The following is a 44,044-nucleotide window of genomic DNA, read 5'->3' as shown; positions in this document are numbered from 1 at the left end:
GATGTGAGGCACTGCATATCCAGCACGGCCAGCGAGGCCAGCACACTCAGCCGGCGCGGGCGGCCAGGGAGGCGCCCGCACCGGCTTTGGCTGCGGCCTGGCGGCTCAGCCGAACTGCTTGAGGGTCACTGCCGTGGCCAGGGCAGCGGTAACGGCCTCGTGACCCTTGTCCTCGGTGGATCCCGGCAAGCCTGCCCGGTCGATCCCCTGCTGCTCGGTATCGCACGTCAGCACGCCGAAGCCCACGGGAACCCCGGTGCGGACGCTGACCTCGGTCAGGCCCAAGGTGGCCGCCTCGCAGACATATTCGAAGTGGGGAGTGCCGCCCCTGATGACGACGCCGAGCGCCACGACGGCGTCGAAGTGCGGTGCCAGCCGGGCGGCCGCGACCGGGAGCTCAAACGTGCCCGGCACGCGCAGGACGGTCGGCTCATTGATGCCGGCGTCCTTCGCGGCGCGCAGGGCGCCGTCGAGCAGTCCGTCCATGATCTGGGTATGCCAGCTCGCGGCCACAATGGCCAGCCTGAGCCGTGAGGTTTCTTCAGGCTTGAAGGTGCTGAGGTCGATCTGGGGGGCGCCGTGGCCGCTCATAGGGTATTCCTTGCTGTTGAGTCTGGTGGTCGTGTTGCTGCCCGGTCAGTCCTGGTCGTGCTCGAATCCGGACAGGCCGGCGGCTGGAGCCGGTTCAACGTCCAGGACCAGGCGGTGGTCCATCCGGTCCTTCTTCGTCTGCAGGTAGCGGATGTTCTGCTCCCGGGAGGGGACCTCCGTGGGGACCATCTCCACCACCTTGACGCCTGCCTGCGCGAGCCGGTCCTGCTTGTCCGGGTTGTTGCTCAGCAGCCGGATCTCGTGGAGACCCATCTCCGCGAGGATCTGGGCCGCGGCCTTGTAGCAGCGTGCGTCGACCGGCAGCCCGAGCTGTTCGTTGGCCTCCACGGTGYCAAAACCGGCCTCCTGCAGGGCGTAGGCCTTCATCTTGTTCGCCAGGCCGATCCCGCGGCCCTCCTGGCCGCGCAGGTACAGCAGGGTGCCGCCGAGTTCGTTGATCAGCTCGAGCGCATAGGCCAGCTGCTCGCCGCAGTCGCAGCGGTAGGAGCCAAACACATCGCCGGTGAGGCACTCCGAATGGAGGCGGACCAGCGGTGGCTGGCCGTCAACCGGCGCCATCGGTGAACTGACGGCCAGGTGCTCCGCGCCGGTGTCGAGGTCGGTCCAGGCCTGTGCCACGAAGTCGCCGAAGGCGGTGGGCAGCTGGACGATGGGTCCTGCGCTGACCGGATGCGGTTGACGGGCCATGGCCGTCTCTTCTCGGGTCTCCGAAGTCGTCACTATTTCTCCTCCATCAGACAGGGTCCGCTGCGTGGCTGCCGTGCTGTTCCGCTTCAAGATACGCCACCAGATCCGCAATCGAAATCAGGGGGCAGCCATGCTCGATGGCGAAGCCGCGCAATCCGTCCAGCCGCATCATTTCTCCGTTGTCGTACACCAGCTCTGCAATCACGCCCACGGGCTCCAGGCCCGCGAGCCGGCACAGGTCCACGGCCGCTTCGGTGTGGCCGGGACGTTCCCGCACTCCCCCCTTAACGGCGCGGAGGGGGAAAACATGCCCGGGGCGGGTCAAGGAATTTGGCCGGCTTTGCGGGTCGGCCAGGATCCGGGCCGTCAGGGCGCGGTCCGTGGCGGAAATTCCGGTGCTGACACCCACGGCGGCGTCGCAGGACACGGTGTAGGCGGTGCCCTTGGCGTCTTCGTTGATTGCCACCATTGGCGGCAGCGCGAGGGCGTCTGCCCGGTCGGCGTCGAGCGGTACGCAGATCACGCCGGAGCTGTAGCGGACTGTCCAGCCCATCAGCGCGGGGGTGGCGTGCTCGGCGGCGAAAATGATGTCGCCTTCGTTCTCGCGGTCCTCGTTGTCCACCACCAGGACGGGGCGCCCGGCTGACATGGCGCTGATGGCGTCCTCGATCGGATCGAGGCCTGCACGCCCGGTGCCGGCAGCGGCGGCGCGCAGCCCGGCCACATCATGGCCGGGCTGGTCCGTGACCCGGCTCATTTCGCGGCCCCGTCCGTGAGGGCGGCTTCTCCGGCGGAACCTTCGGCTGCCCTGTGCGCGGCGGGCGACGAACCGCCGGCAAAGGACAGCAGGCGTTCGGTGTACTTCGCCAGGACATCGACTTCGAGGTTTACATGGCCGCCGGGTGTCTTCTGGCCCAGGCCGGTCTCGGCCAGGGTGGTCGGGATGAGCCCTACTTCAAACCAGGGCGCCGGATCGTTGGCCGGGCTGACTGCCGTGACGGTGAGGGAGACGCCGTCGACGGCGATGGATCCCTTTTCGGCGATGTACCGGGCCAACCCGGCCGGCACCGCGAACCGCAGCCGGTCCCAGTTGCCAAGCCCCTCGCGCTCCACGAGCTGGCCGACGCCGTCGACGTGGCCCTGGACCACGTGGCCGTCCAACCGTCCCCCGGCGGGGACGCAGCGTTCCAGGTTGACGGGATCGCCCGCAGTGAGTTCTCCGATCGTGCTGCGGACCAAGGTCTCGCCCATAACGTCAACGCTGAAGTCTCTGCCGTCAATCTGCGTGGCGGTGAGGCAGACGCCGTTGACCGCTATGGAACCGCCCAGGGCGAGACCGTCCGTGGTGCCGGGTGCGTGGAGCCGTACGGTGGCGCTGCTGTCCCCGTTGCGCTCAATGGACAGCACCTTTCCCTGCTCGGCGATAATTCCGGTAAACATCAATTGCCTCCTGCGGCGGTGTCCGCGCCGGTGCGGTGCGGGGTGGTATCGGATGAAGTAGGGCTGGCGGCCGGGGCGGCCGGGGCGGCCGGGTCAGCCTCATCGGCCGGGGCGGCCGGGCGTAGATGGAGCCGGAGGTCGCGGCCGAGGACCTGGACTGCGCCGCCGGATGCCGGGTCCCATTCCCAGCGCTGGGCATCGGCCAGGGTCGTGATGCCGAGGTCGTCCAGGGCGGCGGTGCCGGAGCCAAGCAGTGTGGGCGCCAGGTAGACGATGAGTTCGTCGACCAGGCCGGCGGCCAGGAACGCGCTCAGTATCCGGGAGCCGCCCTCCACCATGAGGTGCCGGACGCCGTGTGCGAACAGCTGGTCCAGGGCCTCGCGCGGGTCGCGGGTGGCCAGGTGCAGGACGTTGCCGTCGGCTCCGTGGATGGCGGCGTCGTCGGGAATGCCCCGGTACCCCATCACGGCGCGGAGCGGCTGTTTGCCCTCTGCTTCGCCGTCGCCGTTCCGGGCGGTGAGCCGGGGGTTGTCGATCAGCACCGTCTGGGTGCCCACCAGGATGGCGTCTATCCGGCCGCGCAGGGCGTGGTTGTCGGCGAGCGATTCCGGGCTGGATATCCACTGGCTGGTGCCGTCGCTGGCGGCGATGCGGCTGTCGAGGGTCTGGGCGATATGCAGGGTGACGAACGGCCGTTTGGCGGCGACGGCGTCGAACCAGCGCCGGTTCAGGTCCAGCGCCGCCTCGGCGGCCAGCCCGGAGCGGACGCGGACGCCCGCGGCCCGGAGCGTCACGGCGCCGCCGGCGGCCGGGTCGTGGGGATCGTCGACGGCGTAGATGACGTCGGTGATGCCGGCGTCGATGATGGCCTGCGCGCACGGGCCGGTGCGCCCACAGTGGTTGCAGGGCTCCAGCGTCACCACGATCGCCGCGCCACGGAGGTCCCGGCCCGCCGCCTTCGCCTGGCCGATGGCGTCAGCCTCGGCGTGGGCAGTCCCGGCTCCGCGGTGGTAACCGGTGGCTAGGTGCGTTCCGTCGGCCCCGACGACGACGGCGCCGACGAGCGGGTTGGCGCCCCGCGGGCCCTGCGCCGCGGCGGCCAGGGCAGCCTGCATCGCAGCATTCTCGGCAGTGTTGAACGCGGCAGTGCCGGTCGGGGCAGTGCCGGACGGGGCAGTGCCGGACGGGGCAGCGCCGGACGGGGCAGCGCCGGACGGGGCAGCGCCGGACGGGGCGGCGCTGAATCCGGCGCTCACGCCGGCGGTGTTGAGGGCACTCACTTGGCCACCACAGGGTCGGGGAAGGCGGTTTCGACCGTGACAGGCCGGTTCGCCAGCCTGGAGGCACGCCACCAGACAAAGAACCCGGCCAGGGTGAAGAAGCCGTAGAAGAGGTACATGACGGCGCTGGCGTAGTAGCCGGCGCTGAAGAGCAGTGGCACACCGACGATGTCCACCGCCACCCAGATGAGCCAGAACTCCGTCCAGCCCCGCGCCATGCCGTAAGTCGCCAGCAGCGAGCCCATGAACGTCCACGCGTCGGCCCAGACCGGCGGGTAGGAGCCGAGGGAGTCGAAGACGGGGGTAAGCGCCATGGTGCCGGCCACGAGGCTGAGGGCCAGGATCACCCGGGTCTGGTTGCCGGCCCAGCGCGGCGCGACGGCGGTCCCGCCGCTGCCGGACTTCCTGCCCTGCTGCCAGCGGTACCAGCCGTAGAGGGCGACGCCGATGAACATGACCTGGCGTCCGGCCTGGCCCCACAGCGTGGCCGGCGTGGCAGAACCGAAGACGTTGCCCAGGAAGACCGTCAGGAGCAGCAAGTTGCCGGCGATGCCGACGGGCCAGGCCCAGACCCGGCGGCGCATGCCGCCGACGGCGCTGGCGAGGCCAAAGATGTTGCCTAGCACTTCACGAAGAATCAGGACAGATCCGCCTACGGGGATCTGCGCTTCGAAGAGCCATCGCAAGGGGTCCATGTGTGTGTCGTTCCTTCCCTCAAGAACCGCGATGGCTCCGGGGGTATACGACAGCGCAATTATGCGGCGCCGTTGGGGCGCCGCAGTAACAGCTGTACGTGCTTCTCTCATCCAGACTTTAACTGTCGGTACCGGAATTTCACCGGTTCAACCGTCTGCCGGCTTCCTCCCGGGGGAGGGCGCTGGCGCGCGGGTCGCGGACTGTCACCGCCGGTTCGGACTTACACCGACCCCGGAGCACGTATGTGTGTTGTTATTCTGACACAACTGCGGCCCTGCCCGGGCTATTCCCCGGATGCCGATGTTACGCCCGGCGTCATCTTCGCAGCAGTTCCCTGCCGGGACCGCGCGTCAGCGGGACCGCGCGTCAGCGGGACCCCGCCGCCCGGAGCCTTTCGACAGCCTCCGCCGGATCCGCGGCGCCGTAGACGGCTGACCCCGCAACAAAGACGTTCGCCCCCGCCTCTGCCGCGCGCACGATCGTCTCCTCGGTGATGCCGCCATCCACCTGCAGTGCCACCGCGACGCCGGAGCCGTCAATGGCAGCGCGGGCCCGCCGGATCTTGGGCAGCGTCAGGTCCAGGAAAGACTGCCCACCGAAGCCTGGCTCCACCGTCATGATCAACAGCAGGTCCAGTTCCGGGAGCATGTCCAGATAGGGCTCCACGGGAGTGCCCGGACGCAGCGCCATGCCGGCTTTGGACCCACGGGCGCGCAGTTCCCGCGCGAGTTTGATCGGCGCGATCGAGGCTTCGGCGTGGAACGTCACCGAGGCCACCCCGGCGTCGGCGAAGCCCGGCGCCCAGCGGTCCGCGTCGGCGATCATCAGGTGGGCGTCCAGCGGCACCGGGCTGACGGCCTGGATGCGCTGCACCACGGGCAGCCCAATGGTCAGGTTGGGCACGAAATGATTGTCCATGACGTCCACATGCACGGCATCGGCATTGCTGATACGGCGCAGTTCGGCCTCAAGGTTGACGAAGTCAGCCGAAAGGATGCTCGGGTTGATGCAGCACTGGGCCATGGATTTCCTTCTCGTTCGTACTTTGCTGGTTCGTTTTTGGTGGCAGTGCCCCAGTATCAGCGAAACTCAGGCCAACTTGCGAATCAGCGCCAGGAACATGGCGTCCGTCTGGTGCACGTGCGGCCAGAGCTGGGCGGTGAGCTCGTGCCCGGCCTCGAGGTGGCCCGTGAGGCTGACGCCGTCCAGCACGGCGCCTGCGTCGAGGAGCTCGAGGTCCTCGCGCTTGCGCAGGGCATCACTCACGACGGCGGTGGTCTCTGCCGGGTGCGGCGAACACGTCACGTACGCCACCACGCCGCCGGGCTTGACGGCGTCGATCGCGGAGTTGAGCAGCTGGCGCTGCAGCGGGCCAAGGTCCACGAGGTCCTTGGGCGTGCGCCGCCAGCGCGACTCCGGACGCCGGCGCAGGGCGCCCAGGCCGGTGCACGGGACATCCACCAGGACGCGGTCGAACGACTCCGGCTGCTCGGCGCCAATGTCGCGGCCGTCCCCGGTCCTGACCTCCCAAGCCTCCCGCGGGACCGCGGACAGGGCCTGCCGCACGAGTTTGGCACGGTGCGGGGCGGATTCGTTGGCCAGCAGGTGGGCGCCCCGCTGCCGGGCGAGGGCTCCGAGCAGGGCGGCTTTGCCGCCGGGACCGGCACAGAGATCCAGCCAGCGCTCCCCCGCGCCCCCGCCGTCCGTCCCCGCTTCGCCGCCAGAATTTGTGCCGGGGTCTGCGCTGTTGTTGCCGGGCCCGGCGCCGGGGGTTGTGCCGAGATCGACGGCGGCCATGGCGCGGGCCACGAGCTGCGAACCGACGTCCTGGACACGGGTGCTTCCGTCACGGACCGAGGCGAGGCGGCCGAGGTCCCCGCCACTGGAAAGCGCGGATCCCTCGACGAGCTCGCCCGGGGTGGCCCCGCCTTCCAGGGCCTCGTCGAGGCTGCCGACGCCGGGCAGCGCCACAAGGTTCACCACGGGCGCGGCATTGTCGGCTTCGAGGAGCGCGTCAATCTCAGAAACCGCCCGGCCGTGGGCCACGAGCGACTGGCGGAGCGCGCGGACGATCCACTCCGGGTGGGCGTAGCGGATGGACGCGATCTTGGTGGCATCCGTCTCGGTGCTCAGCAGCAGGTCGAGCCACTCGTCGAGGGTGCGGGCGGAGACTTTGCGCAGGACGGCGTTGATCAGTGCCGAGGGCCCGGCCCCGATCACGGCGCGAGCCAGCCCCACCGTCTGGTCCAGGGCGGCGTGAGCGGGCACGCGCATGGCGAGCAGCTGGTGCACCCCGATCCGCAGGGCATCCAGGATCGCGGGATCCAGCTCCTCCAGCGGACGGTCCACGCACCGGGCCAGGATGGCGTCGTACGTGCCCTGGCCGCGGAGGGCGCCATAGCTGAGCTCGGTGGCGAAACCGGCGTCGCGCTTGTCCAGCCCGTGGTGCCGGATCCGGGCCGGGAGCACCAGGTTCGCGTAGGCGTCCTCGGCGGCCACCGCGCGGAGCACCTCAAAGGCAACTAGCCGGGCCGGATCGGCGCGGCGGGTCCGCTGGGACGGGGCGCTCTCGGTGAAGCCGCGCTGCGGGCCGCGGTTGCGTTCCCGGCCCTGGGCGTTCCGCCTGCTGCCGCCCCCGGCGCCCTGGCCACTGCCTCGGCTGTTGCCGTTGGTCCCGGAACCGCTCATTCGAATACCACGCTTTCAAGTGTTGCCTGCCCACGCGCCCAATCAGCGGCGGCCATCATTTTCTTGCCCGCGGGTTGCACCCGCGTCAATTCCACCGGGTGCGATCCCGTACCGACGAGAACCCGTTTCCCGTCCAATGCCAGCTGTCCGGGCCGAAGCGCCGCCGAGTCCGCTGCCGGCAGCACTGGCTCCAGTTTGATCCGCTGGCCCTCCAGCAGGGTCCAGGCGCCCGGCTCCGGCGTGACGCCGCGGGCACGGCGGCCGATCGCCAGGGCGGGCTGCTGCCAGTCGAGCCGGCCGTCTTCGAGACTGAGTTTCGGTGCCAGGCTGACGTCGCCCTGCTGCGGGAGCGCGACGGCCTTGCCGGCGTCGATGGCGGACAGCGTTTGGGCCAGCAGAACCGCGCCGCTGTGGGAGAGGCGTTCGAGCAGGGCCCCGGCGGTATCGGCGGGGTGCACGGTCTCGGTGAGGGTCCCGAAGACCGGACCGGTGTCCAGCCCCTCCTCCAGGCGGAAGGTGACGGCACCCGTGACGTCGTCGCCGGCGATGACGGCGCGCTGCACGGGAGCTGCGCCGCGCCAGGCCGGCAGCAGGGAGAAGTGCAGGTTCACCCAGCCGTGGCGGGGGACAGCGAGAGCCGCAGGGGGAATCAGCCCGCCATAGGCCACGATCGCCGCGACGTCCGGTGCTGCGGCGGCAATGCGGGCGGTGACCCCGGCATCGACTTTGGCGGCGTGGATGATCTCAATGCCGAGCTCGGCGGCCCTGGCGGCCACGGGCGACGGCGTCAGGACGCGTTTGCGTCCCAGCGGTGCGTCCGGGCGGGTGAGGACAGCGACGACGTCGAACCCGGCGGCAACAAGGGCGTCGAGCGACGGCACGGCGACAGCGGGGGTCCCGGCGAAGAGAACCCTCACGGGGTGATTCCGAAGCTGGACCCGCCAAAGCTCGTCCCGACGCTCTTCGCGCGCTTGGTGGTTGTCTGTTCCGTGATGGCGTCGTAGTTGGCATTGCGGATGGCGCGCAGGGCGGCCTTTCGGTCTTCGCCCTCGAGCCGGTCGGTATAGAGAATGCCGTCCAGGTGGTCGGTCTCGTGCTGGAAGCAGCGCGCCAGCATGTCTTCGCCCTCCACGGTGACGGGGTTGCCGTGCAGGTCCACGCCGGTCACCCGGGTTTGGCGGTACCGGCGGACGGGGAAGCCCAGGCCCGGGATGGACAGGCATCCCTCGACCTGGTCCGGCTGGAAGTCCTCGCTGTTTTCCAGCACGGGGTTGACGATGTGACCCTCGACGCCGCCGATCCGGTAGGTGAAGACGCGCAGGCTCACACCGACCTGGGGCGCGGCCAGGCCGGCGCCCTCGACATCCTCCATGGTTTCGGTCATGTCGGCGACGAGCTTTGCCAGTTCAGGCCCGAATTCCGTAACGGGATCGGCGACTGTGCGCAGCACAGGATCTCCGATGATGCGGATATTCAAAATGGCCATGTGCAGTCTGTCCTCACGGTGGGCGGCTAGGGGTCCAGTCCAGTTTAGTTGCAGCTGCCCGGCTTCTGTTCGGCGCGTCTGGTCGGTGCTTCTTGTCGGTGCTTCCGGTCGGCGCTACTTGTCAGCGCTTCACGGGCGGCGCCAGCGGGAGCAGTGCTGCTCCGGCGGTTGCCGTGTCGGCGGACATCTCCCACACGCGGCGCAGCGCACAGAATTTCCACCAGTGATGCTTCAGGACCTCGGGGTTGGCCCGCTGCGGACGGACCTCGGTCTCGCCGACCGCCACGGCCAGGAGGATCGGGGACTCGCCGTGCTGCCAGGCCTCCCACTCCCCCGCGACGGGATCCACGAGGCTTTCCTCCGCCTTCATGCCCGCCACGAGCTGCATGACCACCTTGTCATCAAGCGGTTTGACGGTGCCGTCCCGGCTGGTGCCCTTGGTCTTGTAGTCGATAAGACAGGTCCGGCCGTTGATCCGTGCGACGAGGTCCAGGGTGCCGGCATAGCCGACCGTCTTGTTCCACACCGTAATTTCCGGGGCGATGGGCTCAACCTGGAAGAGCTCCCACCATTCGTCGAAGCGTGCCGCGAAGGCTTCCTCGCCGTTGGCGGCCAGCGCCTCCCGTGTTTCCTTCATCTGGTGCGGCCGGCCGAGCGCACGCAGCGCAACCTGCTCGCAATAGTTGTGGACCCGGTCGCCGCGTTTGGCGGCATCGTCCCGGTACGACTCCGCCGCCTTGGCGGCCCGGCTGACCGCCTGCCGCAGTTTGGCCGGGCTCCCCAGGATGCCGGGGAGCTCGGGATCCTGGGCCAGACTGTTGGCGCCCATGTACCCGAACCAGCCGTCCAGGCCGTGTGGCTGCTGGCCGATCACCGTGGTGATGGAAGGGACAGAGAACTGAGCCGACGTGGAGCGGGCGTACATGCGGCCATGGTCCGTGGCGTGGGCGAGGAGTGGAGCGGTCATATGAAGACTCTTTCACGGGGGTCAGACAACGATGAAAAGCAAAATGGCCCGCCCCGCTGAGTCAGCGGAACAGACCATTTCGTTAGTGGGCGATACTGGGTTCGAACCAGTGACCTCTTCGGTGTGAACGAAGCGCGCTACCACTGCGCCAATCGCCCTAACGACATTGAATGCTAGCCCACCCGGGCGGATTTTAGAAATCGGCCCGGGAGAACCTGGCCGCGGCGGGAATGCGGCCCAATACTCCCGCGCAACAGGCCCCGTGCACGGGCAGTTCCACCAGCCCTCCACCGGCCGTTCCAGTCGTCCCCCTCAGAAGGCCCGCTCAGTAGTCCCGGCGCCACTTAGGGCCACGGCTGAACAATGACGCTAATTACAGCGCTGTAATTAGCAAAATCCCCTAGAACTCGGGGAAGTAGGGCCATGGAACCCGGGCCAATGGGTCTCGATTTGTAGATTCCCAGAACCTCCTATAGAGTTCTTACTCGTTGGAACGCGAGGAAATGCCGAATGCGGCAAGGAAATGCACACCAACAATGCGGACGTAGCTCAGCTGGTAGAGCACCACCTTGCCAAGGTGGATGTCGCGAGTTCGAATCTCGTCGTCCGCTCGCAGGACACTGTCACGGCAAAGGTTCTTCGGAATCCTGTCTACACGGTGGGTTGGCCGAGAGGCGAGGCAGCGGCCTGCAAAGCCGTATACACGGGTTCGAATCCCGTACCCACCTCGGTGAAAACCCTGGTTTCCGGTTTCGATCGGATGCAAGGGGCGATTGGCGCAGCGGTAGCGCGCTTCCCTGACACGGAAGAGGTCACTGGTTCGATCCCAGTATCGCCCACCAGAGCAAGGCAACTTGCTTGATGCAGTACCACCGGCCCAGCCGGCATGGACTAAAATGCGGACGTAGCTCAGCTGGTAGAGCACCACCTTGCCAAGGTGGATGTCGCGAGTTCGAATCTCGTCGTCCGCTCTCTTCATTACAACTCCACTCCGGATCCTTCCGGTTGCGGGCGATTGGCGCAGCGGTAGCGCGCTTCCCTGACACGGAAGAGGTCACTGGTTCGATCCCAGTATCGCCCACCACAAGAGCAGCTCCCCCGGAGCTGCTCTTTTTTGTGCACTGCGGGTTTGTGCACTGCGGGTTTGTGCACTGAGGGTTTGTGCACTGCGGATTGGTGCAGTCCGGGCCCTTCTACCCTGTGCACCTGGCCTTCCATCTTTTATCCTCTGGGCGGACACCCTTGGCACCCCCGCCACCTCCCGCTAGGGTAGAAAACGCAAGGAGCGATCTGGCTCCGYGACYGAAGGGAGGTGCCCGTGGGTTTACTTGACGATCTAAAGGGCAAGGCTCAGCAAGTTATTGGTGGCAACGAAGAAGCCATCAAGGACGGCATCGAAAAGGCAGGCGACTTCGTCGACTCCAAGACCGGCGGAAAGCACGCCGGCACGATCGATGCCGTGCAGCGTGGCGCTTCCGACTTCGTGGACAAGGCGAACGACCGGCCGAATTCGGCCCCGGTCGCCGATCAGACTCCCGCAGCCGGTGAGCCCCCCGTAGCCGGGGAACCCCGCCAGCCAGGCCTCTGACCCAGATCCGTCAGCGAGGTGCCGGTCCCGCCGAGAGGCGGCGCCGGCACCTCCGGCATTTAAGGGCGACTCCAACCGGGCAACGCGGGGTCAGTTACGGCCCATCCGGTGCATCCGGATGGGCCGTAACTGACCCCGCGTTGGATTTGGCGTTGTAGTTGGAGGGGCTGGCGRCTAGGACGGTTCGTGGTTTTGGCCCTCGCGGGCCAGCGCGGTCAGCCTGGAGACGGCGCGGAAGTACTTCTTCATGTACCCGCCGGTCATCATTTCCTCGGTGAAGAGCTGGTCGAACGGCACACCGCTGGCAAGGATGGGCACGTCCTTGTCGTACAGCCGGTCAGCCAGCACCACGAAGCGCAGCGCAACGGCCTGCTCGGTAATCGTGTGCACGTTCTTCCAGACCACGCCCTCGATCCCCTCCAGCAGCTGGCGGTAACGGCTCGGGTGCACGCCGGCCAGGTGGTTGATCAAGGTGCTGAACTCATCGCGGGCCACGGTCTTGCCGTCGAACTCGGCATGCATGTGGTGGGTCAGGTCATCATTGCGCAGCGGCGACGGCGCGGCCGGCAGGCCACGGTGGCGGAAGTCCTCGCCGTCGATCCGCACGACGTCGAACTGGTCCGCCAGCACCTGGATTTCGCGGGCAAAGTCGACGGCGGCGAAGCGCCCGTCCCCGAGGGACCCCGGCAGCGTGTTCGATGTGGCGGCAAGCTTCACGCCGGCGTCGGCGAGTTCGCGCATGAGCCGGGACATGAGCACAGTGTCGCCCGGATCATCGAGCTCAAATTCATCGATGCAGACCAGCTTGTAGTGGCTCAGGGCCTCAACGGTCTTGCGGAAGGACAGCGCACCGACGAGGTTGGTGTATTCGACGAACGTGCCGAAGGCCTTGGGCCCGGGGGCGGCGTGCCACAGCGATGCCAGCAGGTGGGTCTTGCCCACACCGAATCCGCCGTCGAGGTAGATCCCGGCCCGGGAAGTGTCCTTCTTGCCGAAGAGCCGCTTGAACAGCCCGTCGCCGTCGCGTGCGCCCACGCCCGCCGCAAAATGCTGCAGGGCATGGACCGCCTGGGCCTGGCTGGGCTGGGCGGGATCGGGCCGGTAGCTGGAAAACGACACCTCACCGAACCGCGGCGACGGATAGAACCCATTGAGGAGTTCATCCACGGAAACTGCCGGTGTGCGGGCGGCGAGCTGTTCGATCTGTACCAAGGTGGTCCGTTCTGCTGGTCTCTTGTCCCCAGCAAGAATACCGGCAAAGCCTGGCCGGCCCGCGTGCGCGGCTGTGGACCCGCGGCCGGCGTGAGGAAGACCACATTTCCCCGTGTGAACCCGGTGGAGCATTCCCACCGGCCCGTGACTAGTGTTGTAACAGGCCCGGCGCGGCGCACGCTTTCGGCGCCCGGCCTCCTGACCGTTCAAGTGAAAGGCCATCGCAATGACCTACCCCGTTGAGCAGAACGAGAAATTCGCCGCTTACGCCCACCCTGACCGCCTGGTGTCCACGGAATGGCTGGCCACGGCGATCGAGGACGGCGCCCTCGACGGCGGCAATCTCGTGGTGGTCGAATCCGACGAAGACGTCCTGCTGTACGAGACCGGGCACATTCCGGGAGCCGTGAAAATCGACTGGCACACGGACCTGAACGACGAGGTGACCCGCGACTACGTCGACGGTGAAGCCTTCGCCGCGCTGGCCGCGTCCAAGGGCATCTCCCGGGACAGCACGGTGGTTATTTACGGCGACAAGTCGAACTGGTGGGCCGCGTACGCCCTGTGGGTGTTCACGCTCTTCGGCCACGAGGACGTCCGGCTCCTGGACGGCGGCCGGGACAAGTGGATCGCGGAAGGCCGGGCACTCTCCACCGTCACGACCGTCGCCACCCCCGCCGACTACCCCGTCGTGGAGCGGGACGACGCCCCGATCCGCGCCTTCAAGGATGACGTCCTGGGGCACTTCGGCAAGCCGCTGATCGACGTCCGCTCGACCGAGGAGTATACCGGCCAGCGCACCCACATGCCCGCCTACCCGGAAGAGGGCGCGCTGCGCGGCGGCCACATCCCCACGGCGGCCTCCATCCCCTGGGCCCGCGCGGCGGCCGGCGACGGCACATACCGGAACCGCGGCGAGCTCGAGGCCCTCTACCTCGGCGAGGCCGGATTGAACGAAGGCGACGACGTCGTGGCGTACTGCCGGATCGGCGAGCGGTCCAGCCACACCTGGTTTGCGCTGAAGTACCTGTTGGGCTTTGAGACCGTGCGGAACTACGACGGCTCCTGGACCGAATGGGGCAACGCCGTGCGCGTCCCGATCGTCAAGGGTGCCGAACGCGGCGCGGTTCCGGCCGGCCGTTAGCCGTGGTGACCGTGGAGCGGGACCGGTCCCGACAGGGACACAATCGGCGCGCCTGCGTAAGCTGGGAGTGATGAATACTTCAGCCCTCCCCGCCGCACTGGCGGAAATTGTCGACGATTTCCAGGCCCTGACCGAAGCAGAGCGGCTGCAGCTGCTCCTTGAGTTCTCACAGGGGCTTCCGGAACTTCCGGAGCGGMTCCGGGATCACCCGGAGCTGCTCGAGCAGGTAGTGGAGTGCCAGACGCCGCTGTTCCTCACCGTCGAGACGGAACAGGCCGATGGCGACGCGCCTGAGCGCGTCCGGCTCTACTTCAAGGCACCCAAGGAGGCCCCGACCACCCGCGGCTTCGCCGGAGTGCTCCACGAAGGACTCGACGGGCTCAGCGCCGCGGAAATCCTGGCCGTCCCCGACGACATGCCCGAACTGTTGGGCCTGACCCGCGCCATCACTCCGCTGCGCATGCGCGGAATGACGGCCATGCTGGGCCGGATCAAGCGCAAGGTCGTCGCCTCCGGAGACCGCCAGCCGTCGGCGCAGTCCTGACCTTCGGCGCCCGGACAGCCAGAGAACATGGCCCGCAAGCACGCGTCGCAGGGAACTCCGGCCACCGCGGCACTCGCGGCCGCCGGGGTTCCCTTTGTGGCCCACCCCTACACCCATGACCCCGCGGCGGCCAGTTATGGCCTGGAAGCGGCGGAAGTGCTCGGCGTCGACCCTGACCGGGTCTTCAAGACCCTGATGGTCGACGTCGACGGCCGGCTCGCCGTCGGCGTCGTGCCGGTCAGCGGCAGCCTGGACCTCAAGGCGATGGCCGCGGCTTTGGGCGGCAAGAAAGCGGAGATGGCCGATCCGGCCGCGGCGCAGCGGCGGACCGGATATGTTCTCGGCGGCATCTCACCGCTCGGCCAGCGCCAGTCCTCCCCCACGGTGGTGGATGAGAGCGCACTGGCGCTGGAGACCATCCTCGTTTCGGGTGGACGGCGCGGCCTGGACATCGAGCTGGATCCGGCCGAGCTCATTCGGCTCACGGCTGCCCGCACCGCCAGGATCGGGACCCGGCGCGACTGACCCGGCCCCAGGTGTCGAGACGGCACGTCACGGCAATTTTCGCGCACAACACTGCCGTGATCTGTCAATGATCTGTCAATTGAATGCGGCATTGCCGGCCGGAGGCTCCTGGTCGCCGGGGTTGGCGCGGGGCGCCAGCTGCTGCCGGAGCCAGGCCGAGACCTGCCGCTCCCAGCGCTCCGGGTCCACGTTCCATTCCTTGGTATGCAGGGCCTTGTCGAAGGGCTCGAAGGTGACCATCTCGGGGTTTTTCTCGGCCAGCGCCGCTGAGGGCCCGTACGGTACGTACTCGTCGTCCACGCTGTGCACAATGAGGGTCGGCGTCCTCAGCTCCACGGCCCGCGAGACCCAGTCCATCGCTTTGAGGTCGACGGGCGCGGCCAGCCCGGTCAGCCGCCGGCCCAGGCGGTGGCTGAGCATGAGTTGTCCGTAGCGGCCCACGGACGACGGAATCCGGTTCAGCTCCGCGTGGTGGGCCAGCACGTTGACCCAGTTGATCACCGGCGCGTCCAGGACCATGGCCCGGATCAAGTGGCGGTGCCGGGAAAGGTCAGCGGTCTGGAGGCATATCGCGCCGCCCATCGACCAGCCGAACAAAACCACCTCGCGGGCGCCCTGCTGTACGGCGTAGCCGATGGCGGCCTCGACGTCGCGCCATTCGGTGGAGCCCAGGCCGTACCGCCCGTCGCTGGCTGACGGGGCCAGGCCGTCGTTGCGGTAGGAGATCAGAAGACTGGACATGCCCAGTTCCCTGGCGGTCCGGACGGCCCGCAGCCCTTCCTGCCGGGTGGCCCCGCGCCCGTGCACCATGATCGCCCACACGTCGGGGGCCACATCCTCCGCCACGGCCGGCGCGGCGCGGACGAGCCAGGCCGGCGCGGTCCCGGCGTCGACGTCGATCAGCACGTCCTCCACCGGAAACCCCAGGGCGGCCGGATCCGGATAGGCCGCGCCGCTCCACCAGCCGCGCCGGGCGGTGGCCATGTCCCCGCTGTAGACGTGCTCGACCTCGCGCAGCACGGTGCGTTCGGCCGGGGAGTAGGACAGGATCCGGCCGATCCGCGCATGCCCGCGGCCGCCGTCGAAGAAGAAACCGTACACCCCGTCCACCGTGGCGTCCGGGGTGGCGGCGAAAATGACCCGCAGCGCCCGTCCCTCGCGGATGACGGCCAGCACTTCCTGGTCCTCTGCCCGGAACCGGGCCGGGGTGATGACGCGGCGGGCGAAGTAGAGGGCGAGGGCGGAGGAGCCGGCGGCGAGCACGCCCGCAGCGGCGCTGCCGCCGATGATGCCCCCCACCGCCCACTTGGCGCTCCCGGACGTCACGCCGCCGGGGGCCGGCGCGACGGGGAGTGCTGTTCTGCGGGCAGCGGCCTGGCGGGCAGCGGTCTGGCGGAGGTCCGGGCGGAGGCGCAGGGAGGATGCCATGGCACCATTCTTACTGAAGCGCAGCCCAACCACGGCATTGGCGGGGTTTCAGGCGCACGGCCGGGCCGGTCCAGACACGCCAGGGTCCCGCGGGACACAACGATGCAGGTCAACACGAGCGCGACTAGGCTGGGGTCATGAGTGATCCAATCGTCATTTTGACAGAAGAGCCCCTCGGTGCGGATGACCGCGTCAATATTGAAACCCTGATTGCCGGCGGTGATGCGCCCCTGCTGATCCTGGTGCCGGCCAACACCGAGCGACACCTGGTGGTGGATTTCCTGGAAAACCTTTCCATGCTTGAAATCGCCAAGGCCTTCCGTGAACTGACGGCACACTCGGATCCCGCCGAGGAGCGGGCCGAAGCAGCCGACACCCTGGCCGCCTCGCTGGCCGCGCTGGCCGGTCTGGGCGGCGGCGTCTCGGGCGAAGTCGTCGAGGGCAAGGCCGTTGACGGCCTGGTTGCCAAGGTCAAGGAACTCAGCGCCGGACAGGCTGTGGTCATCACCCGCCCGCACGCCGTGGCCGACACGTTCCACACCGACTGGGCCACCAAGGCACAGGACAAGCTGGGGCTGCCTGTCCTGCATCTGTACGCCGGTTCGGGATTTATCGGGGACTCCTGAGCGTTATTGAGGCTATGAGTATCTTTAACAGGCCTAAATCCATGCCCTCGGCAGTGCCCGCCACCGAACCCACAGCCGACCCCGCCGCCACGGCCTTTGACCAGGCTCCGACCGGAACGCCCGTCGAAAAGACGGACGCCCAGTGGCGCGAGGAACTGACGCCCGAGGAGTACCGCGTGCTCCGCCAGGCAGGCACCGAGCGGCCGTACACCGGCGAATACTGGGACACCCACACCCGCGGTGTCTACAAGTGCCGGGCCTGCGGCACCGAACTCTTCACCAGCAACGAAAAGTTCGACTCGCACTGCGGCTGGCCGTCCTTCTGGGCGCCGCTCGCCGAGGGCACCGTTCGCTACATCCATGACCGCACCATGGGCATGGACCGGGTGGAAGTCCGCTGCAGCACCTGTGATTCCCACCTGGGGCACGTGTTCGACGGCGAGGGCTACGGCACCCCCACGGACCAGCGCTTCTGCATCAACTCGGTTTCCCTGAAGCTGGTTCCCGCGGACGACGCCGGGCAGTAGCCTGCAGCCCTGCCTCTCCTTCCGCTGGAACGGCTTTTCAGAATCACTTGCCACAGACTTTCTTATGCTCGAGGCAATTTTGCATTAGAGTCTCTGCTTGCTTGCTACGCTCGATTTAGATCCAGCGACACGCTCCACAGCAAACAGAAAGGCGACCGTCGACGATGACCACGACCGCTCTTACCGCCCCCGCCCCGATCACCGCCGGCAACCAGGAATGGCTGCGGCTCAAGGCTGCCGCCACCGCCCTGCGCGCCCTCCAGGTCCAGGACGGATCCGTGCCGGATGCCGAAGCCCACGAAGCCGCGGCCGCCCACGTCGCAACCATCACCGCGGCGGTCGCGGCTCTGGCCCCGTCCTTCCCGCACGACGCAAACTACCTGGAACTGCTGGTCACCGACTTTGACCGCTGGGCCGATGGCGGCTTTGGGGTCCCGGACTTCCTGGATTCCCTGCAGGCGTTCCAGCCGCAGCAGCACCGGGTCAACGGGCTCCAGCACCTGGTCGTGTTCCCGATGTACACCCAGAACGGCAGCAGCAGCCGCCTCGTCGAGGCCGTGCTGATCGAGGTCATCTGGCCGGAATTCATCGGCGGCCTGGAAACCGGCGAATACTCCAACAAGCTCTTCGTCCCGATCCGGTTCCTCGACTTCACCGCGGGCTACGACACCAACTCCGCAGTCCTGTTCCCCGAGACCGTCGCGGTCCGCGAGACCCCGACGTTTACGTGGGGCGCGATCTTCGCCGACCGCGAGGCCGCACGCTTCCGCCGCGTCCTGCGCGCCGCCGCCGAGATCACCTCCCTGCAGCTGCCCGAGGACGYCGCCGGGCTCCTGGAGGACCAGCAGCTGACACAGGAAACCTTTGTCATGTGGGACCTGATCCACGACCGCACCCACATGCGCGGCGACCTGCCCTTCGACCCGTTCATGATCAAGCAGCGCATGCCGTTCTTCCTCTACTCACTGGAGGAGCTGCGCTGCGACCTCACCGCCTTCCGCGAATCCGTGAAGATCGAGAAGGACGAGGACGCTGACCCGGAGGCCCGCCGGCACGCCAAGCTTGTCCAGTACGCCGTGATCTTCGACCGCATCTTCCGCTTCGCCATCACCGGCACGCGCGTACGGAACTACGACGGCCTTGGCGGCCAGCTGCTCTTCGCCTGGATGCACCAGCACCACGTCCTGCACTGGACCGACAGCAAACTCAGCATCGACTGGGACGAGGCTGCCGACGTCGTGGTTGAACTCGGCGCGAAGATCGAGGAACTGTACTGGCGCTCGATCGACCGCCCCAAGATGGCCCACTGGCTCGCCGCCTACGAGCTCATCTCCGGCACGGTCACGCCCAACCCGGCCTCGGTCTGGGCCAAGGGTCCGGACGCCCTCCCCCTGGACGGTCCGCCCCGCGGCCTCACGGACCAGGTCCTCGACGACGAGTTCCCGCTCTCCATGTTCTACGAGGCGCTGGAGAAGAAGATGCGGCCCGTCATCGAATCCACTGCCGGCATCACCGGGTCGTCAGACATCAGCACAGATACCGGCACTGACCCGGGATCAGAGTCCGGCGGCACCCAGGCCCTGAACGCCGGATGAGTGCCGGACGCACTTTGAACGTGCTGGTCACGGGGGGCAGCGGGCCGTCGGGAATCGCGACGGCCCGCGCCCTGCGCGGCGCCGGCCACAGGGTCTTCACGGTCGGATCGGATGCCGCGCGCATCGAGGCAGCCGCCGCCGAGGCCGGCGACGGCGTCACGCCGCTCGCCTGCGACCTCGCCAGCCTGGCCGACGTCCGCGCCCTGCGGGAAAGCATTGCCGGCCTGGCCGGACGCGTCGACGGCGTTATCCACCTGGTGGGCGGCTGGCGCGGCGCGAAAGGCATCACCGACCAGAGCGACGACGACTGGGACTTCCTGGAGCGCAACGCCGTCACGACCCTGCGGAACGTTACGCGCGTCTTCTTCGACGACCTCGCCGCCTCTGAGGCAGGACGCTTCGCCATGGTGTCCTCCACGGCGGTAAGCGCCCCGACGGCGGCGGGGGCGAGCTACGCCGCGGCCAAGGCGGCCGCCGAGGCCTGGACGCTGGCGGTCGCTGACGGCTTCCGCCGGGTCCACGCCGCGGGCAATGCCACCAGCACAGGCACTCCAGAGCAGGACAGGGCGCAACAGGACAACGCCGGACAGGACAGCGCCGCGCTACGGAGCGCCGCCGTCATTTTCGTGGTGAAAGCCCTCGTTGACGCGAAAATGCGGGCCAAGGCCCCGGACCGCAAGTTCCCGGGCTTCACGGACGTGGCTGACCTGGCGGCTGCCGCAGCGGGACTCTTCAACGCTCCTGCCGGCGACCTGAACGGCCAGCGGCTGCTGCTCAGCCGCTGAACATCCCTGATTCCGCGGCCCTGATCCTGGACCCCAGCGTCTGTGGCACAGGGTCTGGGCCCCGATCCAGGGCCCCGGGCTTAGCCCGGGCGGCCCGACCTCTTAGACTGAAAGCGTGAGCAAAACGATGACCAGCACAGTTGAAACTGTCCCTGCCGGCACTGCGGTGCGGCTCCACGATCCCTCCGTCCGCGGCTTCGCCTCGGACAACTATTCCGGCGTGCACCCGGAAGTCCTCGCGGCCCTGGCCGCCGCCAACGAAGGCCACCAGGTCTCCTACGGCGAGGACGATTACACCGCGCGCCTGCAGCAGCTGATGGAAGAGCACTTCGGCGAAGGCATCGAGTGCTTCCCGGTGTTCAACGGCACCGGAGCCAACGTCCTGTCCCTGCAGTCGCTCCTCCCGCGCTGGGGTGCGGTCATTTGCGCTTCCACCGCCCACATCAACATGGACGAAAACGGTGCACCGGAGCGGATCGGCGGCATCAAGCTGCTGCAGGTCCCCACCACCGACGGCAAGCTCACCCCCGCACTGATCGACCAGGAAGCCTGGGGCTGGGGCGATGAGCACCGCGCCCAGCCGCTGGCCGTGTCCATCACCCAGACCACCGAGCTCGGTACCTGCTACACCCCGGACGAGGTCCGGGCCATCGCTGAGCATGTCCACGCAAAGGGCATGAAGCTGCACATGGACGGTGCCCGGCTGGCCAACGCCGCCGCCCACCTGGGGGTCCCGCTGCGGGCCTTTACCCGTGACGCCGGCGTGGACATCCTCTCCTTCGGCGGCACGAAGAACGGCCTGCTGTTCGGCGAGGTTGTGGTCGCCCTGAACCCGGAGGCCGCACACGGCCTGGTCTACCTGCGCAAGATGAACATGCAGCTGGCCTCCAAGATGCGGTTTATGTCCGCCCAGTTCATTGCCCTCCTCGAGGGTGAGCTGTGGCTGCGCTCGGCCTCGCACGCCAACGCCATGGCCGCCCGGCTGCGCGCCGGCGTCGAGGCGATCCCCGGCGTCGAACTGACGCAGAAGACCGAGTCCAACGGCGTCTTCGCCGTCCTGCCTGCCGGTGTCGCGGACCGGCTGCGCAAGTCCTTCCGCTTCTACGACTGGAACGAGGCGGCCCGCGAGGTCCGCTGGATGTGCTCCTTCGACACCACCGAGGACGACGTTGATTCCTTCATTGCGGCCATCAAGCGCGAGCTCGCCGCTGCCTGAGCCGTGCAACGCTTCCCCTGCCCGGCGGCGAGCCTGCCGGGTAGGGCTCCGGCCGTTGCATAACCTTCCAAGGTGAGCTCCCTCGATCAGGTTCCGGCAGATTTCCTCTTCGCCCTGGGGACCCTTCGGCAGGCACGGTGCCGCAGCGAGCTGCACCTGGACGAAATTCCGGCCCCGTCCCGGCTGGCACCGTTCGCGGTGGCCCTGGGCGCGGAAGTGATCGGCCCGGGCGACTCCCCCGCCGGCGGACCGGTCCACGGCCCGGCCGCCGCGGCGCTGGCACGGGCGTCCGGCAGCGACGACGTCGAGCTGGCCACTGGCCGCTTCATTCTGCTCCACGATCCCGACGGCTCTGCCGTATGGGACGGGGAATTCCGGATCGTCACCTACATCCGCGCCCAGCTGGAACCCGAGATGGGCAACGACGAACTCCTGGGGTCCGTGGCGTGGACCTGGCTGGTCGAAGCGCTGGAGAACCATCAGGCCCCGTACCGCTCCGCCGGCGGCACCGCCACCCGGGTGCTCTCGGAGAGCTTTGGAACGTTGTCGGACCGGCCGAATTCAATCGACATCGAGCTCCGGGCCTCCTGGACCCCGGCCACCCCGGACATCACCTCGCACCTGGAGGCGTGGTCGGACATGGTCTGCACCTTCGCCGGGCTGCCGCCCCTGCCCGAGGGCGTCACGGCCCTGCCCCGCCGCCCCCGCGGACACGCATGAGGCCCGTGTTCGGCCGCGGTCACGGCCCTATACGCCATGTTGTCGGTAAACTGTAGAGACCATGACCCCTCAGAATCCGGAAACCAGCACAGCCGGCGCCAGTCGCACTACGGCCGAGGCTGCTGACACCACAGCCCACATCACCGTGGAAGGCTTCGACAGCCTGGTCCCTGAAGTGATCGACCTCGACATTCCCCGCGACGGCGTGCCGCTGGTCATTGAAACCCAGTCCGGACTCGAACGCTGCGCCGCGGCCCTCGCCGCCGGCCACGGCCCTGCGGGCGTGGACGCGGAGCGCGCCTCGGGATTCCGCTACGGCCAGCGCGCCTTCCTGGTCCAGATCCGGCGCGAAGGCTCCGGAACCTGGCTGATCGATCCCGAACCTTTCGGAGACCTCAGCATCATCAATGACGCTTTGCGCGGCGTCGAATGGATCCTGCACGCCGCCAGCCAGGACCTGCCCTGTCTGTCCGAACTCGGCATGTGGCCGGACAAACTCTTCGACACCGAACTCGCCGCCCGCCTGGCCGGGCTGCCCAGGGTGGGCCTCGCCGCCGTCATCGAACAGCTCCTGGGCTTCGGCCTGGCGAAGGAACACTCCGCCGCCGACTGGTCCACCCGCCCCCTGCCGGAACCATGGCTGCGCTACGCCGCGCTCGACGTCGAAGTCCTGACAGAGCTGCGCGAGGAACTGATTGAGCTGCTCGTGGCGGACGAGAAGCTGGAATACGCCGAGCAGGAATTCGCCGCCATCCTCGAAGCCGGACAGGCCCCGCCGCGCGTTGATCCGTGGCGCAAAACGTCCGGGCTGCACCAGATCCGGGACCGCCGCCAACTGGCCGCAGTCCGGGAGCTGTGGCTGGAACGCGATTCCCTGGCCCAGAAACGTGACGTCGCCCCCGGCCGGCTGATCCCCGACTCCGCGCTCGTCGCGGCGGCCAAGGCGATGCCCTCCACGGTCCCCCAGCTCCTGGGCACCAAGGGCTTCCACGGCCGCGCCGCACAGCGGGAAGCCCCCCGCTGGCTGCGCTGCATCGGCGTGGCCCGGGCCCTGGAGGACCTGCCGCCGCTGCACCTTCCCACCAACGCTCCCCCGCCCCCGCGCGTCTGGGCGGACCGGGACCCGGAGGCGGCCGCCAGGCTCGCCACCGCCCGTCCAAAACTCCAGGCCAGGGCCGAGGAACTGAACCTGCCGGTGGAAAACCTGCTGACCCCGGACTATCTTCGGCGGGTCGCCTGGCGTCCACCGGCAGAATGCAGCGAGGAAGGCGTGGCCGAGGAACTGGCGAACCTCGGGGCGCGCCAGTGGCAGATCGAAATCACGGCTCCGCTCATTGCCGAGGCTTTCCTGCACCCCGAGCCGCTGCCCGCGAAGGAACCCAAGGCCGCCGCGGAGGCGCCGTCGGGTTCCACGGTCTAGCGGCTCCTTTCGGGGCCGCTCATCTCCTCCTTGCCAGCTATGTTACTGGCGAGTAACATAATGCATGATGTCGTTCGGAACCCTCCCGCCTGTGGCAACCCCTGCCACAGGCGCGGTTCCGGCACCATGTCTCAATGAGGAGTACGCCGTGAGCCAAGCCCGCACCAGCGGAAAACCCAGCAGCGCAAACCCGAGCAGCGGAAGAAACAGGACCGTGCGCGACGTCGTCTTTGTCGACGGCGTCCGTACCCCGTTCGGCCGCGCCGGCGACAAGGGCATCTACGCCGGCACCCGCGCCGACGACCTCGTGGTCAAGTGCATCCGCGAACTGATGCGCCGCAACCCCTCGCTTCCGGCGGACCGGGTCGACGAGGTCGCGATCGCCGCCACCACCCAGACGGGCGACCAGGGCCTGACCATCGGCCGCACCGCCGCCCTGCTGGCCGGACTCCCCCGCACCGTGCCCGGCTTCGCGATCGACCGCATGTGCGCCGGCGCCATGACCGCCGTCACCACGACSGCGRGCGGCATCGSCTTYGGCGCSTAYGACGTCGTGATYGCCGGCGGYGTCGAACACATGGGCAACCACCCGATGGGCGCCGGCGCCGACCCCAACCCGCGCTTCATGTCCGAACGGATCGTGGACCCGGCCGCGCTGAACATGGGCAACACGGCCGAGAACCTGCACGACCGTTTCCCGTCCATCACCAAGGACCGCACCGACGCCTACGCCGTCGCCTCGCAGGACAAGCTCGCCGCAGCCTACGCCAACGGCCAGATCCAGCCCGACCTCGTACCCGTCGCCACGATGAAGCCGGGCCAGGGCTGGACCGTCAACACCGTGGACGAACCCCCGCGCCCCGGAACCTCGCTCGGGGACCTGGCCACGCTCAAGACGCCGTTCCGCGCCCACGGCCGGGTCACGGCGGGCAACGCCGCGGGCCTGAACGACGGCGCCACCGCAGCCCTGCTGGCCTCCGCCGATGCCGCCGAGGAACTCGGGCTGCCGGTCAGGATGCGCCTGGTGAGCTATGCCTTCGCCGGCGTCGAACCCGAGGTCATGGGCATCGGCCCGGTCCCGGCCACCGAGAAGGCACTCAAGAACGCCGGACTCGGCATCGGGGACATCGGGCTCTTCGAAATCAATGAGGCCTTCGCCGTCCAGGTCCTGAGCTTCCTGGACCATTTCGGGATCGCCGACGACGACCCCCGCGTCAACCGCTATGGCGGCGCGATCGCCGTCGGGCACCCGCTGGCGTCCTCGGGGGTCAGGCTGATGAACCAGCTGGCCCGACAGTTCGAGGAGGACCCCTCCGTCCGCTTTGGCATGACCACGATGTGCATCGGCCTGGGCATGGGCGCCACCGTAATCTGGGAGAACCCGCATCACGCGGATTACGGCACCGAAGCACCTGGCATGGAAATGCACAACACAGCAGCACAGCACGCAGAGACCACGACCACCGAGACTGGAGCCACAGCATGAGCGCCGCTGATTTCCGCAAGCTTGCAGAACTCTTCCCCAACGAAACGGTCACCCACTCCTACGTCCAGGACATCGAACTGCCGCCCGTCGACGGTGGGGAGACGACTGACGGCAAAAGCCCCGGCATCTTCGCGCTGGTCACCCTCGACAACGGCCTGGACCACTCCAAGCCCACCACCCTCGGACCCAACACCCTGATCGAGCTCGGCACGGTCCTGGAAGGACTGAAGGAACGCGCCGCCCGGGGCGAGATTGCCGGCGTCGGCGTCACCGGCAAGCCGTACTTCCTCGTGGCCGGCGCCGACCTCTCCACGGTCAAGTCCGTCAGCGGACGCGAACAAGGCCTGTGGATGGCCCAGCTCGGCCACGACGTCTACGCCACCCTCGCGAACCTCGGCGTGCCGAGCTTCGCATTCATCAACGGACTGGCCCTGGGCGGCGGCCTGGAGATCGCGCTGCAGTCCACCTACCGCACGGTCTCTACCGGCGCCGGCGCTCTGGCCCTTCCCGAGGCGTTCATCGGACTCATCCCTGGCTGGGGCGGGGTCCACATCCTGCCGCGGCTGATCGGGCCGGAGAACGCCCTCAAGGTCATGATCGAAAACCCGCTGAGCAACAACCGCACGCTCACCGGGCCGCAGGCCTACCAGCTGGGCATGGCGGACGCGATGTTCGAGCCGGCCGACTTCGTGGAACAGTCCCTGGCGTGGGCCGCGAAAGTCATTGCCGGTGCCGTGGCGCCGGAGCGGGCGAACGCCGTGGACCCGTCCGCTCCGGAGGTCGCCGCCCGCTGGGCGGCCGCCGTCGCCAAGGGCCGCGCCTTCGTGGAGGCCAAGACCTCCAACGCTTCCCCGGCGCCCGCCAAGGTCCTGGACGTCATGGAGGCCAACCGCACCCTGACCCAGGCGCAGTCCGCTGAGCTCGAATGCGAGACGCTCGCCGACCTCATGCAGACCGACGAGTTCCGCTCCACGGTGTACGCCTTCCTGGACCTCGTGCAGCGCCGCTCCAAGCGTCCAGCCGGCGCCCCGGACCGCAAGCTTGCGCGCCCGGTGACGAAGATCGGCGTCGTCGGTGCCGGCCTGATGGCCAGCCAGCTCGCCCTGCTCTTCGCCCGCCAGCTCAAAGTGCCCGTGGTCCTCACGGACATCGACCAGGCCCGCGTGGACAAGGGCGTGGGTTACGTCCACGCCGAGGTGGAGAAGCTGCTGGCGAAGGGCCGGATCAGCCCCGACGCCGCCAACCGCACCCGCGCGCTCGTCACGGGATCAGTTTCGAAGGAGGCCTTCGCCGACGCCGACTTCGTCATTGAGGCCGTCTTCGAGGAACTCAACGTCAAGAAGCAGGTCTTCAAGGAAGTCGAGGCGATCGTCTCGGAAGAGTGCATCCTCGCGACCAACACGTCCTCGCTGTCCGTCACCGCGATGGCGGAGGACCTTGAGCACCCCGAGCGCCTGGTCGGCTTCCACTTCTTCAATCCGGTGGCCGTGATGCCGCTGCTGGAGATCGTGCGGGCACCGAAGACCGACGACGCCGTGCTGGCCACCGCGTTCGAGCTCGCCAAGGGGCTCAAGAAGTCGGCGGTGCTGGTCAGGGATGCCGCCGCGTTTGTGGTCAACCGCGTCCTGCTGCGCCTCATGGGTGAAGTCACCGCGGCCTTCGACGAGGGCACCCCCGCCGACGTGGCCGATAACGCGCTGCGGCCGATGGGCCTGCCCATGACGCCCTTTGTGCTCGGCGCCATGGTGGGCCTGCCCGTGGCGCAGCATGTCCAGGAATCGCTGCACACGGCGTTCGGGGACCGCTTCAGGGTCTCGGCGAACCTGCAGGTGCTGATCGACAACGGTGTGACGTCCATTTGGGCCGTGCAGAACGGCACACCGGTGCCGGGCCCGGACGGCAAGCCGTTCATACCGGCCGAAACCCTGGCGCTGATGTCCTTTGGCAGCACCCCGTCCACCGGCGAGGAGGTGCTGCGCCGGACGCAGGACGCCCTGGCGGAGGAAATCGGGCTGATGCTCGAGGAAGGCGTTGTGGCCGGTCCCGAGGACATTGACCTCTGCATGATCCTCGGCGCGGGCTGGCCGATGTTCCTGGGCGGGATCACCCCGTATCTGGACCGGGTGGGCGCCTCGGAACGGGTCAACGGCAAGAAGTTCCTGGCCCCGGGCGTGGCGTCAGAGCCGGCCTAAAGCCAGGCTTCACCGCTCGCTTTTGTTGGCGCCGCCGCCCGGACTTTGGTCCGGGCGGCGGCGCTGCTTTCGGGAGAGTGGCCGGGCATCCCGGCGGCGCCATGACGTGGGCAGCCTCGATGTCTGCGGTGTTGAGATGAAAGGCTGGAACGCGAAAGACCGCGTCCGYGGAATAGATCCTGCTGTCCAGGACCAGGCCCGCGGAAACTCCAAGCAATATACATTGCGCGTCATGCATTGCGCGTTGGATTCGGTGCCTACCCCGCGGCCCCAGTCAGATTTCCCGCAGGCTCCCGCCGCTGAGTTCCAGGACGCGGTGCGCGTTCCTCCGTGCGTAGTCCAGGTYGTGGGTGACCATGACGACGGCGGCGCCCCGCGCGGCGGCGCGGTCGACGGCGCCCTGCAGCGCCTCGAGGCCGTGCCGGTCCAGCCCGACGGTCGGTTCGTCCAGGGCCACCACCGCCGGTTCGCGGGCCAGGACCGTGGCCAGGGCGAGCAGCCGCTGCCGGGAGGCGGACAGCTCGGCCGGGTGTGCCTCCTCGGTACCGGACAGGCCCACCGCGGCCAGCGCGGCCCGGGCCTTGCCCTCGGCGCCGGCCTTTCCGGACAGTTGCCGGAGTCCGAACGCGGCTTCCCGCAGGACGGTGCGTTCGAAAAGCTGGTCCCGGGGGTGCTGGAACAACAGGCCCACGGAGGCCGCGACCTTTCCCACCGGCTCGCCGGCAATGCTGCGCCCGCAGACCAGCACGTCCCCGGCCGAGGGCCGGAGCAGTCCATTGAAGTGGCGCAGCAGTGTCGACTTGCCGGCGCCGTTGAGCCCGGTCACGGCGATGATCTCGCCCGGGCGCACGGCGAAATCCACGTCCCGGAGGACCCGGTCCTGCGCGCCGGTGCCGTGCCGACGCGGGTCCCGAGCGTAGCCGAACCCAACCCCGCGCAGTTCCAGCGATGCCGGGCCGGGACCGGGCGCCGCGGCAGGCACCGGCCCGGGATGGCGGGCGCCGGCGGCGACGCCGGACCCACTGGCCCCCAGGACGCCGGACCCAATACCGCTCGGCCCAATGCCGCCGGGCCCGCCTACGCCAATCACTCCGGCGCGCTCCAGTTCGGCCGAGCCCGCCAGCTGCGCCGGCGTCCCGGCAGCGGTGACCGTCCCGGCAGCGGTGACCCTCCTGCCGTCGGGCCCGGTCTGAGCGTCAAGAATCGTCCAGTGCGTGGCTTCCCCGGCGAGCCCGTCGGCTGCCTGGCTCAGGAGGACGACGCCGGTCCCGGCGCCGCAGAGGCTGCGGACCAGGGCCTCGACTTGCGCGGCTCCGGCCGCGTCCAGCGATGCCAGCGGCTCGTCCAGGATGAGCACGTCCGGTTCCGTGATGACGGCGCAGCCCACGGCGAGCCGGCGCAGCTCCCCGCCGGAGAGCGTGGCCGGGTCCCGGTCCAGCAGGTGAGAGAGTCCGGTGCGGGCGGCGGTGCGCTCCACCGCGCGGAGCATGTCCTCCCGGGCCGTCGCGCGGTTTTCCAGGCCGAAGGCCAGCTCCTCCGCGACCGTGGCGCGCACCGAGGAGAGCATCGCCGCGGCGTCCTGCGGAACGAAGGCCACGCGGCGCGACCACTCGGCGGGGTTGATCCGGGGGTCCTCGGGCACGCCGCGGAATTCCAGCACCGTGCCGCCAAGCTCCAGGCTGCCGCGGAATTGTCCGGCGTGACCGGCCCGGAGCCAGCCGGCCAACAGTTTGCCCAGCGTGGATTTTCCGCTCCCGGACCCGCCCAGGACGGCGGTCAGGGAACCCGACGTGACCGAGAGTGCGGCATCCCTCAGCACCGGGGTGTCATCGCCGTGGAACGTGAACGCCTCGATCCGGATCTGAAGCGCCGTGCGGGTGGTGGCCGYCATGACACCGCCCCGGCAGGCCAGGAGGCCACAATCCGCCCGGCGACGGCGGCCGCCGCGAATACCAGTGCGGCTGCCCGGCATAGCCGCTGGGCGGGCGGGTCGGCGACTTCGCGGTAGCTGGTCCGGGGCCCCGGGCTGCCGAAGCCGCGGGCGTCGAGCGCCTGGGCGCGGCTTCCGGCGTCGTCAATCAGGGCCAGGACCAGCGGCACCATCTGCAGACGGAGGGTGCCGAGGCGGGACAGCAGGCCGCGTCCGACCACCATCCCGCGGGTTTCCTGGGCCTGCCGGATCCGGTCCAGGCGGCCCGCGACGGCGGGCAGGAGGGTGAGCGTGGAAGCCAGGACGAAGCCGAACTGCGGTGGGATCCTGCGCCCGGCGAGGGCGGAGACGAGGTCGGGGACGCTCACGGTGAAGGAAAAGAGCAGGAATACCAGCACGCAGGCCGTGGTCCGGGTTCCCAGCTCCAGCGCGAAGCCCAGACCCTCGGCCGTGACCCTCGCCGGACCCCACTGGGCCAGCACGGTCTGGCCCTCAGGGAAGAAGAGGCCGTGCAGCACCAGCAGGGACAGGCACAGAGGCGTCAGGATCACGGCTCCTGCGGTCAGGACGCGCCCCGCAATGCCATGGCGGGCGGCARGGATCACCGCGGCGAGGGCCACGGCGACAGACAGCGGCCAATAGGCGGCCGCCGTCGTGACGACGGCGGCGCATACGGCGAGGGTCAGCGCGGTGAAGGGGTGCAGTCGCGGTGTCATGGTCGCTGTGTCAGTGTCTCAGGGTCAGTGTCGCTGTGGCAGTGTCGCAGGGGCGGGGTGTCCCAGCCGCAGCGGGGCTCAGGCGTCCGGCGCTGCCGGGGCCTTGCCGGCGAGTACCCGGTAGCGCCGCACGAAGGGGAACTGGAAGGTGGCGCGGCGGGGCAGCGCGTAGGCGAGCAGCGCCGCGATGGTGAAAACGATCGCCTTGTCCATGGGGTCGGAAATCAGTGCCTGCTTGGTGATGGCGGCCAGGAGGGTGTCCCCCATGRCGCGGAAGGCGCTGACGATCGCCCCGGTACCCAGCCCTGACGTGCCGCCAAAGACGAACGCGGCGATCGGGGCGGAGACGACGCCGGCCAGGATGCCGGTGACGAAGCCGGCGACGGGGGCGAGGTAGAAGCGGCGGAACAGCCCGCCGCGCGCGGCCATGCCGGCGAGGAATCCGATCAGGGCGGCACCGGCGGCGAACGGCAGAACGGTGGGGTTGAAGAAGGACCAGACGATGCTGCTCAGCGCGCCCGTGGCGGCACCCGCTGCGGGTCCGGCGAGGACGGCGATCAGGACGGTGCCGATCGCGTCAATGTAGAACGGCAGGCCCGTGCTGCCCATCAGCTGTCCGAGGACCACGTTCAGGACCAGCGCCACCGGGATGAGGACCACGGTGGAGGTGGGCAGCGCCGGCAGGACGGCCACAATCAGCAGCACAGCGCCGAGCAGGAAGCCGCCGAGGGCAACGAGGGCCGAGAAGCTGGCCGGGCCGTTGGCAATGTCAGCGGGCTGGGTCAGCACCAGGAAGATGTAGGTGGCGGCGATCGCGGCGGCGCCGGCGATTTCGAGCAGGCGGCGCCTGCGGCCGGCCGCCTGTCCAGGGGCAATGATGGTGAGGGCTGGCTGTGACATGAGGGGTGTTCCTTTGGCTGGGTACAACAAGTTCCGCCTCATGTCACCTCGGCGCAGCTACCATCCTAGCGAGCGGCGACCATTCTAGCGATCTGCAGACCCGTCCGGGCACTCCCCGCATTGGCCCAGCCGTACTGTCCGGTTTCAGGCCACCGGCGCCCGGGGGCCCACCGCGCGCGCAAGGGCGCCGATCGAGGAAATCAGTTCGTCGAAGCACTGCCCGGGGTTGTTGTCAGAGACGATCCTGACGTTCGGCGCCAACCCCCACAGCCCGCGGAAATCGGCCACCGTGGTGCCGATCAGCAGGGGCGAATCCGTTTCGACGTCGACCGTGGCCAGCCGGGTAGCGAACGGTGTGCGCCCCGCTGCAGCGCAGGCCGCGAAGGCGTCGTGCACGTGCGCCACATAGCCTTGGTCATAGAGGCGGTGAAATTCCATGTAGAAGCGCAGGGCGTCGGACAGGCAAGCGACGAGGGGGTTCCCGGACTGGCTCCGCTGGCCTTCGGACTGCTCCGGGAGGACGAGTTCGGGCTCCGGTGCACCGGCGGCCTCGCCAAGTCGGCGCAGGTGCTCCGGGTGCATCTCGATCCGCTCGGTCATTTCCAGGGCACACAAGATCGGCAGTTTGTCCTCGGGCAGGCCCCGGTAGGCGGCAAACACCTCCTTGGCGGCATGCGGATCCACCGAGGTGTTCCATTCGGCCGTAGGGGTGGTGTTGCCCTGGTAGTAGAAGCTGCCGCCCATGATCACAAGTCCCTTGAGCAGCCGGGGAAGTTCCGGTTCCCGGCGCAGGGCCAGGGCGAAGTTGGTCAGCGGTCCGGTGATCAGGCCGGTGAGCTCCCCCGGGTGCGCCCGCACCTCCTCGACCCAGACGTCGACGGCGTGCCGCGCCGAGATCTGCTGGCGCGGCGGCGGCAGCTCGGCATAGCCGATGCCCTGCGGCCCGTGGGTCTCCTCGGTGGTGACCAGCGGGATCTCCAGCGGGACCTCGGCGCCGATGGCCACCTCGATGCCCTCGCGGCCGCAGAGCTCCAGCAGGGCCAGGTTGTTCAGCGCCACCTGCCGGGCCCCGACGTTCCCGGCGGTGCACGTGATCGCCTGGACGTGGACCTCGGGCCGGGACAGCAGGTAGACCAGGGCCAGGGCGTCGTCGATCCCGGTGTCGACGTCCATCAGGATCGAATGCGTCACGACAGGTACCGCCGCCCCGGCGCTTGCAGCACTGTTCAGACCCGCACTGTTCAGACAATCAGTGTTCAGACCTGGACCGTTCAGACCTGGACCGTTCAGAACAGCGCCACCTTGGGCGTGCGCGGGAAGAGGTCGTCCAGCTCGGCGAGGTCCGCGTGGCTGGGTTTCCAGGCCACGGCGGCGGCGTTCTGGCGCACCTGCTCCGGCGTGGTGGCGCCGGCGATGACGCTGCTGACGGACGGCTGGGCGGCCAGCCAGGAGAAGGCCACCTGGACTTCGTTGAGCCCGCGGTCGGCGGCGAACTTGCCGAAGGCACCCAGCTGTTCCCAGTCGGCGTCGTGGACCAGGTTGGTGCGGGTGTGGCTGAGCCGGCTTCCCTCGGGGGCCCGGCCGGCGGAGTATTTGCCGGTCAGCAGGCCGTTGGCGAGCGGGAAGTACGGCAGGACGCCCAGGCCGTAGGCCTCGGCCGCCGGGGTCACCTCGAGTTCGGCGCGCCGATCCAGCAGGTTGTAGTGGTTCTGGCTGGAGATGAAGCGGGCTCCCCCGCGGGCGCGTGCCACGTACTCAGCCTCGGCGATCTGCCAGCCGGCCCGGTTGGAGTGGCCGATGTAGCGGACCTTGCCGCTGGTGACGAGGTCATCGAGGGCCGAGAGCGTCTCGTCGATGGGCGTGAGCGGGTCCGGGGTGTGGAACTGGTAGAGGTCGATCCAGTCCGTGCCGAGCCGGCGCAGCGAGGCCTCCGCCGCCTTGATGATGTAGCGGCGGGATCCGCGCGCACCAAAGTCCTCGCCGTTGGCGCCGCGCATGTCCATGCCGAACTTCGTGCCGATGACCGCATCGTCGCGGCGGGAACCGAGGGCCTTGCCGAGCATTGACTCGCTGAGGCCGGGCTCGCGGCCGTAGGCGTCCGCGACGTCAAAGAAGGTGATCCCGGCGTCGAGCGCCGCATGCACGACGGCGTCGGTGCCTTCCTGCGATTCGGTCACGGTCCCGGACCGGCCCAGGTTGTTGCAGCCAAGTCCCACGACAGARACGGWCAGYCCGGAWTTTCCAASRCGGCGGTATTCAGTCATGGTTTTAGCCTATATCGCCCCGGCGGGTGCCCCGGCCAGGCCGCCGCGGGCGGCGGAGAAGCGGGACCCCGCTACCCTGCCGGCAGCTTCAGCCCGTGCTCGTCCATGGCGTCCTGGAGCTGCGCGAGGGTGCGAGGGCAGACGCCCGGCATCCCGGCAAGCCGGCGCCGGCCAAGCTGCACGAGGTGTTCGAGGGTCTCGACCCCCGCGTGCGCGAGCGACTTTCGCGCCGGCGCCGCGAGTCCCGCGGGCAGCGGGGTGCAGCCTGGTTTCGAGGGTTTGCGCGTCATTGCGTTGCCTTTCAGTCCGTGCCCCCAAACTGGTGTGAGCCGTGCCCGGCTCCTTGCCCGTGCTGCCTACAGCGTGAAGCCGTTTGCCGGCTTCGGCGAGTGCTTGAGCTTGAAAGTATCCTCGCCAAACGGCGCGGCGCCAATGCTCAGTTTGGTGAAGTCGAGGTCTTCGCCGCGGACGCAGACCTTGATGGCGTTGACCGTCTTATTCACGTCCGGGGTGAGGCAGAAGATGTTGAGCCGGGCGTCGGAAAATTCGCTGCGGTCCACGATCCCCAGGCCCCGCCAGGCCAGATGGCTGATCAGGGCGTCTTTGGCTTTTTCCTCGAGGTACCGGTCGCGGCTGGTCCCCTCTTTGGTCTTCAGCGCGTACTGGGCCACAACCCAGGACTGTTCCTCCGCCGGAATTTCGGCGTAGCCGTCCTCGGCGCACTGCGCCGCGAAGGCGTCCATGAGGCGCTCCGCGGCCTCCGCGTCCGCGACGTCCGTCTCGTCCGTCTTGCTCTGGTGTCCGACGACGCCGTGGTTCATCACGAACTGCCTGTAGTCCTCATCAAACCAGGCCTCCCTGAAGTGCAGGGTGCCCTCTTCGTCGCGCTTGTAAACTCTGATAATTCCACTCATATGCCAGTTCCTTCCTGGGCCGTCCGGCGCCGGATTCAGTGGCGCCCACGGGTAGTGCTCAACGGATGTGCTGGCTACAGCTGCGGGATGCTGCCGGTGCTGGGGTGTTCCTGGCCGGGCAAGGGGCGCGCAAACGGCACCTTGGTGCCCAGGACCTGGGCGACGACGTCGTGCGTGATCTGCTGGGCGGTCAAGCCCACGCGTTCGAGCACCTGGCTGCGCGTGCCGTGATCGAGGAACTCGACCGGCAGGCCGACCTCGTTGAGGGCAGTGTCCACGCCCGCGGTACGCATCTCCTGGCGGATCCGGGAGCCGACGCCGCCGGCCCGCACACCGTCCTCAATGCAAATGACCAGGCGGTGGCGCGCGGCGAGATCGATGATGGACTGCCGGACCGGGAGGACCCAGCGGGGATCCACCACCGTGGAGCTGATGCCCTGGGCACCGAGCCGGCCGGAGACGTCCAGCGCGAGTTCTGACATGGCGCCCACGCTGACGATCAGGACGTCGTTCTCGCTCGAGCCCGCGGGCCGGCGGGCCAGCACGTCCACGCCGTCCTCCAGGCGTTCGACCGCATCGACTTCGGGGCCGACGTTGCCCTTGGAGTAGCGGAGCACGCTCGGGGCGTCTTCAATGGCCACAGCCTCGCGCAGTTCCTCCCGCAGCCGGGTGGCGTCGCGCGGCGCCGCGAGGTGCAGCCCGGGGACGATCTGGACCATGGCCATGTCCCACATGCCGTGATGGCTTGCGCCGTCGGGTCCGGTGACGCCGGCCCGGTCCAGCACGATCGTGACGCCGGCTTTGTGCAGGGCGACATCCATCAGCAGCTGGTCGAAGGCGCGGTTCAGGAACGTCGCGTAGACCGCGACCACCGGGTGCAGTCCCCCGAACGCCATGCCGGCAGCCGAGGTGAGGGCGTGCTGCTCGGCGATGCCGACGTCGAACACGCGCTCCGGGTGCCGGGCGGCGAACTTGTGCAGCCCGACCGGAATCAGCATGGCACCAGTAATCCCGACGATGTCCTGGCGCTCGTCGGCGATGTCGGCGATCTCGTCGGCGAACACCGCGGTCCAGGACTTCGCGCCACCGGCTTCGGTGGGTGCGCCGGTCTCCGGATCGATGATCCCCACGGCATGGAACTGGTCCGCTTCATGGGCGCGGGCCGGGGCGTAGCCGTGGCCCTTTTCCGTCATGGCGTGCACGATCACGGGGCCGGCATAGTTCTTGGCGGTGGACAGGGCGTTTTCCAAGGCCTGGAGGTCGTGGCCGTCGACGGGACCGATGTACTTCATGCCGAGGTCCTCGAACATGCCCTGCGGGGCCCACCAGTCCTTGATGCCCTTCTTCATGGCATGCAGGCTCTTGTACGTGAACTGCCCCGCGGGGCCGCCCTTCTGCAGTTTGCGCTTCCACCACTCGAGCGTGCCTTCATAGGAGGGGGCGGCCCGGAGGGAATCGATGGTGGGGCGAAGGGACGCCAGGTAGTCGGCGAACCCGCCGACCGTCGGGGCGTACGAGCGGCCGTTGTCGTTGACCACAATCACGACACGGCGTTTCTTGTCCGCCGCGATGTTGTTGATCGCCTCCCAGGCCATGCCGCCGGTCAGGGCGCCGTCGCCCACCACCGCGACGACGAAGCGGTCGCCGTCGCCGGTCAGCTGCCGGGCGCGCGAGATACCGTCGGCCCAGGACAGCGAGGAGGACGCGTGCGAGCTTTCGACGATGTCGTGCTCGGATTCGCCACGGTCCGGGTAGCCGGACATGCCGCCCTGCTGGCGGAGCGTGCTGAAATCCTGCCGTCCGGTGAGGAGCTTGTGCACGTAGGACTGGTGCCCTGTGTCGAAGACAATGCTGTCGCGGGGGGAATCGAAGATCCGGTGCACCGCGATGGTGAGCTCGACGACGCCGAGGTTCGGGCCCAGGTGCCCTCCCGTCCGGGAGACGTTGCCGATCAGGAAATCCCTGACCTCGGCTGCCAGCTGATCCAGCTGCGCCCCGGACAACTTACTCAGGTCCTGCGGATTCCGGATGGTGTCCAAGATTCCCAACGGCCCCTCCTTCGGGTGGTAGACATGCCTTTTAACTCTAACGCCTCCGGGCGGGCCGCCGCGCCGGAGGCCAGCACCGGTGCCCTGCACGCTTCACGCTCTCCGCTCCCCCGCTCCAGATCCAGCACCCGCGGCCGAAACCGGGAACGCAAAGGCCCCGGCCGGTCAGTGACCGGCCGGGGCCTTTGCATGCGTTACCGGAGCGTGCCCGGCAGCTCCGCTAGTGCGCGGAGATCTGGCGCAGGACGTACTGCAGGATGCCGCCGTTGCGGTAGTAGTCCGCCTCGCCCGGGGTATCGATGCGCAGCACGGCGTCGAAGGACGTGACGGAACCGTCTCCAGCGGTGGCCGTGACCTTGAGGGTCTTCGGCGTGGTGCCGTCGTTCAGGGCGGTGACGCCCTCAACTGCGTAGGTTTCCGTACCGGTCAGGCCCAGGCTGGCGGCGTTCTGGCCGGCCGGGTACTGCAGCGGGAGGACACCCATGCCGATCAGGTTGGAGCGGTGGATGCGCTCGTAGCTCTCGGCAACGACAGCCTTGACGCCCAGGAGCGCGGTGCCCTTGGCGGCCCAGTCACGGGACGAACCCGAGCCGTACTCCTTGCCTGCCAGGACCACCAGCGCGGTGCCGGCAGCCTGGTAGTTCTGTGCGGCGTCGTAGACGTAGGCCTGCGGGCCGTCGGCCTGGGTGAAGTCGCGCGTGAAGCCGCCCTCCACGCCGTCAAGGAGCTGGTTCTTGATGCGGATGTTCGCGAACGTGCCGCGGATCATGACCTCGTGGTTGCCACGGCGTGAGCCGTAGGAGTTGAAGTCCTTGCGCTCCACACCGTTGGCCAGCAGGTACTGGCCGGCCGGGGTGTCCGACTTGAAGGAACCGGCCGGGGAGATGTGGTCCGTGGTGACGGAGTCGCCGAGCTTGAGCAGCACGCGCGCACCGGTGATGTCCTGGACCGGCTCCGGCTGGGCCTTCATRCCCTCGAAGTACGGGGGCTTACGGACGTACGTGGACTTCTCGTCCCAGGCGAAGGTGTCGCCGGCGGGGGTGTCGAGCGCCTTCCAGCGATCGTCACCCTCAAAGACGCCTTCGTAGCCGCGGGCAAACATTTCCTTGTCGATCGAGGAATCGATGACCTGCTGGACCTCGACCGGGTTCGGCCAGATGTCCTTCAGGAAGACGTCGTTGCCGGCCTCGTCCTGGCCCAGGGCGTCGTTGTCGAAGTCGAAGTCCATGGTGCCGGCAAGGGCGTAGGCGATGACCAGCGGCGGGGAGGCCAGGTAGTTCATCTTTACGTCCGGGTTGATCCGGCCTTCGAAGTTGCGGTTGCCGGACAGCACGGCGGTGACGGAGAGATCGTTGGCCTGGATGGCCTCGGAGATCTCGGCGTCGAGCGGACCGGAGTTGCCGATGCAGGTGGCGCAGCCGTAGCCCACGATGTAGAAGCCGAGCTTCTCCAGGTAAGGGGTCAGGCCCGACTTGTTGTAGTAGTCGGTGACTACCTTGGAGCCGGGAGCCACGGAGGTCTTGACCCACGGCTTGGACGTCAGGCCCTTGTCGACGGCGTTGCGGGCCAGCAGTGCGGCGGCCAGCATCACGGACGGGTTGGACGTGTTGGTGCAGGAGGTGATCGAGGCGATCGACACTGCGCCGTGGTCCAGCTCGAACTCGCGTCCGTCCGCGGTCTTGACGCTGACCGTGTTGGACGGGCGGCCGTTGGACTTCGGGCCATGCGCGTGCGGGGCCACGTCACTCAGGTGCGACGCTGAGGCGGTGAACGAGGGCGAGTCCGAAGCCGGGAAGCTTTCGTCGATCGCTTCGTCCAGGCTTCCGCCGGCCAGGTCTTCCTTCACGTAGTTGCGCAGGTCCTCGCGGAACTGGGCCTTGGACTCGGTGAGGATGATGCGGTCCTGCGGGCGCTTCGGGCCGGAGATCGACGGAACAACCGTCGACAGGTCCAGCTCGAGGTACTCGGAGAACTTGATCTCGCGGGAGGGATCGTGCCAGAGGCCCTGTTCCTTCGCGTAGGACTCCACGAGGGCGACGTTCTCGTCGGACCGGCCGGTGAGGCGCAGGTAGTCGAGGGTGACGTCGTCGATCGGGAACATCGCGGCGGTGGAGCCGAACTCCGGGCTCATGTTGCCGATCGTTGCACGGTTGGCCAGCGGCACAGCCGCGACGCCTTCACCGTAGAACTCGACGAACTTGCCGACCACACCGTGCTTGCGCAGCTGCTCGGTGATGGTCAGGACGACGTCGGTGGCGGTGGCGCCGGCCGGGATGGAGCCGGTGAGCTTGAAGCCCACGACGCGCGGGATGAGCATGGACACGGGCTGGCCGAGCATGGCAGCCTCGGCCTCGATGCCGCCAACGCCCCAGCCCAGCACGCCCAGGCCGTTGACCATGGTGGTGTGCGAGTCAGTGCCGACGCAGGTGTCCGGGTAAGCGCGGACAACGCCGTCGACTTCACGGGTCATAACGGTGCGGGCCAGGTACTCGATGTTGACCTGGTGCACAATGCCGGTGCCCGGCGGGACGACCTTGAAGTCGTCAAATGCAGTCTGGCCCCAGCGCAGGAACTGGTAACGCTCACCGTTGCGCTGGTATTCGATCTCCATGTTGCGCTCCAGTGCGCCGGAGTTGCCGAAGGCGTCAATCTGGACCGAGTGGTCAATGACCATTTCGGCCGGCGCCAAGGGGTTGACCCGCTTCGGGTCGCCGCCGAGCTCCTTGACGGCCTCACGCATGGTGGCGAGGTCAACGACGCAGGGCACGCCGGTGAAGTCCTGCATGATCACACGCGCCGGCGTGAACTGGATCTCGGTGTCGGGCTCGGCGCTGGGATCCCAGCCTGCCAGCGCACGGACGTGGTCGGCCGTGATGTTGGCACCGTCCTCGGTCCTCAACAGGTTTTCAAGCAATACCTTGAGGCTGAACGGAAGGTTCTCTGCACCTTCGACGGAGTTCAACCGGAAAATTTCATATTCGGTTCCGGCTACATTAAGTTTGCCTTTTGAACCGAAACTGTCCACAATGCTCATTCGCAGGACTCCTCTCGCAACAGTTTCATCTTTGTCGCGCCGCAGGACCCTTGCTAGTTAGGGCGGCCTAACTAATACAGGCATCAGTACAACGTGGTACGCAATGCAGGTAAGAAACGCAGGGAACGGCCGTTACATCAACACCAGTCAAATTAAAAGCAGCGGTGATGGAGCGCGACGACGGACTACTACGCCCATCCTAGTGGCATCACGGTTGAGGAGTCAGCAACGCCACAGTCTCCATGTGGTGGGTGTGCGGGTACAGGTCGAAGGCACGCAGCCCGGCCAGGCCCCAGCCGCCCTGCCGGAAATAGCCCAGGTCGCGGGCGAACGAGGCCGGATCGCAGGAGACGTAGGCGACAGCCCGGGGACCGGCGTCGATCAGCTGTTTGACTACCGCCTTACCGGCACCTGCGCGTGGCGGGTCCAGGATCAGGGCGTCGAAGTTGCGCGGTTTCTGCCGCAGCACGCGCTCCACACGGCCCTGGACGATCTCGACCTGGGCGGCGTCGTGCAGGTTCTTGCGTGCATCGCGGCTGGTTCCGGGTGCTCCCTCGACCGAGAGAACGGATCCGGTCACGCCCACGGCATCAGCCAGCGGTGCCGTGAACAGCCCGGCCCCGGCGTACAGGTCCGCCACCACCGAGCCCGGCGCGAGGTAGCCGCCGTCGTGCAGGAAGCCGGTGACGGCGCCGACGAGTGTCTCCGGGGCATCCCGGTGGATCTGCCAGAAGCCGTCGCCGGTAACCCGGTACTCGTGGCCCGCGGCCGACTCCTGGACGTAGGTGCGGCCGCGCAACTGCAGCACCTCGCCGGTGGCCGGGTCCAGGCTGGCGACCGAGACGTCGTCGGGCAGCTGGGCCAGGATGCCGCTGAGCCGCTTGGACCGGGTTCCCGGGGCTGGCACCAGCAGCACCAGCGGCCGGGAGCCGTTCGCCGGGGCGGCAACCTCGATCCGGTCGATGCCCTGCAGGTCGATGTCCCAGAGCCGGAGCGCGTTGATTCCGTCCACGGCCAGCGGCATCTCGCGCACGGGCAGGATGGCATCGGAGCGGTGGGCGTGCATGCCGAGCTTGCCGGCCTGTGTCACGGCGAAGCCGGCGCGCGTGCGCCAGCCCAGGCCGGACGCGGCGGACTCCCCCGCGCTGCCGGCATCCTCCGGCGCGCCTGCGCCGGCGCCTGCCGCCTCGCCGACGGCCTCGACTGTGATCTGCTCCGCCGGCGCAAGTTCGACGCCGGCCAGCCRCTTGAGTTGTTCGGCCAGGACCTCGGCCTTGAGGCTGCGCTGGCGCGCCAGGGAGATGTGGCCGAGTTCGGCGCCGCCGACGGGCGGGTGCCGGTGCGACCAGGAGCGCGCGGAATCGGCGAGATCCCAGAAGTGCGGCACCCGGTCCGGGGAGGCCTCCAGGACCTCCACCACATCGGCGCGCCAGAATTTCGCGGCCGGGCCGTCGTCGGTGAGCCGGACGCGGACCTTTTCGCCGGGAATCCCGTGCCGGACGAAGATGACGCGTCCCTCGTGCCGGGCCACACAGTGGCCGCCGTGGGCGACGGGTCCGACGTCGAGCGTCAGCTCGGTGCGGGTCTCGGTGTGGGTGKGCGTCCGGGTGTCGGGGGTCATTGGATATCCTGCAGTTTCTTGGCTTCTTCGGACGATTTCAGCTGCCACGGCACACTGCACACCATGACCCCGGGCTCGAAGTGCAGCCGGGTTTTGATGCGCAGCGCGGTCTGGTTGTGGACCAGTTGCTCCCACCATTTGCCCACGACGTACTCCGGGATGTAGACCACGATCAGGTCGCGCGGCGAATCCCGGCGCATGCTCTTTATGTAGTCCATGATCGGAGTCACCGTTTCGCGGAACGGGCTGGCAAGGACGGTCAGCGGCACAGGGATTTCGAGCTTCTCCCAGTCCGCAACAGTCGCCTCGGTCTCCTCGGAGCTGATGTCCACGGTAATGGCGTCCAGCCGCGACGGGCGGGAGGCCCGGGCGTAGGCGAGGGCGCGCAACACCGGCTTGCGCACGTGCGAGACGAGCAGCRCGGCGTGCACCCGGGTGGGCAGCGCGCGCGGCGAGGAGTCCTCGTCCACGGCGAGTTCCTTGGCCACGTTGTCATAATGCGCCCGGATGCTCCACATGATCAGGAACAGCACGAACATGGCCAGCAGCGCGATCCAGGCGCCCTGCGAGAACTTGGTGATCAGGACGATCACCAAGACCAGGGCGGTCATGCAAAAGCCCACCGTGTTTATGGTCCGGGACTTGATGATGCGCAACCGCACGGCAGGTTCCTTGGAAAGCTTCAGCTCCCGTCCCCAGTGCCGGATCATGCCCAGCTGGCTCATCGTGAAGGAGATGAAGACGCCCACGATGTAGAGCTGGATGAGCTTTGTGACGTCGGCGTTGAAGGCGATGATCAGCACCAGGGCGCCGGCCGCCAGGGCCAGGACACCGTTGCTGAAGGCCAGCCGGTCGCCACGGGTCCGCAGCTGGCGCGGCAGGTAGCCGTCCTGTGCCAGGATCGAGCCGAGCACCGGAAAACCATTGAACGCCGTGTTGGAGGCGAACACGAGGATGACGCCGGTGGCGGCCACCACGATGTAGAACGGGATGGACCCCTCGCCGAAAACTGTCTGCGCGATCTGGCTGATGGCCGGGTTCTGGATGTAGCCCTCTTCCAGCGGTTTGCCGTTCAGCAGGAATTCCGTCGCCGGGTCCAGCACGATGTGCACCTTGGTGGCGTTGGCCAGGTAGATGATGCCCGCCAGCATGGCGGAGGCAATCACGCCGAGCAGGAGCAGTGTGGTGGCCGCGTTCTTGCTCTTGGGCTTCTGGAAGTTGGGCACACCCTTGCTGATGGCCTCGACGCCGGTCAGCGCCGCCGCGCCGGAGGAGAAGGCACGCAGCAGCAGGAACGCGCCGGCCAGGCCGACAAGTCCCTCATCGAAGCCCGGCTCCGGCACAATCTCGAACGCCGCCGACGGTGCCTGCCCCAGCTGGCCTGTCGCGGCCTGGAAGATCCCGACGGCGGTCATGCCCAGGATGGAGGCCATGAAGATGTAGGTCGGGACGGCGAAGACACTGCCCGCCTCTTTGATGCCGCGCAGGTTCACCAGGGCCAGGATGATGACGCCGATCGTGGCAATCGCCGCCTGCTGTCCGTGCAGCGAGGGCACGGCGGTGGTCAGGTACGTCGCGGCCGAGGACATGGACACGGCCACGGTCAGCACATAGTCGACCAGCAGCGCCGAGGCCACGGTGAGGCCGGCGAACTTGCCGAGGTTGACGTTGGCGATCTCGTAGTCGCCGCCGCCGGAGGGGTAGGCGTGGACGTTCTGGCGGTAGGAGGCCACCACGGTCAGGAGCACCACCATGACGGCAAGGCCCACCCACGGGGCGACGGCGACAGCGCTCACGCCGGCGATGGCCAGGGTCAGGAGGATTTCGTCAGGGGCATAGGCCACGGAGGACAATGCATCCGAGGCGAAAATGGGCAGCGCGATCCGCTTCGGCAAGAGCGTGTGGGCCAGACGGTCGTTCCGGAAGGGCTTGCCTACCAGCACCCGCTTCACGGCATTGAAAATTGTCAGCACCACACAAAGCTAGTCTGATTCGGACGCGATGTCATGACGGCGAAGCCGGCGTGCGCAAGGGCGCCGGCCGGCGCCCCGTGCCCGTGGCCTTCCGGGACCGCGTGGCCGGTAGAGTTTTACGCAGTATCAGACGCAGAACCAAGAGGAGGCCCATGTGGCGCACTTCGTGATCATGGGTTGTGGCCGTGTCGGGGCAACCCTGGCACACACGCTCGAGGACGCCGGGCATTCGGTGGCCATCATCGACCAGGACGACCGCGCCTTCCGGCGGCTCCGCACAGGATTTTCCGGACGGAAGGTCACGGGGGTCGGGTTTGACCGCGAGACGATGAAGCGCGCCGGCGTCGAGGAAGCCTATGCCTTCGCGGCGGTTTCCAGCGGCGACAACTCCAACATCCTCGCCACCCGGGTGGCGCGGGAGACCTTCCACGTGCCCCATGTGGTGGCCAGGATCTATGACCCGGGCCGCGCCGAAATCTACCAGCGCCTCGGCATTCCCACGGTCGCCGCGGTCCGCTGGAGCGCCGACCAGGTACTGCGACGCATCCTGCCCGAACAGCACATCGCCGGTGACTTCCGGGAGCCCTCGGGCCGGCTGGTGCTCGCGGAGGTTGACCTCAACCCCGACTGGATCGGGCACCCGATCTCCTCGATCGAGAAGGCGGCCGGCATCCGGATCGCGTATCTGACCCGGTTCGGTGAGGGCATGCTGCCCGCTGCCGCCACGTCTTATCAGGACGGCGACACTGTCCACGCCATGCTGAACGTGGACCGGAGCTCCGAGATCGGCCACATTCTCGCCAAATCCCCCGCCAAGGAGTCCTGAGTGAAAGTCGTCATCGTCGGTGCCGGAAGCGTCGGGTCCTCGATCGCCCGCGAGTTGTTGGCCCATAAGCACGAAATCCTGCTGATCGACGAGAAGCCGGAGGTCATCGGCCGGAGCGGGCTGCGCGGAGCCCACTGGCTGGTCGGTGATGCCTGCGAGCTGAGCACGCTGCAGGACGCCAAACTCGAGGACGCCGACGTCGTGGTTTCCGCCACCGGTGACGACAAGGTCAACCTGGTGGTCTCGCTGCTGGCCAAGACGGAATTCGGTGTCGGGCGTACCGTAGGCCGGGTCAACAACCCCAAGAACGACTGGATGTTCGACGACTCCTGGGGCGTCGACGTCGCGGTCAACACCCCGCAGCTGATGACCGCCCTGGTGGAGGAGGCGGTGGAGATCGGCGACCTGGTGCGGCTGCTGACACTGCAGACCGGRGTGTCCTCACTGGTGGAGTTCACGGTCCCGCACGACTCGCATGTGATCGGGCTGACCGTGGGCGATGTCCAGTGGCCCGAGGACGCCACCCTCGTCGCGATCCTGCGGGACCAGGCGCCCATCACGCCGAGCCGCGACGACGTGATCGACGGCGGCGACGAACTGTTCTTTGTCACCACGATCGCCGCCGAGGACGACCTCCGCGCCCTGCTGGCGCCCGAATCACCGCTGGAGGACCAGCACCCGGTGACCTCGGACCAGCACGGCCACGGCACCCAGCCGGCCGGGGACGACGGCTTCGACGGCTAGAGCAGTTCCGCTCCCAATAGTTGCGCTATCAGATATGGCCGTTCCCGAAGTCTGGGAACGGCTGTGGAGTCTCATGACTTAATGGACGTTTCTGTCTCAAGACATCGTGGACAGTGTGTCTCAGGACATCGTGGACACTCGGACCGGTTTTGCTCGGGTCATGAGCAAAATGCACCCCGATATCAAGATCCGGCATTTGGTGGCGACATG

39 protein-coding genes, 6 tRNA genes and 1 riboswitch are annotated in these 44,044 nt (G+C 68.2%); of the genes, 20 read left to right on the top strand and 25 right to left on the bottom strand.

Annotated features, from left to right (window positions below; translation table 11 throughout):
• Positions 1-105 precede the first annotated feature (105 nt).
• The 12 genes from ribH to AC1DHX_RS11705 form a co-directional block, all read right to left on the bottom strand.
• Positions 106-591, bottom strand: coding sequence for a 6,7-dimethyl-8-ribityllumazine synthase (gene ribH, locus AC1DHX_RS11760; RefSeq protein WP_476860257.1), 486 nt, complete (start codon positions 589-591; stop codon positions 106-108).
• Between the two features lie 45 nt (positions 592-636).
• Complete coding sequence (ribA, locus tag AC1DHX_RS11755) at positions 637-1,299, bottom strand: GTP cyclohydrolase II (protein ID WP_476900057.1); 663 nt, start codon at positions 1,297-1,299, stop codon at positions 637-639.
• A gap of 46 nt (positions 1,300-1,345) precedes the next feature.
• Positions 1,346-2,056: a 3,4-dihydroxy-2-butanone-4-phosphate synthase gene (gene ribB / locus AC1DHX_RS11750; RefSeq protein WP_476860256.1), complete on the bottom strand. Its 711-nt coding sequence runs from the start codon at positions 2,054-2,056 to the stop codon at positions 1,346-1,348.
• Positions 2,053-2,739: a riboflavin synthase gene (locus AC1DHX_RS11745; protein ID WP_230008401.1), complete on the bottom strand. Its 687-nt coding sequence runs from the start codon at positions 2,737-2,739 to the stop codon at positions 2,053-2,055. Before AC1DHX_RS11745 ends, ribB begins: the two co-directional genes overlap by 4 nt.
• Positions 2,739-3,854, bottom strand: coding sequence for a bifunctional diaminohydroxyphosphoribosylaminopyrimidine deaminase/5-amino-6-(5-phosphoribosylamino)uracil reductase RibD (ribD, locus tag AC1DHX_RS11740; RefSeq protein ID WP_476860291.1), 1,116 nt, complete (start codon positions 3,852-3,854; stop codon positions 2,739-2,741). The genes AC1DHX_RS11745 and ribD overlap by 1 nt, the downstream gene beginning before the upstream one ends.
• A gap of 161 nt (positions 3,855-4,015) precedes the next feature.
• The gene (pnuC, locus tag AC1DHX_RS11735) at positions 4,016-4,714 is read right to left on the bottom strand and encodes a nicotinamide riboside transporter PnuC (protein ID WP_476857167.1); all 699 of its coding nucleotides are present in this window, start codon (positions 4,712-4,714) and stop codon (positions 4,016-4,018) included.
• Between the two features lie 94 nt (positions 4,715-4,808).
• Positions 4,809-4,959, bottom strand: a riboswitch (FMN riboswitch).
• A gap of 122 nt (positions 4,960-5,081) precedes the next feature.
• On the bottom strand, positions 5,082-5,738 hold the full coding sequence (gene rpe, locus AC1DHX_RS11730) for a ribulose-phosphate 3-epimerase (protein ID WP_476860255.1): 657 nt from the start codon (positions 5,736-5,738) through the stop codon (positions 5,082-5,084).
• Positions 5,739-5,804: 66 nt separating this feature from the next.
• Positions 5,805-7,403, bottom strand: coding sequence for an RsmB/NOP family class I SAM-dependent RNA methyltransferase (locus AC1DHX_RS11725; RefSeq protein ID WP_476860254.1), 1,599 nt, complete (start codon positions 7,401-7,403; stop codon positions 5,805-5,807).
• A complete protein-coding gene (fmt, locus tag AC1DHX_RS11720; RefSeq protein ID WP_476857165.1) occupies positions 7,400-8,320 on the bottom strand; it encodes a methionyl-tRNA formyltransferase in 921 nt (306 codons plus the stop codon). The genes AC1DHX_RS11725 and fmt overlap by 4 nt, the downstream gene beginning before the upstream one ends.
• Positions 8,317-8,889, bottom strand: a complete 573-nt coding sequence (def, locus tag AC1DHX_RS11715; RefSeq protein ID WP_230011447.1) for a peptide deformylase — start codon at positions 8,887-8,889, stop codon at positions 8,317-8,319. Before def ends, fmt begins: the two co-directional genes overlap by 4 nt.
• Before the next feature lie 121 nt (positions 8,890-9,010).
• Positions 9,011-9,856, bottom strand: a complete 846-nt coding sequence (locus tag AC1DHX_RS11710) for a cytochrome (RefSeq protein ID WP_476851510.1) — start codon at positions 9,854-9,856, stop codon at positions 9,011-9,013.
• An 86-nt stretch (positions 9,857-9,942) separates the two neighbouring features.
• Positions 9,943-10,014, bottom strand: a tRNA-Val gene (locus AC1DHX_RS11705).
• A gap of 380 nt (positions 10,015-10,394) precedes the next feature.
• Here AC1DHX_RS11705 and AC1DHX_RS11700 point away from each other — a divergent pair.
• The 6 genes from AC1DHX_RS11700 to AC1DHX_RS11675 all read left to right on the top strand — a co-directional run bounded on the left by AC1DHX_RS11700 (position 10,395) and on the right by AC1DHX_RS11675 (position 11,444).
• Positions 10,395-10,467 (top strand) — tRNA-Gly (locus tag AC1DHX_RS11700).
• A 46-nt stretch (positions 10,468-10,513) separates the two neighbouring features.
• Positions 10,514-10,584: transfer RNA gene (locus AC1DHX_RS11695), tRNA-Cys, on the top strand.
• Between the two features lie 39 nt (positions 10,585-10,623).
• Positions 10,624-10,698: transfer RNA gene (locus AC1DHX_RS11690), tRNA-Val, on the top strand.
• Positions 10,699-10,754: 56 nt separating this feature from the next.
• Positions 10,755-10,827 (top strand) — tRNA-Gly (locus AC1DHX_RS11685).
• A 38-nt stretch (positions 10,828-10,865) separates the two neighbouring features.
• Positions 10,866-10,940: transfer RNA gene (locus AC1DHX_RS11680), tRNA-Val, on the top strand.
• 234 nt (positions 10,941-11,174) lie between these two features.
• Positions 11,175-11,444, top strand: coding sequence for an antitoxin (locus AC1DHX_RS11675; RefSeq protein ID WP_028277028.1), 270 nt, complete (start codon positions 11,175-11,177; stop codon positions 11,442-11,444).
• A gap of 174 nt (positions 11,445-11,618) precedes the next feature.
• On the opposite strand, the gene zapE is transcribed toward AC1DHX_RS11675, so the two are convergent.
• Entirely contained in the window at positions 11,619-12,656 is a 1,038-nt protein-coding gene (gene zapE, locus AC1DHX_RS11670; RefSeq protein ID WP_476851509.1) for a cell division protein ZapE, read from the bottom strand.
• Positions 12,657-12,882: 226 nt separating this feature from the next.
• Between zapE and AC1DHX_RS11665 the strand changes: the two genes are divergently transcribed.
• The 3 genes from AC1DHX_RS11665 (at position 12,883) to ybaK (ending at position 14,869) form a co-directional block, all read left to right on the top strand.
• Positions 12,883-13,800, top strand: a complete 918-nt coding sequence (locus AC1DHX_RS11665; RefSeq protein WP_476860253.1) for a sulfurtransferase — start codon at positions 12,883-12,885, stop codon at positions 13,798-13,800.
• Between the two features lie 70 nt (positions 13,801-13,870).
• The gene (locus AC1DHX_RS11660) at positions 13,871-14,344 is read left to right on the top strand and encodes a SufE family protein (RefSeq protein WP_476900056.1); all 474 of its coding nucleotides are present in this window, start codon (positions 13,871-13,873) and stop codon (positions 14,342-14,344) included.
• Between the two features lie 27 nt (positions 14,345-14,371).
• Positions 14,372-14,869 carry a Cys-tRNA(Pro) deacylase gene (ybaK, locus tag AC1DHX_RS11655; RefSeq protein WP_476851506.1) on the top strand — a complete coding sequence of 166 codons (498 nt, stop codon included), beginning with the start codon at positions 14,372-14,374 and terminating at the stop codon, positions 14,867-14,869.
• 75 nt (positions 14,870-14,944) lie between these two features.
• Here ybaK and AC1DHX_RS11650 read toward each other — a convergent pair whose 3' ends face one another.
• Complete coding sequence (locus AC1DHX_RS11650; protein WP_476860251.1) at positions 14,945-16,297, bottom strand: alpha/beta hydrolase family protein; 1,353 nt, start codon at positions 16,295-16,297, stop codon at positions 14,945-14,947.
• Between the two features lie 137 nt (positions 16,298-16,434).
• Here AC1DHX_RS11650 and AC1DHX_RS11645 point away from each other — a divergent pair, with 137 nt between their 5' ends.
• From AC1DHX_RS11645 to AC1DHX_RS11605, 9 genes are all read left to right on the top strand, one after another.
• The gene (locus AC1DHX_RS11645) at positions 16,435-16,923 is read left to right on the top strand and encodes a hypothetical protein (RefSeq protein ID WP_230007972.1); all 489 of its coding nucleotides are present in this window, start codon (positions 16,435-16,437) and stop codon (positions 16,921-16,923) included.
• A gap of 14 nt (positions 16,924-16,937) precedes the next feature.
• On the top strand, positions 16,938-17,450 hold the full coding sequence (gene msrB, locus AC1DHX_RS11640) for a peptide-methionine (R)-S-oxide reductase MsrB (RefSeq protein WP_476860250.1): 513 nt from the start codon (positions 16,938-16,940) through the stop codon (positions 17,448-17,450).
• 164 nt (positions 17,451-17,614) lie between these two features.
• Positions 17,615-19,045, top strand: coding sequence for a DUF6421 family protein (locus tag AC1DHX_RS11635; RefSeq protein ID WP_476900055.1), 1,431 nt, complete (start codon positions 17,615-17,617; stop codon positions 19,043-19,045).
• Entirely contained in the window at positions 19,042-19,830 is a 789-nt protein-coding gene (locus AC1DHX_RS11630) for an SDR family oxidoreductase (RefSeq protein ID WP_476860248.1), read from the top strand. Before AC1DHX_RS11635 ends, AC1DHX_RS11630 begins: the two co-directional genes overlap by 4 nt.
• Before the next feature lie 127 nt (positions 19,831-19,957).
• The gene (locus AC1DHX_RS11625; RefSeq protein WP_028277018.1) at positions 19,958-21,046 is read left to right on the top strand and encodes a threonine aldolase family protein; all 1,089 of its coding nucleotides are present in this window, start codon (positions 19,958-19,960) and stop codon (positions 21,044-21,046) included.
• 72 nt (positions 21,047-21,118) lie between these two features.
• Positions 21,119-21,766, top strand: coding sequence for a DUF3000 domain-containing protein (locus tag AC1DHX_RS11620; protein ID WP_018772438.1), 648 nt, complete (start codon positions 21,119-21,121; stop codon positions 21,764-21,766).
• A 61-nt stretch (positions 21,767-21,827) separates the two neighbouring features.
• Entirely contained in the window at positions 21,828-23,186 is a 1,359-nt protein-coding gene (locus AC1DHX_RS11615) for an HRDC domain-containing protein (protein ID WP_476860247.1), read from the top strand.
• Positions 23,187-23,334: 148 nt separating this feature from the next.
• Positions 23,335-24,672, top strand: coding sequence for a thiolase family protein (locus AC1DHX_RS11610; protein ID WP_476900054.1), 1,338 nt, complete (start codon positions 23,335-23,337; stop codon positions 24,670-24,672).
• Positions 24,669-26,864: a 3-hydroxyacyl-CoA dehydrogenase NAD-binding domain-containing protein gene (locus AC1DHX_RS11605; protein WP_476860245.1), complete on the top strand. Its 2,196-nt coding sequence runs from the start codon at positions 24,669-24,671 to the stop codon at positions 26,862-26,864. Before AC1DHX_RS11610 ends, AC1DHX_RS11605 begins: the two co-directional genes overlap by 4 nt.
• A gap of 274 nt (positions 26,865-27,138) precedes the next feature.
• Here the strand turns inward: AC1DHX_RS11605 and AC1DHX_RS11600 are convergent, their stop codons facing one another.
• The 11 genes from AC1DHX_RS11600 to AC1DHX_RS11550 form a co-directional block, all read right to left on the bottom strand.
• Positions 27,139-28,755: an ABC transporter ATP-binding protein gene (locus tag AC1DHX_RS11600; RefSeq protein WP_476900053.1), complete on the bottom strand. Its 1,617-nt coding sequence runs from the start codon at positions 28,753-28,755 to the stop codon at positions 27,139-27,141.
• A complete protein-coding gene (locus AC1DHX_RS11595; protein WP_476900052.1) occupies positions 28,677-29,510 on the bottom strand; it encodes an energy-coupling factor transporter transmembrane component T in 834 nt (277 codons plus the stop codon). The genes AC1DHX_RS11600 and AC1DHX_RS11595 overlap by 79 nt, the downstream gene beginning before the upstream one ends.
• A gap of 78 nt (positions 29,511-29,588) precedes the next feature.
• Positions 29,589-30,410 carry an ECF transporter S component gene (locus AC1DHX_RS11590; RefSeq protein WP_476900051.1) on the bottom strand — a complete coding sequence of 274 codons (822 nt, stop codon included), beginning with the start codon at positions 30,408-30,410 and terminating at the stop codon, positions 29,589-29,591.
• Positions 30,411-30,554: 144 nt separating this feature from the next.
• Positions 30,555-31,583: a nucleoside hydrolase gene (locus AC1DHX_RS11585; protein ID WP_230009738.1), complete on the bottom strand. Its 1,029-nt coding sequence runs from the start codon at positions 31,581-31,583 to the stop codon at positions 30,555-30,557.
• A 113-nt stretch (positions 31,584-31,696) separates the two neighbouring features.
• On the bottom strand, positions 31,697-32,674 hold the full coding sequence (locus tag AC1DHX_RS11580) for an aldo/keto reductase (protein WP_476900050.1): 978 nt from the start codon (positions 32,672-32,674) through the stop codon (positions 31,697-31,699).
• 71 nt (positions 32,675-32,745) lie between these two features.
• The gene (locus AC1DHX_RS11575) at positions 32,746-32,964 is read right to left on the bottom strand and encodes a helix-hairpin-helix domain-containing protein (protein ID WP_026537002.1); all 219 of its coding nucleotides are present in this window, start codon (positions 32,962-32,964) and stop codon (positions 32,746-32,748) included.
• Between the two features lie 66 nt (positions 32,965-33,030).
• Complete coding sequence (locus tag AC1DHX_RS11570; RefSeq protein WP_476851493.1) at positions 33,031-33,588, bottom strand: hypothetical protein; 558 nt, start codon at positions 33,586-33,588, stop codon at positions 33,031-33,033.
• A 74-nt stretch (positions 33,589-33,662) separates the two neighbouring features.
• Positions 33,663-35,636, bottom strand: coding sequence for a 1-deoxy-D-xylulose-5-phosphate synthase (gene dxs / locus AC1DHX_RS11565; RefSeq protein ID WP_476860243.1), 1,974 nt, complete (start codon positions 35,634-35,636; stop codon positions 33,663-33,665).
• A gap of 220 nt (positions 35,637-35,856) precedes the next feature.
• Positions 35,857-38,670, bottom strand: coding sequence for an aconitate hydratase (locus tag AC1DHX_RS11560; protein WP_476860242.1), 2,814 nt, complete (start codon positions 38,668-38,670; stop codon positions 35,857-35,859).
• Positions 38,671-38,878: 208 nt separating this feature from the next.
• Positions 38,879-40,291 carry a class I SAM-dependent RNA methyltransferase gene (locus AC1DHX_RS11555; RefSeq protein ID WP_476900049.1) on the bottom strand — a complete coding sequence of 471 codons (1,413 nt, stop codon included), beginning with the start codon at positions 40,289-40,291 and terminating at the stop codon, positions 38,879-38,881.
• A complete protein-coding gene (locus AC1DHX_RS11550; protein WP_476900048.1) occupies positions 40,288-42,264 on the bottom strand; it encodes an APC family permease in 1,977 nt (658 codons plus the stop codon). Before AC1DHX_RS11550 ends, AC1DHX_RS11555 begins: the two co-directional genes overlap by 4 nt.
• Before the next feature lie 154 nt (positions 42,265-42,418).
• On the opposite strand from AC1DHX_RS11550, the gene AC1DHX_RS11545 reads away from it, so the two are divergent.
• Together AC1DHX_RS11545 and AC1DHX_RS11540 are read left to right on the top strand one after the other, a co-directional pair.
• Positions 42,419-43,090 (top strand): potassium channel family protein, encoded by a 672-nt coding sequence (locus tag AC1DHX_RS11545; RefSeq protein WP_079553719.1) that lies wholly within the window; start codon positions 42,419-42,421, stop codon positions 43,088-43,090.
• On the top strand, positions 43,091-43,834 hold the full coding sequence (locus AC1DHX_RS11540) for a potassium channel family protein (protein ID WP_018772421.1): 744 nt from the start codon (positions 43,091-43,093) through the stop codon (positions 43,832-43,834). It abuts the gene before it with no gap.
• The last annotated feature ends 210 nt before the right edge of the window (positions 43,835-44,044 follow it).

This window comes from Arthrobacter sp. 05N33_2, assembly GCF_056397425.1.
The sequence above is the reverse complement of the archived record's forward strand: the minus strand, read 5'-3'. Positions and strand labels throughout refer to the sequence as shown.

Coding starts and splice junctions, on each gene's coding strand:
- AC1DHX_RS11625 (WP_028277018.1), top strand. CDS start 19,958: ATGACCAGCACAGTTGAAACTGTCCCTGCCGGCACTGCGGTGCGGCTC.
- AC1DHX_RS11710 (WP_476851510.1), bottom strand. CDS start 9,856: ATGACCGCTCCACTCCTCGCCCACGCCACGGACCATGGCCGCATGTAC.
- AC1DHX_RS11725 (WP_476860254.1), bottom strand. CDS start 7,403: ATGAGCGGTTCCGGGACCAACGGCAACAGCCGAGGCAGTGGCCAGGGC.
- AC1DHX_RS11585 (WP_230009738.1), bottom strand. CDS start 31,583: ATGGACGTCGACACCGGGATCGACGACGCCCTGGCCCTGGTCTACCTG.
- def (WP_230011447.1), bottom strand. CDS start 8,889: ATGGCCATTTTGAATATCCGCATCATCGGAGATCCTGTGCTGCGCACA.
- ybaK (WP_476851506.1), top strand. CDS start 14,372: ATGGCCCGCAAGCACGCGTCGCAGGGAACTCCGGCCACCGCGGCACTC.
- AC1DHX_RS11605 (WP_476860245.1), top strand. CDS start 24,669: ATGAGCGCCGCTGATTTCCGCAAGCTTGCAGAACTCTTCCCCAACGAA.
- msrB (WP_476860250.1), top strand. CDS start 16,938: ATGAGTATCTTTAACAGGCCTAAATCCATGCCCTCGGCAGTGCCCGCC.
- AC1DHX_RS11650 (WP_476860251.1), bottom strand. CDS start 16,297: ATGGCATCCTCCCTGCGCCTCCGCCCGGACCTCCGCCAGACCGCTGCC.
- AC1DHX_RS11745 (WP_230008401.1), bottom strand. CDS start 2,739: ATGTTTACCGGAATTATCGCCGAGCAGGGAAAGGTGCTGTCCATTGAG.
- AC1DHX_RS11575 (WP_026537002.1), bottom strand. CDS start 32,964: ATGACGCGCAAACCCTCGAAACCAGGCTGCACCCCGCTGCCCGCGGGA.
- ribB (WP_476860256.1), bottom strand. CDS start 2,056: ATGAGCCGGGTCACGGACCAGCCCGGCCATGATGTGGCCGGGCTGCGC.
- AC1DHX_RS11615 (WP_476860247.1), top strand. CDS start 21,828: ATGACCCCTCAGAATCCGGAAACCAGCACAGCCGGCGCCAGTCGCACT.
- AC1DHX_RS11645 (WP_230007972.1), top strand. CDS start 16,435: ATGAGTGATCCAATCGTCATTTTGACAGAAGAGCCCCTCGGTGCGGAT.
- rpe (WP_476860255.1), bottom strand. CDS start 5,738: ATGGCCCAGTGCTGCATCAACCCGAGCATCCTTTCGGCTGACTTCGTC.
- AC1DHX_RS11630 (WP_476860248.1), top strand. CDS start 19,042: ATGAGTGCCGGACGCACTTTGAACGTGCTGGTCACGGGGGGCAGCGGG.
- ribD (WP_476860291.1), bottom strand. CDS start 3,854: ATGCAGGCTGCCCTGGCCGCCGCGGCGCAGGGCCCGCGGGGCGCCAAC.
- AC1DHX_RS11665 (WP_476860253.1), top strand. CDS start 12,883: ATGACCTACCCCGTTGAGCAGAACGAGAAATTCGCCGCTTACGCCCAC.
- AC1DHX_RS11570 (WP_476851493.1), bottom strand. CDS start 33,588: ATGAGTGGAATTATCAGAGTTTACAAGCGCGACGAAGAGGGCACCCTG.
- pnuC (WP_476857167.1), bottom strand. CDS start 4,714: ATGGACCCCTTGCGATGGCTCTTCGAAGCGCAGATCCCCGTAGGCGGA.
- ribH (WP_476860257.1), bottom strand. CDS start 591: ATGAGCGGCCACGGCGCCCCCCAGATCGACCTCAGCACCTTCAAGCCT.